This is a genomic window from Blautia acetica, from assembly GCF_038739805.1.
In the GTDB taxonomy this organism is placed as follows: Bacteria; Bacillota; Clostridia; order Lachnospirales; family Lachnospiraceae; genus Blautia.
The window spans coordinates 1-57,502 of sequence record NZ_JBBEWO010000006.1 but is presented as its reverse complement, the minus strand read 5'-3'; the positions used below and the strand labels follow the sequence as shown (position 1 = coordinate 57,502).

57 protein-coding genes and 2 pseudogenes are annotated in these 57,502 nt (G+C 44.4%); 18 read left to right on the top strand and 41 right to left on the bottom strand.

Annotated features, from left to right (window positions below; genetic code table 11):
* Positions 1–113 precede the first annotated feature (113 nt).
* The 6 genes from WBS51_RS05850 (at position 114) to WBS51_RS05825 (ending at position 6,470) form a co-directional block, all read left to right on the top strand.
* Positions 114–977 (top strand): class I SAM-dependent methyltransferase, encoded by an 864-nt coding sequence (locus WBS51_RS05850; protein WP_173749022.1) that lies wholly within the window; start codon positions 114–116, stop codon positions 975–977.
* Between the two features lie 3 nt (positions 978–980).
* Positions 981–2,009, top strand: a complete 1,029-nt coding sequence (locus tag WBS51_RS05845) for an asparaginase (protein WP_173749021.1) — start codon at positions 981–983, stop codon at positions 2,007–2,009.
* Positions 2,010–2,018: 9 nt separating this feature from the next.
* Entirely contained in the window at positions 2,019–2,291 is a 273-nt protein-coding gene (locus WBS51_RS05840) for a DUF1294 domain-containing protein (protein WP_330489572.1), read from the top strand.
* A 21-nt stretch (positions 2,292–2,312) separates the two neighbouring features.
* Complete coding sequence (gene aroC, locus WBS51_RS05835) at positions 2,313–3,416, top strand: chorismate synthase (protein ID WP_294459437.1); 1,104 nt, start codon at positions 2,313–2,315, stop codon at positions 3,414–3,416.
* Positions 3,417–3,562: 146 nt separating this feature from the next.
* Positions 3,563–4,276 (top strand): response regulator transcription factor, encoded by a 714-nt coding sequence (locus WBS51_RS05830; RefSeq protein ID WP_173749019.1) that lies wholly within the window; start codon positions 3,563–3,565, stop codon positions 4,274–4,276.
* Entirely contained in the window at positions 4,248–6,470 is a 2,223-nt protein-coding gene (locus WBS51_RS05825) for a sensor histidine kinase (RefSeq protein WP_294459439.1), read from the top strand. The genes WBS51_RS05830 and WBS51_RS05825 overlap by 29 nt, the downstream gene beginning before the upstream one ends.
* A 74-nt stretch (positions 6,471–6,544) precedes the next feature.
* On the opposite strand, the gene WBS51_RS05820 is transcribed toward WBS51_RS05825, so the two are convergent.
* From WBS51_RS05820 to WBS51_RS05810, 3 genes are read right to left on the bottom strand one after another with little or no spacing between them, the layout of a single operon-like run.
* A complete protein-coding gene (locus tag WBS51_RS05820) occupies positions 6,545–7,210 on the bottom strand; it encodes a DUF6320 domain-containing protein (RefSeq protein WP_291682379.1) in 666 nt (221 codons plus the stop codon).
* A 2-nt stretch (positions 7,211–7,212) separates the two neighbouring features.
* Positions 7,213–8,493 (bottom strand): alcohol acetyltransferase, encoded by a 1,281-nt coding sequence (locus tag WBS51_RS05815; protein WP_173749016.1) that lies wholly within the window; start codon positions 8,491–8,493, stop codon positions 7,213–7,215.
* 17 nt (positions 8,494–8,510) lie between these two features.
* Positions 8,511–9,479, bottom strand: a complete 969-nt coding sequence (locus WBS51_RS05810) for an alpha/beta hydrolase (RefSeq protein WP_294459442.1) — start codon at positions 9,477–9,479, stop codon at positions 8,511–8,513.
* Positions 9,480–9,637: 158 nt separating this feature from the next.
* Between WBS51_RS05810 and WBS51_RS05805 the strand changes: the two genes are divergently transcribed.
* The 4 genes from WBS51_RS05805 (at position 9,638) to WBS51_RS05790 (ending at position 14,555) form a co-directional block, all read left to right on the top strand.
* On the top strand, positions 9,638–10,318 hold the full coding sequence (locus WBS51_RS05805; protein WP_173749014.1) for a response regulator transcription factor: 681 nt from the start codon (positions 9,638–9,640) through the stop codon (positions 10,316–10,318).
* Entirely contained in the window at positions 10,315–11,250 is a 936-nt protein-coding gene (locus tag WBS51_RS05800; protein WP_173749013.1) for a sensor histidine kinase, read from the top strand. Before WBS51_RS05805 ends, WBS51_RS05800 begins: the two co-directional genes overlap by 4 nt.
* A 97-nt stretch (positions 11,251–11,347) precedes the next feature.
* A complete protein-coding gene (locus tag WBS51_RS05795) occupies positions 11,348–12,028 on the top strand; it encodes an ABC transporter ATP-binding protein (RefSeq protein ID WP_173749012.1) in 681 nt (226 codons plus the stop codon).
* Positions 12,021–14,555, top strand: coding sequence for an ABC transporter permease (locus WBS51_RS05790; RefSeq protein ID WP_294459449.1), 2,535 nt, complete (start codon positions 12,021–12,023; stop codon positions 14,553–14,555). Before WBS51_RS05795 ends, WBS51_RS05790 begins: the two co-directional genes overlap by 8 nt.
* Positions 14,556–14,706: 151 nt before the next feature.
* Here WBS51_RS05790 and WBS51_RS05785 read toward each other — a convergent pair whose 3' ends face one another.
* Positions 14,707–16,347 carry a Na/Pi cotransporter family protein gene (locus tag WBS51_RS05785; RefSeq protein WP_342694053.1) on the bottom strand — a complete coding sequence of 547 codons (1,641 nt, stop codon included), beginning with the start codon at positions 16,345–16,347 and terminating at the stop codon, positions 14,707–14,709.
* A gap of 157 nt (positions 16,348–16,504) precedes the next feature.
* A complete protein-coding gene (locus tag WBS51_RS05780; RefSeq protein ID WP_294459452.1) occupies positions 16,505–18,787 on the bottom strand; it encodes a glycoside hydrolase family 3 C-terminal domain-containing protein in 2,283 nt (760 codons plus the stop codon).
* Between the two features lie 149 nt (positions 18,788–18,936).
* On the opposite strand from WBS51_RS05780, the gene WBS51_RS05775 reads away from it, so the two are divergent.
* Positions 18,937–19,686 carry a helix-turn-helix domain-containing protein gene (locus WBS51_RS05775; protein WP_173749008.1) on the top strand — a complete coding sequence of 250 codons (750 nt, stop codon included), beginning with the start codon at positions 18,937–18,939 and terminating at the stop codon, positions 19,684–19,686.
* 8 nt (positions 19,687–19,694) lie between these two features.
* Here the strand turns inward: WBS51_RS05775 and WBS51_RS05770 are convergent, their stop codons facing one another.
* The 13 genes from WBS51_RS05770 to WBS51_RS05710 all read right to left on the bottom strand — a co-directional run bounded on the left by WBS51_RS05770 (position 19,695) and on the right by WBS51_RS05710 (position 31,052).
* Positions 19,695–20,738, bottom strand: coding sequence for a GNAT family N-acetyltransferase (locus tag WBS51_RS05770; protein ID WP_173749007.1), 1,044 nt, complete (start codon positions 20,736–20,738; stop codon positions 19,695–19,697).
* 25 nt (positions 20,739–20,763) lie between these two features.
* The gene (locus WBS51_RS05765) at positions 20,764–21,690 is read right to left on the bottom strand and encodes a DUF2156 domain-containing protein (RefSeq protein WP_173749006.1); all 927 of its coding nucleotides are present in this window, start codon (positions 21,688–21,690) and stop codon (positions 20,764–20,766) included.
* Positions 21,687–22,514, bottom strand: a complete 828-nt coding sequence (locus WBS51_RS05760) for a DNA-3-methyladenine glycosylase family protein (RefSeq protein WP_226853553.1) — start codon at positions 22,512–22,514, stop codon at positions 21,687–21,689. The genes WBS51_RS05765 and WBS51_RS05760 overlap by 4 nt, the downstream gene beginning before the upstream one ends.
* A gap of 1 nt (position 22,515) precedes the next feature.
* Complete coding sequence (locus tag WBS51_RS05755) at positions 22,516–22,950, bottom strand: RrF2 family transcriptional regulator (RefSeq protein ID WP_173749005.1); 435 nt, start codon at positions 22,948–22,950, stop codon at positions 22,516–22,518.
* Positions 22,951–23,021: 71 nt separating this feature from the next.
* Entirely contained in the window at positions 23,022–24,326 is a 1,305-nt protein-coding gene (locus WBS51_RS05750; RefSeq protein ID WP_173749004.1) for an O-acetylhomoserine aminocarboxypropyltransferase/cysteine synthase family protein, read from the bottom strand.
* Between the two features lie 133 nt (positions 24,327–24,459).
* Positions 24,460–24,945: a deoxycytidylate deaminase gene (locus WBS51_RS05745; RefSeq protein ID WP_173749003.1), complete on the bottom strand. Its 486-nt coding sequence runs from the start codon at positions 24,943–24,945 to the stop codon at positions 24,460–24,462.
* A 12-nt stretch (positions 24,946–24,957) separates the two neighbouring features.
* Positions 24,958–25,587, bottom strand: coding sequence for a uracil phosphoribosyltransferase (upp, locus tag WBS51_RS05740; RefSeq protein WP_173749002.1), 630 nt, complete (start codon positions 25,585–25,587; stop codon positions 24,958–24,960).
* Between the two features lie 42 nt (positions 25,588–25,629).
* Positions 25,630–26,058 carry a ribose 5-phosphate isomerase B gene (rpiB, locus tag WBS51_RS05735; protein WP_173749001.1) on the bottom strand — a complete coding sequence of 143 codons (429 nt, stop codon included), beginning with the start codon at positions 26,056–26,058 and terminating at the stop codon, positions 25,630–25,632.
* Between the two features lie 11 nt (positions 26,059–26,069).
* Entirely contained in the window at positions 26,070–27,119 is a 1,050-nt protein-coding gene (locus WBS51_RS05730) for an L-threonylcarbamoyladenylate synthase (protein ID WP_291682365.1), read from the bottom strand.
* A gap of 62 nt (positions 27,120–27,181) precedes the next feature.
* On the bottom strand, positions 27,182–27,880 hold the full coding sequence (locus tag WBS51_RS05725; protein ID WP_173748999.1) for an N-acetylmuramoyl-L-alanine amidase: 699 nt from the start codon (positions 27,878–27,880) through the stop codon (positions 27,182–27,184).
* A 120-nt stretch (positions 27,881–28,000) separates the two neighbouring features.
* Positions 28,001–29,350 carry a glucose-6-phosphate isomerase gene (locus WBS51_RS05720; protein WP_294459461.1) on the bottom strand — a complete coding sequence of 450 codons (1,350 nt, stop codon included), beginning with the start codon at positions 29,348–29,350 and terminating at the stop codon, positions 28,001–28,003.
* A 60-nt stretch (positions 29,351–29,410) separates the two neighbouring features.
* Positions 29,411–30,154 carry a hypothetical protein gene (locus WBS51_RS05715; RefSeq protein ID WP_173748997.1) on the bottom strand — a complete coding sequence of 248 codons (744 nt, stop codon included), beginning with the start codon at positions 30,152–30,154 and terminating at the stop codon, positions 29,411–29,413.
* Positions 30,155–30,353: 199 nt separating this feature from the next.
* Positions 30,354–31,052, bottom strand: coding sequence for a 5'-methylthioadenosine/adenosylhomocysteine nucleosidase (locus WBS51_RS05710; RefSeq protein ID WP_173748996.1), 699 nt, complete (start codon positions 31,050–31,052; stop codon positions 30,354–30,356).
* A gap of 145 nt (positions 31,053–31,197) precedes the next feature.
* On the opposite strand from WBS51_RS05710, the gene WBS51_RS05705 reads away from it, so the two are divergent.
* Entirely contained in the window at positions 31,198–31,443 is a 246-nt protein-coding gene (locus WBS51_RS05705) for a TIGR03905 family TSCPD domain-containing protein (protein ID WP_173748995.1), read from the top strand.
* 50 nt (positions 31,444–31,493) lie between these two features.
* On the opposite strand, the gene WBS51_RS05700 is transcribed toward WBS51_RS05705, so the two are convergent.
* A complete protein-coding gene (locus tag WBS51_RS05700) occupies positions 31,494–32,234 on the bottom strand; it encodes a hypothetical protein (RefSeq protein ID WP_291682359.1) in 741 nt (246 codons plus the stop codon).
* Between the two features lie 70 nt (positions 32,235–32,304).
* Positions 32,305–33,525, bottom strand: a pseudogene (locus WBS51_RS05695) (endonuclease Q family protein); the annotation flags it as partial.
* A gap of 91 nt (positions 33,526–33,616) precedes the next feature.
* Between WBS51_RS05695 and WBS51_RS05690 the strand changes: the two are divergent.
* Entirely contained in the window at positions 33,617–34,978 is a 1,362-nt protein-coding gene (locus WBS51_RS05690; RefSeq protein ID WP_173748992.1) for an MATE family efflux transporter, read from the top strand.
* A 72-nt stretch (positions 34,979–35,050) separates the two neighbouring features.
* Here WBS51_RS05690 and WBS51_RS05685 read toward each other — a convergent pair whose 3' ends face one another.
* The 3 genes from WBS51_RS05685 to WBS51_RS05675 all read right to left on the bottom strand — a co-directional run bounded on the left by WBS51_RS05685 (position 35,051) and on the right by WBS51_RS05675 (position 38,277).
* Positions 35,051–36,658, bottom strand: a complete 1,608-nt coding sequence (locus tag WBS51_RS05685; protein WP_173748991.1) for an MBL fold metallo-hydrolase RNA specificity domain-containing protein — start codon at positions 36,656–36,658, stop codon at positions 35,051–35,053.
* Positions 36,659–36,834: 176 nt separating this feature from the next.
* Positions 36,835–37,326 carry a DUF6147 family protein gene (locus tag WBS51_RS05680; RefSeq protein ID WP_294459464.1) on the bottom strand — a complete coding sequence of 164 codons (492 nt, stop codon included), beginning with the start codon at positions 37,324–37,326 and terminating at the stop codon, positions 36,835–36,837.
* 15 nt (positions 37,327–37,341) lie between these two features.
* The gene (locus WBS51_RS05675; RefSeq protein WP_294459466.1) at positions 37,342–38,277 is read right to left on the bottom strand and encodes a DUF4367 domain-containing protein; all 936 of its coding nucleotides are present in this window, start codon (positions 38,275–38,277) and stop codon (positions 37,342–37,344) included.
* 86 nt (positions 38,278–38,363) lie between these two features.
* Here WBS51_RS05675 and WBS51_RS05670 point away from each other — a divergent pair, with 86 nt between their 5' ends.
* Positions 38,364–39,431 carry an undecaprenyldiphospho-muramoylpentapeptide beta-N-acetylglucosaminyltransferase gene (locus WBS51_RS05670; protein ID WP_294459468.1) on the top strand — a complete coding sequence of 356 codons (1,068 nt, stop codon included), beginning with the start codon at positions 38,364–38,366 and terminating at the stop codon, positions 39,429–39,431.
* A 1-nt stretch (position 39,432) separates the two neighbouring features.
* On the opposite strand, the gene WBS51_RS05665 is transcribed toward WBS51_RS05670, so the two are convergent.
* Together WBS51_RS05665 and WBS51_RS05660 are read right to left on the bottom strand one after the other, a co-directional pair.
* Positions 39,433–39,993: an RNA polymerase sigma factor gene (locus tag WBS51_RS05665; RefSeq protein WP_291682352.1), complete on the bottom strand. Its 561-nt coding sequence runs from the start codon at positions 39,991–39,993 to the stop codon at positions 39,433–39,435.
* 16 nt (positions 39,994–40,009) lie between these two features.
* The gene (locus WBS51_RS05660; RefSeq protein WP_173748986.1) at positions 40,010–40,417 is read right to left on the bottom strand and encodes an HIT family protein; all 408 of its coding nucleotides are present in this window, start codon (positions 40,415–40,417) and stop codon (positions 40,010–40,012) included.
* A gap of 156 nt (positions 40,418–40,573) precedes the next feature.
* Between WBS51_RS05660 and WBS51_RS05655 the strand changes: the two genes are divergently transcribed.
* Complete coding sequence (locus WBS51_RS05655; RefSeq protein WP_291682350.1) at positions 40,574–41,272, top strand: sensor histidine kinase; 699 nt, start codon at positions 40,574–40,576, stop codon at positions 41,270–41,272.
* Positions 41,273–41,278: 6 nt separating this feature from the next.
* On the opposite strand, the gene WBS51_RS05650 is transcribed toward WBS51_RS05655, so the two are convergent.
* The 14 genes and pseudogenes from WBS51_RS05650 to WBS51_RS05595 all read right to left on the bottom strand — a co-directional run bounded on the left by WBS51_RS05650 (position 41,279) and on the right by WBS51_RS05595 (position 51,286).
* Positions 41,279–41,941 (bottom strand): rhomboid family intramembrane serine protease, encoded by a 663-nt coding sequence (locus tag WBS51_RS05650; protein WP_294459473.1) that lies wholly within the window; start codon positions 41,939–41,941, stop codon positions 41,279–41,281.
* A 97-nt stretch (positions 41,942–42,038) separates the two neighbouring features.
* Complete coding sequence (locus WBS51_RS15235) at positions 42,039–42,407, bottom strand: FHA domain-containing protein (protein WP_294459492.1); 369 nt, start codon at positions 42,405–42,407, stop codon at positions 42,039–42,041.
* Between the two features lie 426 nt (positions 42,408–42,833).
* A pseudogene (locus tag WBS51_RS15230) lies at positions 42,834–43,133 on the bottom strand (DUF6382 domain-containing protein); the annotation flags it as partial.
* Positions 43,055–43,297, bottom strand: a complete 243-nt coding sequence (locus WBS51_RS15225) for a DUF6382 domain-containing protein (protein ID WP_462904763.1) — start codon at positions 43,295–43,297, stop codon at positions 43,055–43,057. The pseudogene WBS51_RS15230 and the gene WBS51_RS15225, both read right to left, overlap by 79 nt.
* A 42-nt stretch (positions 43,298–43,339) precedes the next feature.
* On the bottom strand, positions 43,340–43,762 hold the full coding sequence (locus WBS51_RS05640; RefSeq protein WP_291682347.1) for a hypothetical protein: 423 nt from the start codon (positions 43,760–43,762) through the stop codon (positions 43,340–43,342).
* A complete protein-coding gene (locus tag WBS51_RS05635) occupies positions 43,747–44,196 on the bottom strand; it encodes a prepilin peptidase (protein ID WP_294459476.1) in 450 nt (149 codons plus the stop codon). The genes WBS51_RS05640 and WBS51_RS05635 overlap by 16 nt, the downstream gene beginning before the upstream one ends.
* On the bottom strand, positions 44,193–45,059 hold the full coding sequence (locus tag WBS51_RS05630; RefSeq protein WP_294459478.1) for a TadE/TadG family type IV pilus assembly protein: 867 nt from the start codon (positions 45,057–45,059) through the stop codon (positions 44,193–44,195). The genes WBS51_RS05635 and WBS51_RS05630 overlap by 4 nt, the downstream gene beginning before the upstream one ends.
* Positions 45,049–46,419, bottom strand: coding sequence for a DUF5702 domain-containing protein (locus tag WBS51_RS05625; protein WP_294459480.1), 1,371 nt, complete (start codon positions 46,417–46,419; stop codon positions 45,049–45,051). Before WBS51_RS05625 ends, WBS51_RS05630 begins: the two co-directional genes overlap by 11 nt.
* A 12-nt stretch (positions 46,420–46,431) precedes the next feature.
* On the bottom strand, positions 46,432–46,599 hold the full coding sequence (locus WBS51_RS05620) for a Flp1 family type IVb pilin (protein ID WP_291682326.1): 168 nt from the start codon (positions 46,597–46,599) through the stop codon (positions 46,432–46,434).
* Between the two features lie 13 nt (positions 46,600–46,612).
* A complete protein-coding gene (locus tag WBS51_RS05615) occupies positions 46,613–47,830 on the bottom strand; it encodes a type II secretion system F family protein (RefSeq protein WP_291682324.1) in 1,218 nt (405 codons plus the stop codon).
* A complete protein-coding gene (locus WBS51_RS05610; RefSeq protein ID WP_291682322.1) occupies positions 47,820–48,587 on the bottom strand; it encodes a type II secretion system F family protein in 768 nt (255 codons plus the stop codon). Before WBS51_RS05610 ends, WBS51_RS05615 begins: the two co-directional genes overlap by 11 nt.
* Entirely contained in the window at positions 48,584–49,789 is a 1,206-nt protein-coding gene (locus WBS51_RS05605) for a CpaF family protein (RefSeq protein ID WP_294459482.1), read from the bottom strand. Before WBS51_RS05605 ends, WBS51_RS05610 begins: the two co-directional genes overlap by 4 nt.
* On the bottom strand, positions 49,758–50,780 hold the full coding sequence (locus tag WBS51_RS05600; protein WP_173750190.1) for a P-loop NTPase family protein: 1,023 nt from the start codon (positions 50,778–50,780) through the stop codon (positions 49,758–49,760). The genes WBS51_RS05605 and WBS51_RS05600 overlap by 32 nt, the downstream gene beginning before the upstream one ends.
* A complete protein-coding gene (locus tag WBS51_RS05595) occupies positions 50,777–51,286 on the bottom strand; it encodes a prepilin peptidase (protein WP_291682316.1) in 510 nt (169 codons plus the stop codon). The genes WBS51_RS05600 and WBS51_RS05595 overlap by 4 nt, the downstream gene beginning before the upstream one ends.
* A gap of 295 nt (positions 51,287–51,581) precedes the next feature.
* Between WBS51_RS05595 and WBS51_RS05590 the strand changes: the two genes are divergently transcribed.
* Complete coding sequence (locus WBS51_RS05590) at positions 51,582–52,196, top strand: GDSL-type esterase/lipase family protein (protein WP_291682314.1); 615 nt, start codon at positions 51,582–51,584, stop codon at positions 52,194–52,196.
* A gap of 60 nt (positions 52,197–52,256) precedes the next feature.
* Here WBS51_RS05590 and WBS51_RS05585 read toward each other — a convergent pair whose 3' ends face one another.
* Both WBS51_RS05585 and WBS51_RS05580 read right to left on the bottom strand, forming a co-directional pair.
* Complete coding sequence (locus WBS51_RS05585) at positions 52,257–52,955, bottom strand: hypothetical protein (RefSeq protein ID WP_173750187.1); 699 nt, start codon at positions 52,953–52,955, stop codon at positions 52,257–52,259.
* A 16-nt stretch (positions 52,956–52,971) separates the two neighbouring features.
* Positions 52,972–53,757: a hypothetical protein gene (locus WBS51_RS05580; protein ID WP_291682313.1), complete on the bottom strand. Its 786-nt coding sequence runs from the start codon at positions 53,755–53,757 to the stop codon at positions 52,972–52,974.
* 169 nt (positions 53,758–53,926) lie between these two features.
* On the opposite strand from WBS51_RS05580, the gene WBS51_RS05575 reads away from it, so the two are divergent.
* Together WBS51_RS05575 and WBS51_RS05570 are read left to right on the top strand one after the other, a co-directional pair.
* Positions 53,927–55,291 carry an MATE family efflux transporter gene (locus WBS51_RS05575; RefSeq protein WP_291682312.1) on the top strand — a complete coding sequence of 455 codons (1,365 nt, stop codon included), beginning with the start codon at positions 53,927–53,929 and terminating at the stop codon, positions 55,289–55,291.
* Positions 55,292–55,312: 21 nt separating this feature from the next.
* Positions 55,313–57,226: a beta-N-acetylhexosaminidase gene (locus WBS51_RS05570; RefSeq protein WP_294459487.1), complete on the top strand. Its 1,914-nt coding sequence runs from the start codon at positions 55,313–55,315 to the stop codon at positions 57,224–57,226.
* Positions 57,227–57,502: the final 276 nt, after the last annotated feature.

Sequence of the window (57,502 nt, the reverse complement as noted above, 5' to 3'; positions counted from 1 at the left end):
CCATTCCCCGGTTGCCTGCTTTCCTTCCTTCTGTTATACTGAATATGCTTTATTTTAATAAAAATCACATACTGGCTATAAACGAACGATAGTTCAGCAGAAAGGATTCTAATATGTGGATTGCCAATCAATGGAAAGATTATGAAATTATAGATACTTCAAAAGGGGAAAAACTGGAACGCTGGGGAGATTATCTTCTGGTGCGTCCGGACCCTCAGGTTATCTGGGACACTCCTAAGACACACAAAGGCTGGAAAAAAATGAACGGCCACTACCACCGCAGCAAAAAGGGAGGCGGCGAATGGGAATTCTTCGACTTACCGGAACAGTGGACCATCCAGTACAAAAGTCTGACCTTTAACTTAAAGCCTTTCAGCTTCAAGCACACCGGACTTTTCCCGGAACAGGCAGCCAACTGGGACTGGTTTTCTGAAAAAATCCGTACAGCCGGACGCCCCATCAAAGTATTAAACCTCTTTGCCTACACCGGAGGCGCCACCCTGGCTGCGGCTGCAGCCGGCGCTTCTGTCACTCATGTGGACGCTTCCAAGGGAATGGTTGCCTGGGCAAAGGAAAATGCCGTGTCTTCCGGCTTAAAAGACGCCCCCATCCGCTGGCTGGTGGACGACTGCGTAAAATTTGTAGAGCGGGAAATCCGCAGAGGAAACAAATACGACGCCATTATCATGGACCCGCCGTCTTACGGCAGAGGACCAAAAGGAGAAATCTGGAAAATTGAAGATGCCATTCACCCGCTCATTCAGCTGTGTACCCAGATTCTCTCTGACAACCCGCTGTTCTTCCTTGTCAACTCCTACACCACAGGACTTGCTCCTGCAGTATTGACCTACATGCTGGCAACGGAATTAAAGAAATTCAACGGAACCGTGGATTCACAGGAAATCGGACTTCCCGTAACCCAGAGCGGACTGGTACTGCCCTGCGGCGCTTCGGGACGGTGGGAAGCAGGGAAATAAAGGATGAAAAAGAAAATTCTCATTATTACCACAGGCGGAACCCTGGCCTGTGTGCAGGACGAAAAAGGACTGGTGCCGGGACTTTCCAGCAAGGATATCCTCTCCTACATTTCCGATATTACGGATTTGTACGACGTGGATTTTCTGGAACTGTTCCAGTTGGACAGCGCCAATATCCAGCCTTCCAACTGGCAGGCCATGGCAAAAACGATTTACGAGCAGTATATGACTTATGACGGCATTGTGATTTTCCACGGGACGGATACCATGGCATATACCTCTTCCGCACTGTCCTTCATGCTGCCGAATATCCCCATTCCCATAGTCATTACCGGAAGCCAGCTTTCTATTTTAAATCCACTGGCAGACGCAGTGGAAAACTGCCGCTGCGCCATTCACATGGCCGGAAGCGGCATGCCCGGTATTTTCCTTGCCTTTAACCGCAAGGTGATTCTGGGAACCAGGGCTTCAAAGGTACGCACTACCAGTTTTCATGCCTTTGAAAGCATTAATTATCCCTATGTGGGCGAGGTAAATTCCTGGGGGCTGGATTTGCGGCGCTCTTATATACCGGGACCAAGAGGCAAATGTACTCTGGAAACCAAACTGGAAGAAAAAGTCTTTCTTATTAAATTAGTACCCGGCTTTGACGGAAAAATTTTTCAGCTTCTGTATGAACAGGGCTACCGGGGGCTGATTATTGAGGCCTTTGGCATGGGCGGAATTCCCACCCTGTCTTCTGAGGTCATTGACGACTTAAAAGACGTCATTCAGAAAGGAATGATTGTAGTAGTGAAAAGCCAGTGTCCTTACGAGGGCAGCAATCTTTCTCTCTACGAAACAGGAAAAATCGCGCTGGATGCCGGTGTGTTCCAGGCTTATGACATGAGCACAGAAGCCGTGGTTACCAAAGTTATGTGGATTCTGGGCAAACACTGGGAGCGCAAAAAAATAGAGGAAATGTTCTACCGCAATCTGGCAGGGGAAATCACCCTTCCGGATGTGGCGGGGAACAGTTACAAAGGAGTGTAATTTTTGATTGTGAAAAATATTGTGATGTATCTCATAGCTGTGAATCTGCTGGCCTTTCTCTGCTTCGGTATAGACAAGCAGAAAGCCAAACTTCATCAGTGGCGAATTTCAGAGAAAACCCTGCTGGGAATTGCCGTCTGCGGCGGTTCTCTGGGCGCCATCTGCGGTATGCGTATCTTCAGACATAAGACACAGCACAGAAAATTCGCCGTAGGACTGCCGGCAATTCTGCTGATTCAGGCCATTGCGGCGATTGTTGCATACACGGTATTCAACTTATAAATGGAAATGGGAGGTAAGGTTATGTACGGTTCAACATTTGGAAACATTTTCCGCATTACAACATGGGGGGAGTCCCACGGCAGAGGTATCGGTGTTGTGGTAGACGGCTGCCCTGCCGGATTTTCTCTTTGCGAGGAGGACATTCAGGCCTTCTTAGACCGGAGAAAACCGGGACAGTCCCGTTTCACCACCAAGCGAAAGGAAGCCGACCAGGTGGAAATCCTTTCCGGCGTCTTTGAGGGAAAAACCACAGGACACCCCATTTCCCTTATGGTGGCAAACACGGACCAGCGCTCTCATGACTACAGCGAAATTGCCAACTGCTACCGTCCCGGTCATGCAGATTTAAACTATGACCGCAAATACGGTTTCCGGGATTACAGAGGCGGCGGACGTTCCTCCGGCCGGGAAACCATTGGACGTGTGGCCGCAGGGGCCATTGCCGCAAAGCTGTTAAAAGAACTGGGAATCACGGTTTCCGCCTATACCTATTCCATTGGTCCCGTACAGATTAACCGGGCCAATTTCTCCAAAGAAGAGATTTCAAACAATGCCCTGTACATGCCGGACACACAGGCAGCTCAGGCGGCACAGGAGTATCTGGACAAATGTATGCGGGAAACCAACTCCTCCGGCGGTATGGTGGAATGTGAAATCACCGGCGTTCCTGCCGGAATCGGAGAACCTGCCTTTGAAAAGCTGGACGCTGCCCTTGCAAAAGCCATGTTTTCCATCGGGGCTGTGAAAGGCTTTGAAATCGGCGAAGGCATGGAAGCAGCCCGCCTGACCGGACTGGAAAACAACGATGCCTACCGCATGGACACAGAGGGGCAGATTATGAAGAAAACCAACCACTCCGGCGGCATTACCGGAGGTATCAGCGACGGAGCTCCCATTCTTTTCAGGGCAGCTTTTAAACCCACCCCTTCCATTGCCGCACCACAGGAAACCGTCAACCGCCAGGGGGAGGAAATCGAAATCCGTATTAAAGGCCGCCATGACCCCATTATTGTTCCCAGAGCTGTAGTCGTAGTGGAATCCATGGCTGCACTGGTGATTTTGGACGCCATGCTGGGAAGCATGACCACACGCCTGGATAAAATCAAAGAGTTTTTTGACAAATAACAGTATTTTTTTGCCTTCGCAGACTCCTCTTCTTTCTTGAGTTTTCTGCGAGGGTTTTCTTTAGAAATTCTTTTGCTTTTTTACACGCCACTTTTTTAGTTTATACTTTATTATCTGTAGCATAGACAGAGGAACAGGAGAAAACCATGGATATGAATCACATTTTAATTGTAGAAGATGACAAAGACATACGGGAGGGCGTTGCCATTTACTTAAAGAGCCAGGGATATGAGGTCTTTATGGCAGAAGACGGCATGAAAGGTCTTGAAGTACTGGAAAAGGAAGAAATTCATCTGGCCATTGTGGATATTATGATGCCCCGCATGGACGGTATTACCATGACTATGAAGCTGCGGGAAAAACACGATTTTCCGGTGATTATGCTCTCTGCCAAATCCGAAGAAGTAGATAAAGTTATGGGGCTCAACATCGGCGCAGACGATTATGTCACCAAACCCTTTACTCCTATGGAGCTTATGGCCAGAGTCAATTCCCAGATGCGCCGCTACCGGCGGTTTATGGAAAAACTCCAGGCAAAAGAGCAGGAACGCACGGAAACTGTCTACACCATGGGCGGTCTGGAGGTCAACGAAAATACCTTTGAAGTCCGTGTGGATGACGCGCCTGTCAAGATGACACCCATGGAATTTAAAATTCTTCTGTTGCTTATCAAAAATCCCGGAAGAGTATTCTCAGCTGATGAAATTTATGAGCGGGTATGGAATGAAAGAGCCATTAACACAGAAACCGTTATGGTGCATGTCCGGAATATCCGCGAAAAGATTGAGATTAATCCGAAGGAACCAAAATATTTAAAGGTGGTGTGGGGAGTTGGATACAAAATTGAAAAATTATCATAAACTGACAGCCGTTATCGTGGCGCTGGTTATTCTGCTGCCGTCTCTGGCCATGATGATTATACGGCCCCATTATATTCGGCAGCAAAACAAACAGGAGAACCTGTCTTTTACAGAGTCCGGCCTGCTAAACCAACTGGTAGAAAACTGCTATGTGCTCTACGGGGAAGAACTGCAGAGCAAAAACAACAATACGTTAAGCGCTTACGACATGTTCTTCTCTACCGGAGAGACAAAGACTGCAGAAAGTACCTCATCGGAGACTACGGACTCTCAGGATTACACGGACATCGACTCTGTAGTTTACGACATGGAAGAAAAATACAACGATTGGCAGTCTGATTTTTCTCATCTTCGTACTTATCTGGAATACGACGTACTGGACGGAGAAAGCAAGGATATTATCGACACTAACCGTGGCAGCACGGAGGAGAAAAATTCTCTCTATACGGCGCTTTCCAATATGCGGACGCGCGGTGTCTTAGACGAGGATTCTGAATATGCCTTTGCCGCTATTGTGGAATACAACGAAAACGGCACTGTGAAGTCTACTTCCTTCCTGTCTCAGCAAAAAGGCGCAGAATCTCAGATGTTAAATGAGATTGCCAAACAGAATCCCACAGAGGAATTCAGCGATTACTACAATTTCCGCCGTACCTTCCAGAAACCGCAGAGCCGCATTTACTGCTTCGCTATGACCAACGCCGTGCTTCCCGATTTCCTGGAAAGCGATTACTCTTATTATCTGGAAACAGGCTCTTACAATGGCGATTTGCTGGTTCTGTGCCTGGCTCTGGCCGGTTTTGTCGCTCTGGGCGCTCTTCTGCTTCCTTTTGTTCAGCCGCTGCAGACGGGAGAAGAAAAAATCTTCCATACGCCTTTTGAAATTATCTTTGTAACAGGTATCTGTGCCATCAGTATCGCAGAATCCATTCTCACAGACCCTTCTGCGCTGAATACACAGGCCATTTACAATGTACTTACCAGCATCGGCACACCGGAACTTCCGGCAACTATTCTGCAATACACCTGGGGACTCTTTGGCTGGATTGCCCTCTTTGCTGTAGTTTACTGGACTGTAGGCTGCCTGCGTACCATGCTTACCATGGGACTGAAACGCTATATCAAAAAACGGGTACTGATTTACCGTATCTGGCCCTGGCTGTGCAAGCTCTGCCGGAATACTTATGACGGACTCCTTCATATAAACTTAAAGGATGACAGCAACCGTGCTCTACTGAAAATCGTGCTGATTAACTTTATTATCCTGGGCTTTATCAGCTTGATGTGGTTCTTCGGAATCGGCGCACTGGTGGTCTATTCCATTGCCCTGTTCTTCCTGCTGCGGAAGTACCTGCGAAGAATCCAGGACCAGTACCAGCTTCTCCTGGAAGCCACCAATGAACTGGCAAAAGGAAACTTAAACGGTACCATTCCCGAGGACTTAGGGGTATTCGAGCCTTTCCGTGAGGAAATCTCCAAGATTCAGACAGGATTTTCCAAAGCTGTTGACGAAGAGGTGAAAAGCACAAAGATGAAAACAGATTTGATTACCAATGTCTCCCACGATTTAAAAACCCCTCTGACGGCCATTATCACTTATGTGGATTTGCTGAAACAGGAGGATTTGCCGGAGGAAGAACGGAAACGCTACATTCAGATTCTGGACCAGAAAGCCAACCGGCTGAAAATTCTGATTGAAGATTTGTTTGAAATCAGCAAGGCCACCAGCAAGACCGTTACCTTAAACATTATGGACATTGATATTGTCAGTCTTCTGCGTCAGGTCAAACTGGAACTGCAGGACAAAATTGACGCTACGGATTTGGTATTCCGGTGGCAGCTTCCGGAAGAAAAAGTGATTCTTCCGCTGGACAGCCAGCGCACTTACCGGGTTTTTGAAAATCTGCTGGTAAACATTACCAAGTACGCCATGCCCGGTACCAGGGTATACGTCAACATGGAAAACACAGAAAATCATGTAAAAATTATTATGAAGAATATTTCTGCAACAGAGCTGAACTTTAATCCCAGCGAGATTACCGAGCGGTTCGTCCGGGGAGATTCTTCCAGAAACACAGAAGGCAGCGGACTGGGCCTGGCTATTGCCAAGAGCTTCACAGAGCTCCAGGGCGGACGGCTGGAGGTGCTGACAGACGCAGACTTGTTTACCGTTGAAATTACTTTTCTAAAATAATCGAAAAAGAATGCCATATCAAGCTGATATCAGGAATTTTCTCCCTGTGCTTGATATGACATTCCTATTTTTTCTTACATATGAGTCTTTTTCCTCATTTCTTCCCAGACATATTTCCCCTGGAAAATCCCAAGCCCCGCAAAAACAAGGGCCGATACCGCACCGCAGAGCACACAGACTCTATGCATCTGCACCAGTCCCGCAGGCCAGAACAGAAGCTGCAAAAGCCCTGCTGCACAGGCCAGCAGATAGTAAATCATATAATAAGATGCCGGCAGCTTCATCAGCTTCACAATGACCGTAAGCACAGGAAATACCAGAAGAATTACCACAGGAATTCCGTACTCTAAAGACCAGCCCCGATACCCGGTCAGAAAATCCCAGAACAGAAACACCACACACAAAAGCACCATCTGCCACAACGTATTTTTCAGCAGATTCCGTCTTTTGATAAAGGCCGCTGCCGTGAGAATCCACATACAGACAACAGCCGCCGCCAGAAAGCCTGCCCAGAATACCGGTGCGGGAAACATGAGATTGACCGCCAACCCCAGAACAAGAATCGCTATACAGCAAAAGGTAAACACCTTAAATCCCAGAAACACTCTGGATTTCTCTCCCGACAAGTCGGGAAACAGCTTGCTCTCCTCCTCACCTTCTCCCTCCAGCTTTCCCTGGCAAAGGGGACATCTCTTATGAGGCGTCTCTATGGAAACTTTGCACTTACTGCAGTACTGCATACTCATTCTCCCCCTTTCCAGTCTTCCTCATTCCAGGAAATAATACGCACCGCTGTCCCCTGTTCTGTCAGCATACGGAAGAAATTCCGCTCCACATGGCTTTCTGCAAACTGGGAAGTAAAGCTGATAGTCAGATTATCTTCAAAGGAACACATACAAATTTCCATTTTGGGCGTCGTGGTATAAAAATCAAACCAGTCTATATATTCCCTGCATTCTTTCGGCATCGTAATCTTTCCGATATTGGAAAACACAGCGGTTCCATTGGCAGAAGACAGTCTGGCTCCGGCCTGCATGCCCCACAGTTTCAAAGGCAGGGGAAGCGCCCGCATAAAAGGATTTTTCTCCATACGCATAAAACCGTTCATTCTGGCCGCAATCCGCTGGGGCGTCAGCTCTTCTTTAAAAAATTTTGCCGTAAACGCGATAACATCTTCCAGCTTTTCACTCTGGCTGGAAAAATCATATCCAATATCAATCCACCCGAAAAAGTTTCGTACCGAATCCGAGGGAAAATAGTTTCTCAGGTTCACGGGAATCATTAAGGCCACCGGCTTTTTCTTCTGCTTTTCACTCATATCCTGTGCAATGGCGCACAAATAGACAGCCGTGAGATATACAGTCAGCGTCGTGCCGTAAGAACGAGCCGTTTCCAGCAGTTCCTTCACTGACAAGATTCCTTCTGTCAGGTGCAGCATGTGGTATTCCGTCTTCCGGTAATGTAATTGATGCGCCCGGTATTTCGGGATTTTTTCCTCTTTTCCCCGGTCGGAATAGTATTTCTCAAAACTGTCTTCCGACATCTCTGCCGCTGTGGCGTCAGGCCTTACCTGGTCCGCCGTACCGCTCACCTTATCCGGGTGCAGTTCTTTGAGATAATAATAAAGCAAAGATTTTACAAACTGCATAGCCCCGGTTCCATCTGTAAGGGCATGATAAGTTTCAAAGTTAATCCGCTTCCGGTAGTAAGTCACTTCAAACAGCAGATTCTTCTGATCCCGGACATAAATCTGACTGCAGGGCGGCTTGTATTCCTCCCTCACCACCGGTCTTAAATGAGTTTCCTCCAGATAGTTCCAAAAGAGTCCGCCCCGCAGTACACAGAGAAAAAGCGCATAGTCTTCCACACATAAATCCAGCGCCCTCTGCAGCTTTTCCGGCTCTACAGCTTCCTTCATCTGGCAGGAAATCCGAAACACCCTCTCATCCTTTTTCCCGCTGGTAGCCGGAAATATTTTGGCTGTATTCTCCAGTGAGCGCCATTTTCTTCCTCTTCCTGGCACAATTTTTTCCCCCTTCTTTAATCCTGTATCCCCTCTGTTTCCAGAAATTCATTTATATATTCATAAGTCTTCTTCACTGCCGGATGAAAGGTTTCCAGCAGAAAAAATCCATGAATCCCGTCTGCAATTCTATGATATTCCACCTGGTTTCCCCCTTTTGCCAGTTTTGCAGCAAAGGCCTCTCCTTCGTCTCTTAACGGGTCAAATTCCCCGGTAATAATCAGAGTTTTCGGCAGATTGGTGAAATCCTCTGCCAGAAGGGGAGCAAAATAAGGGTTTTCTCTGTCCCTCTCTGAAGACTGGTAATAGTCCAGATAATCCGCCATATTCTGCCGTGTCAACAGGTAATCCTGCCCGTTCTCCATAAGGGAAGCAAAGCCGTTGTTCTCCCGGTAATTGTTGTTGACACAGGGGTAAATCAGTATCTGTCTGGGCGGCGCAAACTCCCCTCTGTCTCTTGCCATTAAGGTCACAGCCGCAGTCAGATTTCCTCCTGCGCTGTCTCCCATAATGGTAATGGAGTCCGGGTCTGCATTCAGCAGATTCCTGTCCGCAAAAACCGCTTTTGCCACAGCGTAACAGTCCTCCACCTGTGTAGGAAACCGGTGTTCCGGCGCCAGGGGATAGTCAATAGCTACCACTACATGACGGGTGTGCTTTGCAAGATTCCGGCATACCCGGCTGTAGGAATCCACACTTTCCGTCACAAACCCACCGCCGTGAATATACAGCAGCACAGGGTAAATGTTATCCGTCATGTCGCCCTTTTGCACTGCCTCTGCAGTCTGATAAGATTCACTGTCCGGAAAATAAATCCGAAGGGGAATCTCCCGTCCTTCCCGGTAAAACTTTGTATCTAAAGTCCGGTAAAAAGGCTTTAACGGGTCTAAGGCTTTCAGATTCATCAGCTTTCTGGATTTCTCCACATCCAGCCTGGAATCCGGCGAAGAAAGGGCTTTTAAAAGTATCTGTTTTGCTTTATTCATGTCTTTTTGTCCTCATTTTTCTCAGTCTGCCAGCCTGGCATTTGGCTTTGTGTTTCTTAATCATACCACACACACTTGAAAATGTACAACAAGACAGGTACAATAATCCCAATAGAGCAACGTTTTGCAAGAACAATGGGAAAGGATAAAACAGGACTATGAACTATATCATGATACTGGAAGATGATGAGGAACTGGCGTTTGGCATGGAGATGGCTTTAAAAGACAAAGATTTTTCCTTTACCGTATGCAGCACAGTCAAAGACGCGGCGGCAGCCTTAAAAAGCCAGACCTTTGACCTGCTGCTTTTAGATGTCAATCTTCCTGACGGCAGCGGCTTCGCCTTCTGCCAGGACATCCGCAGAGAAAGCAAGGTTCCCATTATCCTCCTGACTGCCCGTGACATGGAACTGGACATTGTACGGGGGCTGGAATGCGGAGCAGACGACTATATCACCAAACCCTTCAGCACCATGGTACTTCGGGCGCGTATTCGGGCGCTGCTGCGCAGAATCAGTCCCAAACAGGAATCAGAGTATATGCAGGAACCTTTTCGCTTCTCCTTTTCCACCATGGAATTTTACAAGGACGGAAAAGCCATAGAATTAAGCCGCACTGAGCAGAAAATTCTCTATCTTCTCGTATTTAACCAGGGAAAAATCCTCACCCGGGAGCGGCTTCTGGCATGGGTCTGGGAAGACGGAACCGAATATGTAGAGGACAACGCCCTGTCTGTAGGTATCCGCAGACTGCGGGATAAACTGGAAGAAAAACCTTCCAATCCCCAGTACATCAAAACGATTTACGGAAAAGGGTATATGTGGGAGAATGCGAAATGAAACTATTGCTTTTGGGAATCCTTGTTCTGCTTCTGCTGCTGTCTGTGTGCCTGTTCGCCATGGTTCAGTATCGGAAAAATCTGGACAAACAAATGAATCATATACTGGAAATCCTGGACAGAGCCCTGGACGGCCAGAAGACTTTGGCTGTTTTTGATGAATCTGCAGATGCTGCCATTTCTGAGCGGATAAACCGTCTTTTAGATATTTCCAATGCCAGTTATCGAAAGGCAGATGAAGAGCGCAATGTGGTAAAATCTCTGATTGCTGACATCTCTCATCAGGTACGTACTCCCCTGACCAATATCATGCTGTACACCGGACTTCTGGCCGAGGCGGAAATCGATGACCAGAGCAGAGCCCTGACGCAGAAAATACAGGCACAGACAGAAAAACTGGATTTCTTTATGAAAGAACTGGTACATTCTTCTTATCTGGAAAGTGACATGCTTGCTCTTCATCCCGCCTTTTCCGGTACAGCAGAGCTTCTGGGGCTTGTCTGCCAGGCGGAAGAGCTGCAGGCCATGAAAAAACATATTTCCTTTCAGATTTCTAGCGAAGATTTCCAGGCATTTTTCGATATGAAGTGGACAGCAGAAGCCCTGGGAAATATACTGAACAACGCTGTAAAATATGCCCCCAAAGGTTCTGAAATTCAGCTTTTTGCAGAAAGCTACGATTCCTTTATCCGTATTCATGTCCGGGACCAGGGACCGGGAATTTCAGAGAAAGAACAGGGCATGATTTTTCAGCGGTTTTACCGCTCCCCTTCTGTGTCTCAAGAAAAAGGTCTGGGAATCGGGCTGTATCTTGCCAGGGAAATTCTGGCGAAGGAGGGCGGGTATATCAAAGTGGATTCTTCCCCAGGCAAAGGCAGCGACTTCTCGGTGTTTCTTTCCAGACATGCTCTTTCGAATTCCGTATACTTTTGAAATCTGTCAAAACTGTCACTTTTGAGACAGAATGTGGAAAGATTATTCTGCTATAGTTACTGTAATGCAAAATACAGAAATCGAAAGGAGTATTTCTATGACTATCTTAAAAGCAGAAAATCTGAAAAAATATTATCCGCTGGGAAACACGGTTGTGAAAGCCCTGGACGGCGTCAATCTCTCCGTAGAAAAAGGCGAATTTCTCTCTATTGTAGGTAAATCGGGCAGCGGCAAATCCACGCTGCTGCACATGCTGGGCGGTCTGGACAACCCCACTTCGGGACGGGTGCTGGCAGACGGACAGGATATTTCCCAGATGGACAGAGATTCCCTGACCATTTTCCGGCGCAGAAAAATCGGTTTTGTTTTTCAGAATTACAACCTCCTGCCCCTGCTGAATGTGTATGAAAATGTGGTGCTTCCCATTCAGTTGGATGGTATCCGGCCGGACAAGGATTATGTAAACCACATTCTGGACATGCTGGGATTGTCTGAAAAGCGCTATGCCATGCCCGGCCAGCTTTCCGGCGGCCAACAACAGAGAACCGCTCTGGCCAGAGCTCTGGCGGCCAAACCTGCCATTGTACTGGCCGACGAACCCACCGGTAATCTGGATACCCGAACCGGACAGGACGTTCTGGGGCTTTTAAAAATCAGCCAGGAACAATTGAACCAGACTGTGGTCATGATTACCCATGATGAAGAAATTGCCCAGATGTCCCAGCGGATAATCCGGCTGGAAGACGGACGAATCTGCGGAGGTGGGATTTATGATTAAAGTAAACAATAAAAAGACCATTTCCCGCATAGCCCGCACCACTTATCAGGCAAACAGAAAGCGAAACCTCCTTACCATCCTTGCCATTATTCTGACTTCCTTCCTGTTGATAACCGTTATCGGAATCGGAATCCAGTACACCCAGGCGCTTTCCAGGCGAAACCTTATGATGTCCGGCAGAGATTACGACATCGCCCTGACAGAGCCCCGCCCTGACCAGATAGAAAAAGTAAAACAACTGGATTATATCCGCGCCTCGGGGCTGGAAGTGAAGTGTGCCATGATTACCCAGGGAAACGGCCAATATTCCAGTATGGTGAAACTGTTTTACAGTGACAAAGAAGGGTGGAAAAAACAGCTTCTTCCTGCTTTTGAATCTGTAAAGGGATGTTTTCCAAAGAACAAGGACGAAATCATGCTCTCTTTAGACGCCCTGAAGGAACTGGGTATTCAGAATCCCACCCTTGGCATGAAAATTCCTGTCACCTATTACAATATTACAGAAGAAGAGCCAAAGACTGCCCAGGAAGCAGACCAGAGTATTTTTACGGAAACCTTTACTCTTTCCGGCTATTTCAAAGATTATACGGGACAGTCCAAAGGGTTTGTATCAAAAGCTTTTTACGAAACTACGGGCGCTGACCAGACAAGCTATGGACAAGGTTACCTGTTCCTTTCCTTAAAACATTCTCTGTATACCCAGAAAAATATTTCAGCCCTGGAAAAACAGCTGAATCTGTCCGACCGCCAGATTCTGGAATCGGACCCGGATTTAATTTTCTACTACCTGAAAACAGCGGCAGGCATCATTTTTTTACTTTTCATGATTTTCAGCGCAGGGTATCTGTTTATTTACAATACGCTTTATATTTCCATTGCCAAAGATATCCGTTACTTTGGGCAGTTACGGACTCTTGGCATGACGACTCCCCAGCTTCGGCACCTGGTTTATCTTCAAGCCTTCTGGAATGCCGCAGGAGGAATTCCACTGGGGCTTCTCCTGGGACTGATTATGTTAAATCAGATTCTGCCCCAGGCCATCCGCCTGTTGGATCCCGGAGATGGGATAAAAGCCGTACATACCCCTCTCCTCTATGGAATTATCTGTCTGTGTGCAGGGATTTTCTCTGCTTTTACTGTCTTTATCAGTGCCAGAAAACCTGCAAAAATTGTAGGGGAATGTGCTCCTATGGAGGCTGTACGTTATACAGAAGCCGATTTAAAATTCCAGTCCAAAAGAACAAAAGCCAAAGGCAGCAACAGCATAAGAGCCATGGCATGGCGAAATATGTTCCGTCGAAAAAAACAGACCTTTGCTATTTTAACCTCGTTCTTTCTTGTGCTTTCGCTTTTTCTGATTGTAAGTATACTTTTGATGGAATATGATTCCAAACGCGTACTGAATACTATTTCTGACAGCGATATTGCATTGGAAAATAATACCATGCTCCGCGAAGATGAAACACAGCTTTTTACCTCTGAGAAACTGCAGAAGCTAAAATCCGTTCCCGGTGTAAAGAATATACGAACAGTCAAAACCACAGATATCTGTATTCCTTATCAGAAAGAGGCACTGGGAGGATATCTGAAACGGCTGTTTGAGTCCAGAATGACACCGGGCGGCAATTATAATGAAACCATGGACGCCTATAAAAAAGATACGGAAACTATGAATAACATGTTTGGAAGCCGTCTGGTGGGTATCAGCGAAACAGAATTTGACGTATTAAACGAAGAACTGGGAAATACGCTGGATAAAACCCTGTTTCTTGAAGGAAAAATTGCCCTCTTGGAAAAGAACTACTGGGTATCCCCAAAAGAAGCCGTGGGAAAAAATCTGACTTTTTACTTTCCCGGAAAAAGCCAGCAGATGTATTCTGTAAAAATCGCTGCTCTTTCGAATTCTCCCGCCTCTTTTTCCGGTGGCTACAACCCGCAGATTATAGTCAGTGAAAAATTTGCGGAAAAACTTGCAGGCGAGTTCCCCATTGAAGTAGTTTGTGCAGATTATGAGAAACCTTTTTCCAAAGAAACAGAAGCACAGATAAAGCAAATCTTCGCAGGTGAAAAGCGCGTTGGTTTCCAATCCAAGCTGGAATCCTATAAAAATATGTCAAAAACGGAAACTCAAATAAAAGTCTTTGGAAATGGCCTGGGACTGATTCTGGCGCTTCTGACGCTCATGAATTATTTTAATATGATGACTGCCAGCGTGCAGGAGCGTTCCAGAGAATTCGCTGTACTGGAAAGCCTGGGGATGACGCAAAAGCAAATAAGACGGGTACTTATGACAGAAGGTCTCGGATACGGCGTAATCTCCGTCTTGCTTTCCCTTCTGGCGGGAGTGCCTTTGGGATATGTGATTTTTCATTTTATGAACATTTACGGTATGACGTTCTGCGTTCCTGTCCTAAAAAATCTCCTGCTCTTTATGATAGCCTTTGGAATCTGTGCTCTGATTCCACCACTGCTTTATAAGAGAATGCAAACAGGCAGTCTGGTGGACAGAATAAGAACAAGCGAATAAAAAATAGGATTCGCCTATTCAACTCCCCTAATTCCCTTAATCTTGAGGGAATTAGGGGTTTCTTTGTGTCAGCAATGAAGGCTGTGGCAAGAAACACATAGTGTGCTTAATGCCACAGCCTCTAATTTACAAGGTATTCATAAATGTTTTCTTATGCTCCGACTTTTCCCATGCCCATTTCCTGTCCAATGTTCAGAATATGGTCACCAATACGTTCAAAATCTGTCAGCATTTCAGAGTAGATAATACAGCCTTCCTCTGAGCAGGTTCCTTTCTGCATACGAACCATCTGCTTCTGTCTGTAGTCCTCTGTCATATCGTCAATTTTCTGCTCAAAGTCTTCGATAGCCTGAATGTTCTTTCCGGAGTTATCCTCAATTTGTGACAGAAAATCTAAAGCTTTTCCACAAATTTCACGCATTTCATCCATTTCTTCTTTTACTTCTGCAGAGAAGGTAATTCCCTGTTTTTCAATCATCTTGGTATATTCGCAGATATTCATGGCGTGGTCGCCGATTCTCTCTACGTTTCCGCACACTTTAAAAAGCGCGCTGATGTACTGGGAATCTCCCGGATTGCTTTCATTTACCAGCACCTTGGAAATATATTTGGAAATCTCTTTGTTCAGATAATCAATATATTCCTCTCGCTCTCTGACTTCCTCTAAGAGTTCTCTCTTTCCATCTTTCACACATACAAAACTCTTTTCTACATTTTCTTTTGCCATGCCAATCATACGGTGAAGTTCGTTCTTAATACCCGTAACCGCAATAGCGGAAAGACCAATCTGAGTATCTCTTTTGGTTTCCATTGGATGAATGAACTCCATGTGCATAACGCCTTCCATTTCTTCCTGTTTCTCCGGAAGAATCTTGACAGCAAGTTTTGCCAGATAAGTTCCAAATGGAAGAAGGAGCAGTGTTGTTACAATGTTAAATAATGTATGCATATTTGCAATCTGTGCTGAAACATTTCCCGGTGTCCAGTTTTCCACCAGTGAGGTCAGCGGAGTCAGAATACATACGATGGTAAAGATAGTCGTACCGATAATGTTGAACATCAGGTGAATCACTGTAGTACGTTTTGCATTTCTGTTTGTGCCGATAGCAGCCAGAATTGCTGTAATACAAGTACCAATGTTCTGTCCGAACAGTACGAATACTGCATTTGGCAGTCCAATCAGTCCGCTGGATGCAAGGGCCTGCAGAATACCTACAGACGCAGAAGAAGACTGAATAAGAGCTGTAAATATCATACCTGCCAGAATGCCCAGTACCGGGTTGGAGAATTTCGTCATAAGAGAGACGAAAGCCTCAGACTCTCTAAGAGGCATCATTGCGCCGCTCATCATTTCCATACCAATAAACAGAATACCGAGTCCGGCTACAATCAAACCATAGTGATGTACCTTTTGTTTCTTCACAAACACAATCAAAGCCACACCTGCAAAAGCAAAAAGCGGCGCCAGCTGACCGACATCAAGGGCAATTAACTGTCCGGTAATTGTGGTACCGATATTGGCACCCATAATAATCCATACGGCCTGTTTTAAAGTCATCATGCCTGAGTTTACAAAGCCCACGACCATAACTGTGGCGGCTGATGAAGACTGAATAACGGCTGTAATTCCGGCACCTACCAAAACACCCAGAAAACGGTTTGCAGTCAGCTTTTCCAGAATCTGTTTCATCTTGTTTCCTGCTGCTGCCTCAAGTCCGTTGCTCATCATCTGCATTCCGTAAAGGAATAATGCCAGTCCTCCTAAAAGACTGAAAAAATCTGTAATCTTCACGTTTTTCCTCCCATTGCAATTCATGCAATTTTTACGTTTTATTAATCTCTTCCTTACTTTTATACCTTTTATGAGCAAATTCCGCAATATTTTATACAGAGATTTAACATATTTTACATAGATTTAACATTATGACACAACGAAAAGTACGTTTTTGCTACATTGACGCTGCTTCCTGCAATTTTTTAATCAACGCCTCCAGTTCCTCTCCATTCATTCCCATGAAACTGCGCATAGCGCGAAGAGGCGCGTTCTCCATCATTTTCATGGACATTTCCGGGGTAATCGCTTCTGCTGCTGCTGTTCCTTCTTCTCCGTCCTGAGAACCGCCCATATGTTCCATGAGGCTGCTGGCCAGTTCCTGAATCACGCTGTTGGTTTTTGGATTTTCCATCAGTTCACTGATGGTGGTGTTCATGTGTACATGCAGCGGTATTTCCTGGAAAGAAACCACTCGGACAGTTTTTCTAAGACGCACATCCTGAGAAGACGCTGCCGCCAGAATTTCATATTCTCCGGTTGCCGCATACCAGTCCTGAAGTTCCGTGCAGTACCACGCAAAACTTCTCTTATCCAGTTCCATTTCCACGGTTTTTTCTTCCTGTGGCTGCAATTCTACTTTCACAAAGTTTTTCAGTTCTTTCACCGGACGGCTGGCTGCGCCTGTCTTATCCGCTACATAAAGCTGTACAATCTCTTTTCCTGCCACATTTCCTGTATTTTTCACCTTCAGAGATACCTTCAGCGTATCCGTATCTTTGATTTCCTCTGCAGAAATCTGCATATCGCTGTATGCAAACGTTGTATAGCTTAATCCGTATCCAAAAGGATAGCGCACCGGCATTTCCTTGGTATCATAATAACGGTAGCCTACAAAGACGCCTTCCTTATATTCCACCGTCTTTCCGTCTCCCGGGAAATACAGGTAAGACGGGTTGTCTGACAGCTTATAAGGAACCGTTTCAGCCAGTTTACCGCACGGGTTAGCCTTGCCAAAGAGCAAATCTACTTCTGCCTGTCCTACGGCTTCTCCGCACAGATAAGCTTCCAGAATCCCCTGAACGTCATCCGCCCAGGGCATTTCTACCGGAGAGCCGTTATGCAGCACTACAACTACATTTTTCTGCACTTTTGTAATATCTGAAATTAAAGTATTCTGGCACTGGGGCATTCTCATATGTGTTCTGTCATATCCTTCTGACTCAAACGCATCCGGAAGACCTGCAAAAATCACGGCAACATCAGCCTCCTTCGCCGCCCGCACGGCTTCCTTATGAAGCTTTTCATCTGTTTTATCTTCCTTTATGTCATATCCCTGGGCATAAGTCACTTCTGTAACTTCCTTTACTGCGTCTAATGCACTGGTGATTTTAAAAGAGTTAATATGAGAACTTCCGCCGCCCTGGAATCTTGGCTGTTCTGCAAATTTTCCGATAAAGGCAATCTTCTTTCCTTCCGGTTTCAAAGGCAGAATTCCCTCATTTTTCAAAAGTACCATGGACTCTGCTGCGATTTTCGCTGCCAGCTTATGGTCTTCCTCACGGTCAAAGGTTCCTTCCTGGCGGTTGTCCACATAATGGAACACCACATTTAAAATTCTTTCCACAGCTGTATCCAGAACGGATTCGTCCATGGTTCCGTTTTTCACAGCCTCCACAATTTCTTTATCTGTATAGCCGCCGCTTCCCGGCATTTCCAAATCCAGCCCCGCCTTTAAACCTTTTACCCGCTCATTGACAGCGCCCCAGTCAGACATCACATAACCTTCAAATCCCCATTCGTCTCTCAAAATTTCTGTGAGAAGCCGATGGTTTTCAGAGGCAAATTCTCCGTTGATTTTGTTGTAAGAGCACATCACTGTGTCCGGCTTTGCTTCTTTAATGGCTGTCTCAAAAGCGCCCAGGTAAATTTCCCTAAAGGTACGCTCATCAATTTCTGAAGAACAGGACATCCTCCTGTGTTCCTGATTGTTTGCGGCAAAGTGCTTAATAGAAGTTCCCACATTCTTAGACTGCACACCCTTAATATGTGCAGCTGCCATCTGAGAAGCCAGATAGGGGTCTTCTGAGAAATATTCAAAATTTCTTCCGCACAGAGGGGAACGTTTGATATTGACAGCCGGGCCTAAAATCACAGACACGTCTTCTGCCTGACATTCTTCTCCCAGTCTCTCTCCCATTTCCTGCAGCAAATCCCGGTCAAAAGAGCAGGCCGTTGCGCAGGCCGTAGGAAAACATACGGCTTTAATGCTCTCATTTAATCCCAGATGGTCCGCTTCCTCTGCCTGCTTTCTCAGCCCATGAGGTCCGTCGCTCACCATGACCTCCGGAATACCCAGACGTTCTACTCCTTTCAAGTGCCAGAAATCCTTACCGGAACACATTCCGGCTTTCTCTTCCAGAGTCATTTCCTTTACAATCGCTTTTACATCACGTTTCATATTGTCTCATCGCTCCTTATGATAAACTGATATTTTATGAAATAAACTTAACACACTTCTGCAAATAAAAATATTATTTTTTTGCTATTTTTATCATATTCATGCTGATAATTCTCTGGTATACTGTACAAAAAAGGAGTGGATTTTTTATGGAAATTTTCAATACGGATTCTTTTGATTTTTTAGATAAGAAAACAAGAAAAATATTGCTGGAGAGCAGGGAATCCTTTATCCCCCATACGCCTTATTTATATGAAAAAAATATGCTGGAAGCCGTCCGTATGGGCGACGCTGATTTGGCTGAAGAACGCCTGCGCTTAATGGGAACTACAGGAAAAGCGGGAACTTTGTCCCAAAACCCTCTGCGTCAGGCGCAGATTATCATGATTTCCTTTACTACACAGGTTACCCGGGCAGCTATGGACGCCGGAGTACCCGAAAATTTGGCTTATGCCATGAGTGACAGTTATATTCAGACCTCTGAGTCCTGTACCTGCGTGGAACAGATTCAAAAACTCCAGACCAGAGCCATACGGGACTTTGCCAATGCAGTAAAGCACCGGAAACTCTCTCCTGCCTTTTCCCGTTCTGTCCGAAAAGCAATAAACTATATTCAGAGCCATGTCCAGGACAAAATCACGTTAAAAGAACTGGGGGAACTTTCCGGGCTGAGTACGGGCCGCTTTTCCCACCTGTTCCGGGAGGAGACAGGTCTAAGCCCCATGGCTTATGTCCGGCAGGAAAAAATCGACACTGCCAAAAATATGCTGCTTTACACCGATTATTCCGTCTCTGAAATCAGTACCATTTTATGCTTTTCCAGTGAAAGCCACTTTATCAAAATTTTCCGGCAGACAACAGGTTTGTCTCCCGGAAAATATCGTCACACTTCTGCCTAAGCAGCACTTTATACAATTTCGTCTAAAAACACGCCGGTAAGCGGGCGCACCACATGGGCCCACTTTTCTGCTGCCCCCGGCAGGGCATACCCCAAAAGCCAGGCCGTCAGTTCCGAAACCGTAAGTCTCATATCCGGTTCCGCCTTTTCTCCGTTTTTCCCAACGGCCGTGCCGGAAATTTTTTCAGCCGCAGAGGCGTCCTGGGTTAAAGTCCAGCGCCAGAGTCCCGCATTTTCCTGCAGAATGTCATCCTGCAGTTCCAAAAGAATCGTATCATGCCCTGCCTTCACACCCTTTTGCAGCCGGATGGACCGAACAAATTCTGCAAAATTTACAATCCGGCCCATGATACAGGGAACTGCTTCTCCTGTGTTTCTTGCATAACTTTCTTCACAGAACAGCATCCTTTCTTCCGGCTTTTCCATACCCCATCGGGCTTTGATTCCTGCCAGGGTATTTTCACTGTAAAGCAGTTCCATGCAGCCGTTTTCACTTTCCAGTTCTTTTTTCAGCCGGGCCATGTAGGCAAAATCTCTCTTTGCATACACTTCATATCTTTTCGCAAGCCATTGGTTCATGTAAGCGGCAGCTTCCTTTAATTCCCCATGCGTTGCTTCTCTGCTTTTAAAAGCAGAGAGACCTTTATCCGTAAGAACCCGGTTCTGCTTTTTATAAATATAGGTAAAATCAAAGGGCAGGTAAAGCGCTTCAAAGGCCGGCATGAGAAAGCAGAACGGCATTTTTTCTGCGTTCATATCTTTTAAAGCCCGTTCCATTAACTGCCGCATATACCCTTTTCTTCTGTGTTCTTTATCTGTGGCAACTCCCACGATATAATCACATTTTGCCGTCTGCTTTCCAAGGGCCAGGTCATAGGGATTTCGATGAAGCATGGACATCACTTTTCCCTGCTCCTCCAGGACCAGTATTTCATTATCCTTTGTTTTTTCTGTATAATAATAATCCCGGAACGCCTGAGAATCCTCCGGAAAGGCCTCTTCCCACAGTTTCCGGCTTCTCGCTTTCTCTTCTCCTTGCAGATAATGTATCATCTTCTCCGTCCTTTCCCTGTAAAGGTCAGCTTTCGTGAAAATCAATCTGTCTCACTTCATATTTTCGGGCAAAATCCAGGGGAGAATACGACATTTTTGCCTTTCTCAGCCCTTCAATCCCTAAATCGTCTTCCCGGTTAATCAACGGTACTTCCGGAAATTCATGAAGCAAAAACTGCTGATTGATAAACTGATACAGTCCCCTGATTTCCGGATTTGCCTTTTCAATATGAATCACGGCCATATCCTCAAAAGAATTGTAGCTTCCGATAGTAAACGCTTCCAGTTTATCATCCACATACACACCACCCATGCGTACCTGAAAACTGGAACAGTTTTTCAGAATATCATGGATTCCATGTACCTCATAGTCCAGATGTTCTTCCGTTTCCTCTCCTTTTGCCTCTCTCCAGCGGTCCAGAAACTTCCAAACATCATCTCTGTCCGAGCAGCAAAGGCTGCGGTACTCAAATCTGCCTTCATAATTTTTCATGAAGTAGTTCAGGTTGTTTTTCTTTTTGTGAAGCTTTTTCCCGGAAAGCGTCCGCAGTTTATCGCCCTCGTACAAATAATCTTTTAAATCCTCCTGCTCTGTCACCAGAAACCGGTCTGTGTGCTCTTCCAGCTTCAAAGCCTTGACAGCCTCTTCATCTGCCAGATGAATCAGCAGCGGTTTATGAAGCACTTCATTAAAATATGTCACCAGTTCTTCAAAGTAATGCTCCAAATCCTGCTCCTCACAGACAGGCATAGCACTGCTCACCACATTTTCGTGCTCCATCAGCCACTGTATAGCTTTGTTGTCACTGACTGCATAGCGCACCTGATAATACGTTCTCCATAAATAGCTGTCCAAAATCACACTGTCGCATGTTTTATTCGGTCTTTTACAAAAATAAGGGGTTAATTCCTCAATGGCCTCAACATCAATAGGTTTAAATTCTAAATTCATGTGTTCTCCTGTTCTTTCTTGCCTTCCAACTCGTAATAAAAAATATATTGCTGCATAATGCCCTGCATTCCCTGATACTGCTCCATAGGAAATCCTTTCACATAATTTGCATCCAGGGCCTGCCGGATATGGGTATCTACCGGAAACGCCTCCATTTGATGCAATGCAAACAGGCAGATACAATCTGCCACCTTTACTCCTACACCAAACAGCTTTAAAAGTTCTGCCTTTGCTTCCTCATACTTCATACTTCCAAGGGCTTCCAGGTTCACCTCTCCGTTTACAATGCTTCTGGCTGTCCGCACCACATATTTGCTGCGGTAGCCCAGATTACATGGTTTTAAAGCATCCTCTTCCAGCTTTGCCAATACCTCTGCTTTCGGAAATCCATAGTACACATTTCCGTGAATGTCCCTCTTCTCGTCTCCGTATTTCTCGCAGATATTCGCAATACAACGGCGTATTCTCACAATATTATTTTGTTGGGAAATCAAAAAAGAAACAATCATTTCCCATAAATCCTGTTTTAAAATTCTGATGCCGCTGCCGAACCGGGCTGCTTTCATCAAATATACATCTTCCACTGCAATTTGCGAAATACAGGAAGCATAATCTCTGTCCAAATCAAAATACGTTTTCCAAAACGAATCAAAATCTGCCTCCTGACAAAAGAAGGTGCAGTCTTCCCCCTTTTGTCCCACTTCCAGATATTTGTCTCCAGCAATAACCTTATAATTTCCATTCTCCAGCAGTTCCATACGGAAACACTGGCCGGAATTGCATATCTGCCTCATATCAAAGTTTTTTAATGTCTTTTTTATCATCTTATATGATATATTCGTCTGCTTTTGCCGCCTGCCAGCTGATTAAATCTTCCAGCGTAACCTCATCGACCACACTGTTTATGGCATCATTCAATTTTTTCCACAGGATTCTTGTCACACAATCATTTTCACGGCTGCAGCCAGCGAACTCCTGCTCTGCACACTCTACCGGGGCCAGACTTCCTTCTGTAAGTCTCAATATCATTCCCACGGTATATTCTTTCGGTGTCCGCTGCAGTACATAGCCTCCCTGAGGTCCCCGTATACTTCTCACATATCCTGCTTTGTTCAGGACGCTGATAATCTGCTCCAGATACTTCTCAGAGATTCCCTGTCTTCCTGCTGCATCCTTCAGACGTATGGGACTCCCGGAATAATTGGTTGCCAAATCCAACATCAGGCGAACTGCATATCTTCCTTTCGTTGATATTCTCATATTTCTTCCTCCATACGTCTGATTATACTCAAATTAACCTACTATTTCAATATGTTTTATAGAATTGCTTCTTATAAGTTTGCAAATGCCTCTTCCAAGTCCTCCAGAATATCTGCAATATTCTCTGTACCCACAGATAAACGAATGGTATTTGGTTTTATGCCCTGGCTTTCCAGTTCCTCCTCTGTGCATTGGCTGTGTGTTGTGGTAGCCGGATGAATGACCAGAGATTTCACATCCGCTACATTGGCCAACAGAGAAAACAGCTGCAACTGATCAATGAATTTCTGCGCAGTCGCTGCGTCTCCTTTTATTTCAAAGGTAAAAATAGAACCTCCGCCATTTGGGAAATATTTTTTATAGAGTTTTTTCTGCTCTTCCTCTTCTGTCACACTGGGATGATGTACACGCTCCACCAATGGATGGTTATTTAAAAATTCTGCCGTCTTCACTGCATTTTCCACATGACGCTCTACTCTCAGAGAAAGTGTTTCCAGCCCCTGCAGGAACAGGAAAGAATGAAACGGGGAAATGGTTGCTCCTGTATCTCTCAGCAAAATAGCCCGGATTTTTGTCACAAATGCGGCTGCTCCCACTGCTTTTGTAAAGCTGATTCCGTGATAGCTTGGATTTGGCTCTGTCAGAGACGGGAATTTCCCGGATGCCTCCCAGTCAAAGTTTCCGCTGTCTACAATCACACCGCCAATGGCCGTTCCATGTCCCCCGATAAACTTCGTTGCAGAATGTACCACAATATCTGCGCCGTAGGCAATGGGACGCACCAGATACGGAGTTGCGAAGGTATTGTCCACCACCAGAGGAATTTTATTCGCATGGGCAATTTTTGCAATTTCCTCAATGTCTACTACCTCTGAATTAGGATTTCCCAAAGTTTCGATGAAAATAGCCTTTGTATTCTCCTGAATGGCCTTTTGTATCTCTTCCTTATTAAAAATGTCTACAAAGGTAGATGAAATTCCATACTGCGGAAGTGTATGGGCCAGCAGATTATAAGTGCCTCCATAAATATTTTTTGCGGAAACGATATGGTCTCCTGCCTGTGTCAGATTCTGGAATGTATAGGAAATCGCTGCTGCGCCTGACGCTACAGCCAAAGCAGCCACACCGCCCTCTAATGCTGCGATTCTCTTTTCAAAAACATCTTCCGTGGGATTTGTCAGTCTTCCATAGATGTTTCCCGGGTCTGATAAACCGAATCTGTCTGCAGCCTGTTTGGAGTTTTCAAATACATAAGAGGATGTCTGGTAAATCGGTACTGCTCTGGCTCCTGTTGCCACGTCTGGTTTTTCCTGTCCTACATGCAGCTGCAGTGTCTCAAATCTGAATTTTCTTTCTTCTCTTGTCTTTATGCTCATATCCTTACCTCCGGTTCATATCATTATAATTCCTATCTGTTTACAAGGTTATTTTAATATGACAAGAGGCAATTGTCTAATATGAAATAACAAGAGCCAGTTATAGTTTTTTCCTATAACTGGCTTTCCTTTTCTATACTTCTACTTCTAGCTTTCTGCCTGTGTGATTGTACTGATAATAACGAACTCCCGCTGCATCCAGCATACGCTTGGACGCCTTCACTGCCGGAGAATCCGCATATTTATCACATTCATAGACAATCGTTTTAATTCCCGCCTGAATAATGGCTTTGGCACATTCATTGCAGGGAAACAGCGACACATACAGCTTGGCGCCTTCCAGGGAACCGCCCCTGTAGTTTAAAATCGCATTCAGTTCGCTGTGTGTCACATAAAAATACTTGGTATCCAGCTCATCACCTTCCCTGGCCCAGGGAAATTCATCGTCTGAACACCCCATAGGAAATCCGTTATATCCCATGGACAAAATCTTATTATCCGGACTGACAATGCAGGCTCCCACTTGTGAATGAGGGTCTTTGGAACGCATGCCGGAAAGCTTTGCCACTCCCATGAAATACTCATCCCAGGAGATATAACCGTCTCGTTTTCCTTTCATAAGCTTCACCTCTTACTTGGTTCCGAAAATACGGTCTCCTGCGTCTCCCAGACCCGGTACAATGTAGCCGTGGTCATTTAAGTGGTCATCCAGCGCACCGATGTAAATATCGACGTCCGGATGTGCTTCAGAAAGAGCTTTTACACCTTCCGGCGCTGCCAGAATACACATAAAGTGAATGTTCTTTACGCCTTTTTCCTTCAGCATGGTAATCGCTGCCACAGCGGAACCGCCGGTTGCCAGCATAGGGTCTGTGACAAAGACTTCTCTTTCCCCGCAGTCAGCCGGGAGTTTACAGTAGTATTCCACTGGTTTTAAAGTTTCCGGGTCTCTGTAAAGTCCGATATGACCTACCTTTGCAGCCGGAACCATGGTCAGCATACCTTCTACCATACCAAGACCTGCACGGAGAATGGGCACAACTGCCATTTTCTTTCCTGCCAGTTCTTTTACGGTAGTTTTCGTAATGGGCGTTTCAATTTCCACATCTGCAAGTTTTAATTCTCTGGTTGCTTCATAAGCCATGAACATGGCAACTTCGCTGACCAGTTCCCGGAATTCTTTTGAGCTTGTAGACTTTCTGCGGATAATTCCAATCTTATGCTGAATCAGCGGATGTTCCATAACTAATGTTTTTGCCATTTTTCTTCTCCCTTGTGTTTAGTATCTCGTTGGTTTTCTTTCTTATTCTTCAATCAGGTCAATTCTCTTTTGGTGTCTCTCTGCATGAGAGAATTCTGTATTTAAAAAGGTATCTACGATTTTCACCGCAAGCCCCGGGCCTACCACTCTGCCGCCCAAAGCCAGTACATTGGCATCATTATGCTCTCTGGTTGCCTCTGCACAGAAGCAGTCTGTACAAAGTGCCGCACGGATACCCTTCATTTTATTTGCTGCAATGGAAATACCGATTCCGGTGCCACAGATGAGGATTCCCTTATCGCACGCTCCGTCCTGAATGGCTTTTCCTACTTTTCTTGCATACACAGGATAATCCACTGCCTCTGTACTGTCGCACCCAAAATCCTTATAGGGCAAATGGTGCTCTTCCAGATACTTGATAATCTCCTGTTTCAGTTCGTAACCGCCGTGGTCACACCCTAATGCTATCATGTTTTTCCTCCTTAAAGATAAATAATATGATGTCCCGCTGCCTTTAACAGCCTGTTCATAATGGCCTGTCCCATACGGGGGGTATCAAAAGATTCCGAAAAAATACAGTCCGCCTTCTCTTCATCAAACGCTCTTAAAATACCGAAAAGATGCCTTGCGATTCCCTCTTCATCCTGTCTGGTGCCAATGCTTTTCACCACAGTTCCCTGATAGAATTTCCGGGTTTCATCTGTACCGATAACCCCGGTTCTCTTTCCCTGAGCCTGCAGCGCAAGACACTGCTCATTAATATACTGCACCACTTTTTCTGTGCTTCCCTGCACAATGATCAGTTCCGCGTTTGGCGCATAATGACGGTATTTCATGCCAGGCGCCTTGGGCTTCACTTTCTCGTCCGTAATCAGAAGCCCTCTGTCCATGCGAACCGGACCAATCACTTCTTCTATCATGGACTGGTTGATGTAACCGGGACGCAGAATCACCGGCACTTCCTCTGTAAAATCCACAATAGTGGATTCCAGCCCGATACCTACTTCACCGCCGTCTACAATCACCTCTATCTTCCCGGTCAAATCCTCAGCCACATGAGCCGCGCTGGTAGGGCTGGGCCGTCCGGAGGTATTGGCACTGGGGGCTGCGATAAAACCGCCGCCTGCCCGAATGAGCGCCAACGCAGTCTGGTGACTGGGCATACGCACAGCTACACTTTCCAAGCCTCCCGTAGTTTCATAAGGTACACGGTCACTCTTTTTGAAAATCATGGTCAGAGGCCCTGGCCAGAATTTTTCTGCCAGTTTTTTTGCTTTTTCCGGTACGTCCTCTGTAATCTGCGCCAGACTTTCCATATCCGCGATATGTATAATCAGCGGATTGTCGGAAGGCCTGCCCTTTGCGGCATAAATTTTCTGTGAAGAACCTGCATTCAGTCCGTCACCGCCCAGACCGTACACGGTTTCCGTGGGAAACGCAGCCAGACCGCCCTTTTTTATAACTTCTCCTACTTCCTGAAGCACTGTTTTGTCCGGGTTGTCTTTATCTACCCTGACTACTCTTGTATTCAATCCGCACCCTCTTCTTCCTTCATAAGTTTCGTTTCTCTTACGCTCTCCTATCATAACACACTTTATGCGTCCTTTTCTACCGTTTTTAGAAAATTTAAAATTCCGTCGCAAATGGCTTTTGCGCACTTTTTCTGGTACTTTTCCGTTCCCAGAAGTTCTGCTTCCCTGGGATTTGTCAGAAATCCCGTTTCTACAATGTTTAAAATTCCCTCGCTGCGTTTTAAAAGATAATAGGTCTGGTTCGCCTTCTCGGTTCTGGGCTTGCTTACCTCCAACTGTGTGTTTAACTCACCCTGAATACAGTTTGCCAGCTTAGAGCCTTGCACCGAATTGGTATAGTAAAATACCTGAGGCCCGCACACCGACGAATCCGGATAGCTGTTCTGGTGAATGCTCACCGTAAGAATCGGCTTTGTTTCTTTTATAATGGCACAGCGCTTCTGCATATCCTGCACTTTTTTATTCCGGCTGTTTTCCTCATAAAGCCCTGCGTCCGTTTTCCGGGTGAGCACGGTTTCATAGCCTTCTTTTTCCAGATATTCTGCCAGGTATCCGGCAATTTTTAAGTTGACCTCTTTCTCCTCCAGATTTCCGATTCCCACTACGCCGGGGTCAATGCCCCCGTGTCCGCTGTCAATGACTATCACGCCTTTGCTGTTTTCCGCTGTTTTATCCACCAGCACAGCCCCTTCCCTGCCCAGCATATATATGGCGCAGAGCATACACAGCGCCATGATTCTTTTCAGCCACTTTCTCCGCATAACTTCTCCGAAAAATTCCCCTTGTCTATAGAATATATGCAGACCGGGCAGGGTTCAACACAAAAAGAACACCGCCGCACAGGGCTTGTCCCACATACGGCGATGTTCTGCTCTTTTCTATTATAATCTTTTCAGCAATTCTTCTCTCTGCTCTTCGTATCCCGGTTTTCCAAGAAGTGCGAACATGTTTTTCTTGTAGCTTTCCACACCCGGCTGGTTAAATGGATTTACCCCGGTAAGGTATCCGCTGAGGCCGCATGCAAATTCAAAGAAATAAAACAGCTGTCCCAGATAGAATTCGTTCTGCTCCGGAATTTTCACCATAAGGTTTGGTGTATTTCCGTCTGTGTGCGCCAGAATGGTTCCGTTCATAGCGCTCTTATTTACAAAGTCCATACCTTTGCCTGCCAGATAGTTCAGTCCGTCCAAATCGTTTTCTGCTGCTTTAATTACAACATCTTCTTTCGGTTCTTCAATAGCCAGAACTGTCTCAAACATAATTCTGGAACCGTCCTGGATAAACTGTCCCAGAGAATGCAGGTCTGTGGTAAAGTCTACAGACGCCGGATAAATACCTTTCTGGTCCTTTCCTTCACTTTCTCCGTAAAGCTGTTTCCACCATTCTGCTACATAGTGCAGAGTCGGTTCATAATCAGCCAGAATTTCCACGGATTTTCCTTTGCTGTGAAGAATGTTGCGCACTGCTGCATACTGCAGAGCGTCGTTCTCTGCATATGGAGCCTGCAAAGCCAGTTCTCTTCCAGACGCTGCGCCTTCCATTAATTTGTCAATGGATACGCCGCTGACTGCGATTGGCAGAAGACCTACCGCTGTCAGTACAGAGAAACGTCCGCCAACATCGTCCGGCACTACGAAGGTTTCATAGCCTTCTTCTGTTGCAAGGGTTTTCAATGCACCCTTCTCTTTATCTGTAGTTGCGTAAATTCTCTTTGCTGCCTCTTCTTTGCCGTATTTTTCTTCCATCATTTCTTTGAAAACACGGAAGGCAATAGCTGGTTCTGTCGTTGTTCCGGATTTTGAAATTACATTAATGGAGAAGTCTCTGTCGCCGATTACCTCTGCCAGTCCTTTTACATAGGCACCGCTGATGTTGTTTCCTACATAATAAATTTCCGGTGTCTTACGGTTTTCTTTGCTCAGATTGTTATAAAATGGATGATTCAGAAAGTCAATGGCCGCTCTTGCTCCCAGATAGGAACCGCCGATACCGATTACCAGAAGTACGTCGGAATCCTTCTGAATTTTGTCCGCTGCTTTTTTTATTCTGTCAAACTCTTCCTTATCATAATTTACAGGAAGGTCAATCCACCCCAGAAAATCGTTTCCAAGTCCTGTTCTGGATACCAGCACTTCTTTGGCTGTCTCCACCATTTTTTCCATTGCTGCTACTTCTTCAGCGCCCACAACGTTTGCTGCCTTTGAATAGTCAAATGTAACTTTATTTCCCATTTTCTCTTCTCCTTTGACTCTTAGATTTCTTCTTTAGTTTAGCAGGTTCATAGTGGTTTATCAAGTTAGAAATTCTTTTACCACATCTTTTACAATCTCCTCTTCCTCTTTACTGAGCAGATGGCTGTAACGGCTGTCTGTGGCTGCGGCCTCCATGATTCCCTGTTCTATCTGCCGGGCCGCTTTTTCTTTCTTCTCTCCTGTCTGGTTTTCCTTTTTTCTGCTGCCCCGGTTTTCCCTGCTTCCGGAAGTTCTGGCATTTTCCATAGAGATAATTTTTGCAGTCCCGCTTCGGCAGTTTTCCACATAATCCAGAAGATTGGTTTCCAGTTCCTCCTCCTGATAGCCCGTACCAATCAAAAGTCTGCAAAGAAGCAGGACGATTCCCATGCCGATTCCCGTAAAGACCGCCACACTCATCAATGGCAGTTCCCTTCCCAGAACCAAAAACTGGTCCGCTTTGCCGCCCTGCTGCCGCAAAAGCAGAATCTCCACTCCCATCAATAAAAAAGAGAGGATAAAAGTTCCCCAGGAAATGCCCTTTATCTGGCGCATATTCCATAGTGCTATCTTTCGTCCTCTCATTCGTTTCGTTACATAAACAGAAGGGTTATGTATCTCTATATTGTCTTTTGCCAGCTTCTGATACTCCTGTACAAAGCCGCTTAACCATTTATCTTTTGTCTCCGACGGATTTTTCAAATCTCCCAATACTCTTTTGTTACTGTTGTAAACCGCCAGCATACTTACGAAACTTGCCAGTCCCATAAGGCAGGCACCAAAATAGAAAATCAGGTGCTCCATAGTTCCTCCTCTTTCTCAGCAGGTTTTTCCTGCTTTTTCTGACATGGGACGTTGCTTTAAGCCGCAATCGAAAAGCTTCCCATTGCATCCTTAACGCCATATCCCCCTTGTCTATGAAACTATTATATAGCACCCTCTCCTGTTTGAAAACAAAAATCGGTCGACAAATCCATAGTGTCTGCGACATCTCTCCTGTTTTTTACAGTTCTTTCATCATATTTTCCACCAGGTTTACTGTGTGGCGGATGGCTTCTTTTTCAAAAGCCGGATAATCCATATGCGCGCTGTCGTCTGCCTTATCCGAAATCGCGCGGATAACCAGATATGGAATTTTGTTTAAATAAGCGGCCTGCCCAATGGCTGCTCCTTCCATTTCTGTACAGAAGCCCTCTGTATTCTGAATAATGTTTTCTTTTGTCTCACGGTCAGCCACAAACTGGTCCCCGCTTGCCACTCTTCCTTCAAACACCTGAATCTCCGGGTTCACTCTGCGGCATACTTCTGCAGCCAGTTTCCGAAGTCCTTCATCTGCCTGGAAAGCCAGGGTATCCATACGCGGAACCTGACCGATGGCATAGCCAAATTCTCTTGCGTCTACATCATGCTGCATGGTATCTGTGGATAATACAATATCCCCGATGTTAATTTCTGCTTTCAGAGAACCTGCAATACCTGTGTTAATAACTGCTTCCACTTCAAATTTATCTGCCAGAATCTGTGTGCAGATACCCGCATTGACTTTTCCGATTCCGGAACGAACTACTACAACCTCATGTCCGCTTAACTTTCCGCTGAAAAACTCCATGCCTGCTCTTTCCAATACGGAAACTTCTGTCATCTTGTCTTTTAAAATCGCCACTTCTTCTTCCATGGCTCCGATAATTCCAATTTTGTTCATGTCTTTTACCTCATCTTCTGGATTTCATAATGTCCTTATTGTACACTGTTTTTCTTTTTTTGGCTACACTTTCCTTTACCTTTCAAAACAGCCATGCTATAATGCTTTTGGAAACTTTTGAAAGAAAACAAAGGAGGACATCAGCATGGCTGTATACAAAACAAAAGGCGTATGTTCACGCTCTATTGAATTTGAAATAGAAAACGATACGGTAAAATCCGTAAAATTTAACGGTGGCTGCAATGGCAACACCCAGGGAATCGCAAGCCTTGTAAAAGGCATGAAAGTAGACGATGTCATCACCAGATTAAAAGGAACAGACTGTAACGGCAGAGGCACTTCATGTCCGGATCAGCTGGCCAGAGCGCTGGAAGAAGCAATGGCACAGTAATAGCTGCCGCAGAATGATACCGCCCGGTACATTCTGCGGTATCTTTTTGCCTAATTTCCCCATGGAACCTCTTCTGCCCGAACTTCACCGGTGTACATATTCACATAATAGCGAAGCCCGAAATCCGTAACCGTTCCTTCCGAGGTACTGTAAATTTTGTACTGAATAAACATATGGCTCTGTCCGTCGTCAGAAACCCTGTCATACACCACGGTTACCTCATAAGGAACGTCTGCGGTTCCCTGGTACGTCTCGATTCCTTCCTCCATCGTGGCATAAAAATTCCCTTTTGCATTGTACTGCATTGTGCAGGAGGGATAATACATGGAAAGCACCTCCTCATATAATTTCCCATAGGCATCTTCCACCTTTTCATAAGGCACCGCCTGCTTCGGCTCTTCTTTCGGTTTCTCTTCTTCCTGTGTGAAACTCCTGCCCTCTCCGGCCAAGAGCACCGCATTGGAAATCTCTGTCCGAAGATTCTGCAGCTCTGCTTTTCCGGGAATGGTAAATCCCAAAGCCGTCACGGCCGCAATGCCGTAAAAAAGCAGCAGCGTAAAACCGCCTGCAATACTTTTATCCGGATACCGTACCTTATACCGAATCAGATTGCTGATACCCAGACACCCTATATAAATCCCTGCCAGACACAGCAAAAGATAGCCAAAAGCGGAAGCCATTTGCCTGCACGGATACCCCCTGCTTTTGCAAAGGAAAAGAACCGTGACTCCCGCTGCTGCCAACACACCATATAAGATGAGAAAAACCTTCGTCCATTCCCGTTTTTTCATGTCTCTTTCTCTCCTTTATTCCATTATCTCAAAGAAAATCAAACAGCCTCATTTCAAGTTTATGCTTCTAAAACAAGCGGATGGTACCGTATTCTCCGTCAAAGCCGGGGTGACGCTCCACCTGCCCCCGTCTCAGACGGCTGATACCTTCTGCAATCCTCGTACCTGCCGCACTCTGGATATCCTCCATTGGAACATTCCTGAGAATCTCAAATTCCGTTCCCAGGGTTCTGAGCATATGATGAAATTCTTTCTGCACTTTTACACCAGGAGAAGAATATCCCATTGCCTCAGCAATGACTTCCGGAAGAGGCATAAGATTCTCAAAAGGTTTCCTGCTGCTGTCCCAATAACCTTCCGAACGGTCTGCAAGAACTTCTACCCGATGTTCCACACCTATGGTAATCTTTTTTCCGCACACGGGGCATTTTCCACCATAAGCCTTTGTCTGGTCAGGAGTCAGACAGAGATGACATTTTCGATGTCCGTCATAATGGTACTTTCCCTCCTCCGGGAAAAATTCAATGGTTCCGTATAAACCTTCTCCTGTTTCTATGGCTTTTTTCAAATTCGCATAAGAAGGTTCTATTTCCAGCAGATTTGCCTCACGTCCCAGCTTACCGGGAGAATGGGCATCAGAATTGGAAATCAGCTGATAGTTATCCAGGCCAGAAACTCTCCAGTTCATAGGCGGGTCAGAAGACAAGCCGGTTTCCACCGCGTGGACAAAGGGCGTCAAATCTCCAAAACATTCCTCTACGGAATCAAAACCGGAAAAGGCTCCAAACATGGCAAAATGCGGAGTCCAGATGTGTGCCGGTACATAAATTCCCTCCGGCGTGGTTTCCAGCATAATTTCCAGAAGGTCTCTGCAGTCCAGACCCAGAATGGGCCGTCCGTCGGAGTGAATATTTCCAATCAATTCCAATCTGGCAGACAGCATGTCCGCCGCTTCCAGCCCGGGAAGCAGAAGCAGGCTGTGTACTTTTCGCACCTTATCCTTCTTTTTGTAGATAGAACTGATTTCTCCGGACAATACAAATCGCGGATCTATGGTGTCCGGCGTATTTTCATCCTGTATCCGGTATTCCTTTTTCAGCCTGTAAAGCCCTTCTTCTGCAGGTTCCAGCTTCTCTTTCAGTTCTTCTCTCCAGACCGGATGAGTAAAATCTCCGGTTCCGATAATGTGAATCCCCTTTTTTCTGGCCCAAAGGTCCAGATGCTCCAGATCGCTTTCCTTGCTGGTGGCTCTGGAAAACCGGGAATGTATATGTAAATCTGATATCAACATGAATACGCTCTCCTTATGATGTTTGAATCTTGCTTTTCTTCATTCCTGCTCTTATACTATATTATAGTATCAAAATGGAGGCTTCACAATTATGAATAAAAATTCTTCTGCTACACTTATGACAAACGGACCTATCTGGAAAAGAATTATCGCCTTTGCCATTCCCCTTTTCTTCGGAAATCTGTTTCAGCAGCTTTATAACACTGCGGATTCGCTGATTGTAGGAAATTTCCTGGGAAGCAGCGCTCTGGCTGCGGTCAGTTCTTCCGGAAACCTGATTTTTCTTATGGTGGGATTCTTTAACGGTATCGCCATCGGCGCCGGAGTCGTGGTAGCAAAATATTTCGGTGCAAAAAAATTTGATATGGTGCAGAGAGCCATACATACCATTGTGGCTCTGGGCATTGTATCCGGTCTTTTGCTGACGGTCGTAGGTGTTCTGGCCGCTCCTCAGATTCTGGTGCTTATGGGAACACCGGCTGACGTACTGCCAAACTCGGTGACCTACTTCCGCATTTACTTCTGCGGCTCACTGGCCTTTGTCATGTACAATTTTCTGGTGGGAATTTTACAGTCTGTGGGCGACAGCAAGCACCCCCTGATTTATTTGATTATTTCTTCTATTATTAATATTGTACTGGATTTGGTTCTGGTGGCAGGTTTTCATTTCGGTGTGGGCGCGGCTGCTCTGGCAACGATTATTTCCCAGTTTATCAGCGCTTTCCTCTGCCTGCGCCAGCTTTTGAAAAGTCCCCGGGAATACCGGGTACATCTTTCCAATATTCGCATAGACTGGCTCATGTTAAAACAGATTATCAGCAATGGTCTTCCTGCGGGGCTGCAGAACTCTATCATTTCTCTGGCAAATGTAGTGGTACAGTCCAACATTAACAAATTCGGACAAATGGCCGTGGCCGGCTGCGGTTCTTATTCTAAGATTGAGGGATTCGGCTTTCTCCCCATTACCTGCTTTGCCATGGCTTTAACAACTTTTATCAGCCAGAATCTTGGGGCAAAAGAATACCAGCGGGCAAAAAAAGGCGCCGTATTTGGCGTCATCTGCTCTATCAGCATTGCAGAACTGGTAGGTGTGCTGATTTACTTTTTCTCCCCTTACTTTATTGCTGCCTTTAACGCTACACCGCAGGTGGTTTCTTACGGTGTAGCCCAGGCTCATGTGGTCACACTGTTTTATTTTCTCCTTGCCTTTTCCCACTGTATGGCGGGAATTCTGCGAGGTGCGGGAAAGTCTACTGTTCCCATGTTTGTTATGCTGGTGTGCTGGTGCATTATCCGCGTAACCTATATTTCCGTTGCCGTGAAATTTATTCCCGATATAAGAGTCATCTTCTGGGCTTATCCCCTCACCTGGACTTTAAGCTCCATTGCCTTTATCCTGTATTTTGTAAAATCGGACTGGCTTCACGGACTGGAAAAACAGACAGATTTCTAAATCTTTTCCAAAAAACAGTCACAAAGAGGGTAGTTGCTTTCTGTTATTTTATGCAGCTGCCCTCTATATTTCTCATCTATCCCATTTATCACAAAGCGTATTAATCTGGTCGGCAAATTTCGCCAAATCCTTGTTGCTTCCTCCTTCATTGTGACGAATAACTGCCATAAGCCTCTGCCCTGCTGCCACAAGTCTGGCAAATACTCCTGCTGCTTTCCTGGTTTTGGCTTTCTCCCGTGCATGCGTTACCACAACACCCACGGTTTCCTTCACAATCTCATTGGTCAGTAAGTCTACTTCCGTTCCGCTGTAAGGCGCCATAGCCGAATATCCCAGTTCGTTTTCCAGACGCTGTGCAAAAATGTCACATACCTGGTCATCTCCATGAGCCACAAACACTCTCTGCGGTTTCTCTTGAAAAGACGCCGCCCATTTCATTAATCCTTCATTATCTGCATGACCGCTGATGCCGGGCAAACGGACAATTTCTGCGTTGACATGAATATCTTCTCCAAAAAGACGGACATCCTTTGCCCCTTCTACCAATGCCCTTCCCAGGGTATTAATAGCCTGATATCCCACAAATAAAATCGTAGATTCCCGTCTCCAGAGATTATGTTTCAGGTGATGTTTGATACGTCCGGCATCACACATACCACTGGCAGACAAAATGACTTTAGGATGTTCATTAAAGTTAATGGCTCTGGATTCGTCACTGGTAATGGACAGCTTCAAGCCCGGAAATGTTATAGGGTTGATGCCCTTATTGATTAACTCCATCGCTTCTTCGTCATAACACTCTTTGTAGTGGTCCTTAAAAATACTGGTAGCCTGAACGGCCAGCGGACTGTCTACATAAACCTCAAATCCCGCGTACTCCGGGAGCAGGTTATCTTCTTTGATTTTCCTGAAAAAGTATAGCATTTCCTGCGTTCTGCCTACTGCAAAAGAAGGAATCACTACATTTCCGCCTCTTGCAAACGTTTTCCTCAAGATGTTTACCAGTTCATTGACATAATCCGGCTTTTCTCCATGACTTCTGTCTCCATAAGTGGATTCCATAATCACATAATCCGCACTTTCCAGATATTCCGGGTCTTTAATCAAAGGCTGTTCTGTATTTCCAATATCTCCGGAAAATACCAGTTTTCGTTCTTCATCCTCTTCCTGAATCCAAAGTTCAATGCTGGAAGAACCAAGCAAATGCCCGGCATCTGTAAACCGCACTTTAATTCCCTCTGCCAGTTGAATCTCGGTACTGTAATTGCATGGAACGAACTGTTGAATCACCCCTAACGCATCTTCCATGGTGTAGGCCGGCACAAATTCCGGCTGCCCGTTTCTTCTGGCTTTTCGGTTTCTCCACTCTGCCTCAAACATCTGGATATGTGCACTGTCCCGAAGCATAATGTCACACAAATCGCAGGTCGCTGCCGTTGCGTAAATCGGTCCCCTGAATCCTCTTGCATAAGCCAGAGGAAAATCACCGGAGTGGTCAATATGCGCATGGGTCAGCAGTGCAAAATCCAAGTCTGAAAACGCTACCGGAATATCCTGATTTTCATACTGGTCCGGCCCCTGTTCCATACCACAGTCAACAATAAATTTCTTCCCCGCTGCTTCCAGGTAATAACAACTTCCCGTCACCTCATGAGCAGCCCCTATAAAAGTCAGTCTCATAAGAAAACCCCCTTTGTGGTAAAATGAATATTGCTATACTCATTATACCCCAACAAAGAGGGTTTTGACAGAAATTTATTAAGTTTTTAGAAAGAAATAAGCTGAGTTTTAAAATTGTTGTAAATTAATAGACAGTTCGTGAAGAGGGTGTGGATTTTTCTAAAAATGTGGAGGAATTAATTAATTAAAATACCATCAGTAATAGGAATCTGACTCTCTGAAACACCATTTTTCTGTGCAACACATGCAGCCTTTACCCTGTAATAGTATCCCTTTGTTACTTTTACATTATAACTTTTTGTTAATAACGAAGTACTATTCGCAGTTGCTGAAAAAGATTTTACTGTACTCCAAGAACCATTAGAATATCTCTGCAAAGTTAATTCCAAAATCATTTTATCGCATACTACACTTCCAAAAACTGCACCGTATACGTTTACTGTCCCATTTCCATTATTTGCTATACTAGCTGTTCCTTTATTCAAAATATTTCCTTTACTGTAATTTTCTAAGGTAACAGTAGACATATTATTTTCACTCAACGCAGATCCGTCTACAATTTTCTCAATTTTTCCTGTCGCTGTATCAGCTTGTACATTCATACTAATTCCTGTTGTCCCAACTATAATACAAAACAATATCATTATATATTTTTTTATTTTTTTCATATCCTTTTCCTTTCGTCAATAAGCAATCTTTTTTGCTATTTTTTCTATTTCGTCTTTTTCAATTTTCCCAAAGACTTCGTTATATACATTTTTATGATTCCACTGCAATGTATACATCTCTGTTTCATCGCCCTCTTCCTTTATTTTCCACAACTCAGAAATAAGATTCAGTGTTAGATCACTTTCAATTTTTTTCTCACAACTGCCTTTATCCCCCTGAGAAAACCTACTAACTTGTTTATCATTTGCAAAAATCAGCCATGTAATTACTTGTTCTCCATATCTATATTGTATAACAGCTACTTGGGCCTCCACATCAACACTATATGTTTCATATTGCATATTATCAGGTCTATAAAATAATTGAGGCATATCAATATTAAAAGCATCTTCTATATCTTTCATTGCTTCTATTTCTGTTCTATTTGTAGAAATCACATCAGTGTTATTAACCTTATTACTCGTCTTATTCCCAACTAACTTATTCACTTCCTGCATAACATAAGTTCTATTCGCTTCGCTGCTCATACTGACGCCGAAAATTCCAATCAACGTCACAGCCGCATAAGCCGCGTATTTCATCACTCTCCTTCTCCAATATCCTTTTTCTTTCCTGTAGACATTCCTGTCTTTCTTCTTTTCCATATTCAGTTTTTCTTCTCTTAATTTTTCTTCTTTTGTACTTTTTTCTCTATCATCTACATTTACATTGCTTGCAGAATTGTCCGCCTCTGTAAAAAGTCCCTGTTCTCTGGCTTTGCTCATCAACCGCTGGAACTTTTCTTCTGTCGGCTTCCAGTCTTCGGAATCAGGAATACTGTCCAGTTCTTTTTCAATATCTGCAGCCTCTTCCAGAAATCGTCCATGAATCCACTGGTTAAACTCCTCATCACTTAATTCCCGGGGTAAAGAAGATATTTTATCGTTTTTATTTTCTTTTAATTTACCCATGAAACTCCTATCTTTCCTTGACTTTTCCTGACAAGTGTATCATATTATCTTATAGTTACTATTATGAACCAATCAGGAGGCACACCATGAAACATATCGTACTTACCGGTGGAGGTACTGCCGGACACGTTACCCCGAATATAGCTATGATTCCACGTTTAAAAGAACTGGGATATCAAATTTCTTATATCGGTTCTTATGAAGGAATCGAAAAAAAGCTCATCGAAGAACTGGGAATTCCCTATTATGGCATTTCCTCAGGTAAGCTGAGACGTTATTTTGATGTAAAGAACTTCACTGACCCGTTCAAAGTTATGAAAGGTTTCCTTGAAGCAAAAAAACTTATGAAACAATTAAAACCCGATGTTGTATTTTCCAAAGGGGGATTTGTAACTGTCCCTGTGGTAATTGCCGCAAGCAGGAAAAAAATCCCTACTTTTATTCATGAATCGGACATGACACCGGGACTTGCCAATAAACTTTCCATTCCTTTTGCAACCAAAGTCTGCTGTAATTTTCCTGAAACTGTAGAGCACCTTCCGGCTTCCAAGGCTGTCCTTACCGGTACGCCTATCCGCCAGGAATTATTGTCCGGAAACTCTGACCGTGCAAGGAAATTCACGGGACTGACCTCTGATAAACCAGTGATTATGATTATCGGAGGAAGTCTAGGGGCCGCTGCTGTCAATGACGCTGTACGGACTGTCCTTCCTGAACTTTTGAAAGATTTCCAGATTGTTCACCTTTGCGGAAAAGGCAAACTGGACGAATCTCTAAAAGAGACCAAAGGATATGTACAATATGAATACATCAAAAAAGAACTGGCCGATTTATTCGCTCTGGCTGATCTTGTAATTTCCCGCGCAGGCGCCAACGCCATCTGCGAGCTCAGCGCATTGAATAAACCAAATCTTTTGATTCCGCTTTCTGCCCGCGCAAGCCGCGGAGACCAGATTCTAAATGCACGTTCCTTTGAACATCTGGGTTACAGTAAAGTTCTGGAAGAAGAAGAACTTACAAACGAAGCTCTTTTAGACGCTGTTCGCGATTTATATGAAAACCGCGAAACTTATATGATGGCCATGTCTTCCAGCAAACAGCAGAACTCTATCGAGCAGATTGTTCAATTATTTGAGAATGCAGTAAACAAATAATCTAGAGATTTTCAAATTGTTCTCTGTAATATTTGTTTATCCAAACTTTTATCCTGTGTCTCTTGGCTCTCAGACTTTCTATAGAGATGCCAAGAGAACGGGCTGTTTCTTCTGCACTTTCTCCTTCCACATTCATTCGCATAACAATTTCGTACCAGGTGCTGTTCTTTTTTGCCAAATCTTCAAATAGTCTCCCTGTAAGCTCGTTCAATGCCATTCTATGAGTCACCTCATCTTCCGCAGACTTGTACATGCCATTTCTGTCGGAAATCCAAGGAACATTTTCTATCTGAAGTCCATTTTCATCTTGTGAAGGTACTGCTGTTGTTTCATGTACCTGATACGACTTCCTGCAAAAATCTATTGCCTTCCTTTTTCCGTTTACCAACAGCCACTGTTTATAATACTTCGCTTCCATGGTATCCGCTTTATCCAAGAAAGCGAGAAATACCTCCTGGCAAACATCTTCCGAAAAGCCTTCATCCCGCAGTACGTTATATACAACTTTTTTCACCAGCTGATAATATTGATGATAGATTTCGTGAAATTTTTCCTCTGTCATCTCAGTATATCCAACTTTATTTCATAGAAAACTTCGCCAAGATATCGTCTCTATCTTCCGAAGTTAAAGTGCCTGCGTTCCATGTAATTCCTGCGTTATCTCCCTTGTACCGGGGAATCAGATGCATGTGAAAATGGAATACAGTCTGACCCGCTGCTTCTCCATTGTTCTGCACCACATTATAACCGTCGCAGTCCACAACCTCCTTCATTTTCGTAATTACTTTTTTTGCAAGAATCATAGCATGTCCTGCAGTTTCATCCGGTAATTCATACAAGTTTTCATAATGAGCTTTGGGCAAGATAAGCGCATGACCTTTATTGGCCGGACCCAAGTCCAGAATCACTCTGAACTCCTCATCCTCATACAAAGTGGCAGATGGAATTTCTCCGTTTGCAATTTTGCAAAAAATACAGTCCTTCATTTTTATATCTCCTTTCACTAATATATCCGAATTTGGAACGGATATTATTACTCCTCTTTTGTCGAATTTTGACTTTTTTTGTTACATGAAATTCGTTGCTATTTAAAACTATCGGTGATACACTACTATTGAAAAAAAGAAAGGGGTTTTTACTTTATGTCTTCACCAAATACTACTCCTGATTATAAAGCATTATATCAGGAACTTCAGGCACAGCACCAATTCACTTTATCACAAATTTCTCATGAAATCAGAAACCCGGTAGCGCTGATAAACAGTTTTCTGCAGCTTTTGGAAAGTCATCATCCGGAAATTTCCCAGGACTACTGTTGGAATAAAATCACGGAAAATATGGACTTTTTAAAAGCCCTGCTGGACGAATTTTCCTCTTTCAATAATTCGGGAAAGCTTCGTATGCAGAAATTAGAACTTGCATCCTTGTTTCGTGAAATCGTTACTTCTGTTACACCTGCCTGCCAAAAACAGGATATCTCTATCTCCCTGGAAATAGTTTCCCCTATTCCCCCGGTATATGCAGACAAAACCAAAATCCAGCAGCTCATTTTAAATCTGCTCCGAAATTCTATGGAGGCAATGAGTACAAAGGGCTCCATCATCTGCACCTTACAGTCCGATGAAAAGAATGTACATATATCCGTGAAAGATACCGGTGAAGGTATTCCCGATGACTATCGAAATACTCTCTTTGAACCGTTCATCACCCATAAGCAGGAGGGAACCGGGCTTGGATTAGCCATATGCAAGCGTATTGTCCTGGCCCATAACGGCACCATTTCCTATACCTCTATGCCTCACAAGGGAACCGAGTTTGAAATTCTTCTTCCGGTTGCCTGACACCCCTCAAAAGACTCGTTTTCGTGGTCTCCGATAAAGCAGCAGCCCCAGGAAAAATCCACAGAAAAATCCTCCAAAATGAGCAGCGTTGTCTACTCCTGTACTGGTAACACCGAAGTAGAGACTCAGCGCTGCCATAAGCAAAAGCTGCCTTGTCGTAAAATTTTCAATTTTTCCTTTATTGATAAGCACCACATAGATGAGTGCGCCAATAACGGCAAATACTGCGCCTGACGCTCCTGCAGAAACGAAATATTCTCCATTCTGCAGTTCCAACCATAAAGAAAGACAGTTGGCTCCAAATCCTCCCAGCAAATAAACCAGAAAATACCGCACTTTTCCCACATTACGTTCCAGACAATCTCCCAAAAAGAGAAGGACCAGCATATTATTTCCCAAATGCTGTATTCCAAAATGCAGAAACATAGAAGTTATCAGACGATAATATTCTCCCTGCTGAAAAATATCAGGGGCATACATAGCGCCCCAACGGAGCATATGATTGGTATCTAACGCTGACCCGGTTCCTTCCACTCCCAGAAATACCAACAAATTAAGAATAATAAGTCCCGTATTAACCGGCACTCTTTTTCTTTGTCGGAGAAACTGCCGGATTTCTTCTCCTGTCCCTGACGCAGGCGGCTGCCTGTATCTGTTATTTTGTTCCATTTTTTTCCGCCTTTTCGTTTTATATAAACATTTGCAGTATTAATGTATTAACATTATAGAACTTTTTATTTCTCAATGCAAGATATACCAAAGTATACTATGAGCAATAATAGCAAAAGCGGCTTTCTGCAAAAACAATGATACTTTTATCTTCCAAAAGATATTCCTCTTCCGGATTAATATATCTGCCGTTTAAAAGAGTTCCATTTCTGGAATTTAAGTCAATAAGAAAATCTCCTTCCGTCTTTCTTACAATTTTTGCATGAATGCGGCTGATAGTGGCAACATTCAGCCATATATCCACACAATCTTTTTTCTTTCCTATTACGTTCACTTCTTTTTTCAGGAAATACTGTCTGCCAAATTCATTATCATCCTGCTGCAGATAAGGCACTGCGGTATTTTCCCCATGCAGTACCACCGTTTTTCCCACTTCTTCCTGCTCTTCTTTTTCCTGCAGCGGCATTTCTATTTTCTCCGCTTCATCTTCTGCCGGTTCCCCTTCCCAGGAAGATATACTTTTTTTCTTTTCCGCCCGTACTCCTTTTCGAAGCAAATACCATACTGCTGCTCCCCCTCCTATTACCGCCAGAAGCGCAACTGCTCCAAGACAAAGATATCCCACAGATATATTTGTAAAGTTCCGTATTGCCAGAAACAAAACAATCAGAAAAATCATTCCGGTACAGGCAAAAACCTTTTCTCTCAAAGAAATCCCCTGTTCCTCCTCTTCTTCTGTATTATAAAAATCATCCAGAATTTTCTGTCGTTCCTTTTCTTTCTCAGTTTCCTCCTCATACACAGGATTTTCCCGCCATTCGTCCTTTTTTTCCTGAATTTCCGTATAAATATATGTTTTCAACGTTTCTGTCCGCAGTCCGCTTTCTACAGATTCTTTATATACCCCGTATCCCAGGGTTACAGCCGCCTCATCCTGATGGTCAATGCGCGGAAGAATGTATTCTGTCAAATTCTGAAATTCCAGATCCGCCATCCTGCTGCCTTGGGGAAACCAAATAAAAAGATATGCTCCACTGTCCAGATTTCGATATATATAAGAAGGATGCAGCAGCAGAAAATCTCTGTTCATTAAATACTCATCCAGATTTTCCATTACCCGGACAACCGCCAAAAACAATTCCTCCAAATCCTTTCTCTTAAACTTTTTATTTTCAAATAAATTACACAAGGTCTGCCCCCCCCTGTAATTTCATAATAAAAAAATTCCTTTCCGTCTATTTTTTGTATCTTACAGGAACAGAGACCTACTATCTGGTTTTCCAATAAAATGTGGGTTTGATATGTATTCTGAAATTCTTCATCTGGTTCCTGCAGAACAAGATAGCTGCAACTCATGCTTCTCTTATAGGAAACCTCCACGTACTTTGCCTCCTCTCCCTATCCTTCAAAAGTATCCCGTATTTTTCTGGCTCTCTGTACTTTTTCTATAAACAATACAGGACGAACTACTTTACTTTTTATCACCTCTGACTGCTTCCATTCCAAATTTTGAAAAGGTATCTGCAGTCTGTTTTCCGCCGATACCGTAATTTCCCGTTTACTGCCGGACACACGGTATGCCTTTCCTGTGCTCTGCCCTTTTCTTTTCGCCTCTCCCACACCGTCATAAATCCTGCTAACCGCTTTCCCACTCCCATACACAGCAGCTTCCACGCCATCCGCTGTATTTATTACCTTTTCCATACTTCCCACAACCAAAAGCAGGGATGCAAAAATCACCAACAGCCATACACCACTTATCATAGCCATTTCTACCGTACAGCTTCCTCTCAGCTTAAAGTTTTTTAAATTCCCAGCCATACTCTTCCACCTGCCATTCCCAGGAATAAAAAAGGCGCAAAAGCTATCTGTTTCTTTCTTCCGCCTTTGTGCCTCAACAATGTGTACAATGCTGCAGCACCGGCCCCTATACTGGCAGTAAAAAGAATTCCCATCGTTTCCCAAAATCCTATAGATACTCCCATAATAAGTACCAGAAGTCCATCCCCGTATCCCACCGCTTCCTGAGATAATTTCCCCATACAAAGCATGAGAAGACCTGGAAGACTGCCCAAAACACTTTGGGCCATCCATACGCTTCTTTGACTATCCGCAGTGCTGTACTCCCATATTCCATACCCCACTGCAATTCCTGCATATAATATAAATTTCCACATGGAAATTTTCTTTTCTCTATAATCCTCTGCGCTGCACAGCCCCAACATAAGCATATGCAGTATCCATTTTTCCATCATGAATGTCCCCCTCCACATCTGGTACATACTTTCAGATTTTTTAACTCCGATTTTTTTATAAGTTTTACATGTCTGGTAAGCCCACTGCATTGACTGCTGCTGTGATAGTGACTTCCGCTTTCCGTGATATAAACATTTCCGCGGACAGGTTCTCCGCCCCAGCACTTGTCACATTTATGATAAGATTCTCCATACTGATTTTTTCTCTCTTCCAAACGGTCGCTGGACACCTGCTCCAGAGAAAGGTGCAGATAGCTGCAGGACTGACTTTCATGATATACACTCTCCCATTCCGTCACATACACCATCTCTTCACTTTTACCTGTTCCATATTTCTCTCCGTTGTAACCGACCCAGGCTCTTGCCGCTCCTTCCGCCTTTATCCTTACCGGAAAACTTCTGAAAATATCTGCTGGCATATGATACAGAAAAACAGCTTCTAAAGAAACCATATCCCCTTCATAAGCAGAGCCCAAAAGACTGATACCCTGTATACCTCCTGCTATTTGAGACAACGATTCCTTTTTCAGCACTTCTCTGACTTTTCTGGTTCCATAAGCCATACAAATTCCGTCATCCACCACACCCACCGGAGATTCCCTGTCCCCGGAAATACAATAGGCATACATACCCAATTCCTTTGCCCCTTCACACAAGGCCGTCTGCACCAGAACAGTTGTATGATATAAATCCAACATTCCGGCAATCATCGTTATGGCAAAAAAGAAAAGAGGCAGAATAAAAGCACTTTCTACAGTGATGCTCCCTTTACGCCAAAGAAACCGTTCCTCCTCATTCCATATTTTCATCTGTCTGCGTATCCGCACCATACTCTGCCCTTCTTTCTTACTTTTACATATCATATGTATAAAATCTGTCTGCCTGCCAGGTCATATTGTTTGGACCTTTTATCAGAAAAGATAAGGAAACCGCATCCACACAAACATCAAAGCGGAAGTTTTCCCGTCCTTCTGTTTTACATATATTTTGTTCTATCATATCCATAGTTCTCATAAGGCTCTTTTCCTTTGGTGCAAATGTAAACAAAATGCGAAGATACTCCTCATAATCCAGCCCTCTTCCACCTGTAATGGAAGTATTTTGATTCAGATTTTCCAACTGTGTCTTCCAGGCTGTGCTATCCTTTATCAATGGCACTTTTCCGCCAGACAGCAGAATCCTCACATCTGACAAACTTTCCACATAAGCCCAGCCTGCTGCCAGCACACCCTGCACCAGTTCCATGCCTTCCGGTATCAAAAGAAGAAACGACAAAGCTGCTGCACAAGCCTCCAGTTCTGCCCGCTTCTGCGCATCCGTATACAAAAATGCCAGATTGGCCGTTTCCCGAATGAGTAAAAGCCTGTTTACTACATAGGATAAATTTTCTTTATCACTTGCTTTTCCACCTAGTACATACTCTGCCTGATAATCCAGGGCACCTTCCTTTCCCGGTTCTGTAAAAGTACCCAGCTTTTCCAACACATACTCCTGTATCAGCAGTTTATCCGTCACAGAACTTTTCACATCCATCTGAGCAAAATCTCCCTGACCGGTTTCTATGGTTCTGTGAGAAAGAACTTCCCCCAGCGGCTGCACTTTTTCTGACACCTGGGTATCTGCAGGCAGCACCAATCCCAGAAATCCATTGTTTTTCAAACTTTTTATAATCTCCAGAGGGTTGTTTTCTGCTGAAATCCCTTCCATGGGTGCAGCATTTTCCGGAACTGTTTCTTCCATGCCCTGCGCCTGAATCTCCTCCTGCTGCTGGAGAATTGTTCTGTTTTCTTCCAATTTATCTTTTAATTTTTCTATACCTGCAGCTCCAAGATTGCCTTTCATATACCGAATTATCTGCTGTTCTACCGCTTTGCCTTTTCTGTCTGAGGCAAGGCGAAAGCCCTCCGCCCCACAAGCCTGTATACTGCACCTTGTCATGCCGAAAGATAATACCGGCTTGGCATAATGCTCTGCCTGACTAATCATCTGTCCGATATCCAGTTTTCCGGTGCCATATCCGGCGTCAAGAAAGAACAGATTGTACGTTTCCAGAAGTTCCTTATCGTATTCTGAAAAAAGAGAGTACAAAGCTGTATCTATTCCATTGACAGACTGTACTCTGGCACAGGCTGTCTGCGACGCACGGATAGTCACCGCTATCAAGGGCAGAAAGGCCAGAAGCATCAGGCTCATGGCGATTGTCATACTTCCTTTTTGCTTCATGCCTTCACCGCCTTATATACTATTGCTTTGTTTTGTGATTTTTGAAAGAATATTTTTTACCAGACTATTGAGCTGCTCTTTAAAGATGATGACAAGACCGATTAATACCACCAGTATTAAAATAATCTCTACAACCCCCACTGCATCTTCTTCCTTCCAAAATTCCTGTAACAACGTCATTTTTTTCACCTCCCTACAAAAAGCTCAAAAATGCCGGAACCATTAAAATAACCAATACCACCATTAACTGCATTATCATGGGAAGCAAAAGTTTTACGGAAGCCTCTTCTCCCCTGACTCTGGCTTCTCTCTTGCGTTCTTCACCTGCAGATGCCGCCTCTCTTTCCAATAATTCCAAAATGTTCTGATTCCCCTTTCTTAAATTTTGTACCAGAAGCACAGAAAGAATTTTGTACTGGGAAATTTTACACCGTTTCCCCATCCTTTCGTAAGCATCTGCCTCGTAAACACCCCCTTCCATTTCTCTGCACGTTTTTACAATTTCTTCATAAGCAGCCCTCTCTTTCATATGATATTTCTGTCGGTTTCTCTGATAGTCAATGGCCAGCTTCTCCATTGCTTTCCGAATGCTGAATCCTGCCTGTAAGAACAGCACCAGTTTGTCCAGTACATCCGGATAATCTCTCTGCATTTCTTTTTTTCTCAGTTCTTCCTTCTGTCTTTCTCTCTCCTTTTTCAACGGAAATATGCCAAATCCTAAAAGAACAGAAAGAACGCATACCAGATATCCTGTATTTCCTGCTGTCCTGCGGTAATGTACCGCTTCTCCCTGATAAGTTTCTGGCAAATACATTTTTTTCGAGTTTTCCTCGCTTAATTTCTCTGCCCGTACCTGGATTTCCTCCTGAAGCGCTTCTTTTTCTGTCCGTCTTGGGGGATATACCCGTACCTCTTTCTGCCAAATTTTCATTTCCTCTTCCAATGTTATGGTACACATTAAATCCACCATCTCTCCCTTAGGGGCAACTCCTGTTCCCAGTACTCCTTCCCAGTCCAGAATCTGAGGCTGACTGGTACTCCACGACAAAGTCACGGGATTTTGTTCCAGCTTATCCGGAAAGGAAAGAGACTGTCTAATCTCGCCCTTATCCCCGCATACCCTTTGAAACCAGGTGTTCAGTTCTTTTTCTGCTTCTTTCAGATATCGTTTTTTGTCTGCTTCTGTATATTTCTGTTCTTCCACATAAATCTGAATTTCTTCCTGCTTGCCTTCCAGTTCCACCTGCAGCGTTTCCTCGTAAGCCCCTTCTCCATACGGATTTCTTTCAAGGTAATCTGTTTTTGCAGACCTCTTTTCCACCGCTGCCATACCCATGCCCAGAAGATTTCCCACCACAATGATAAGTACTGCCAGATACCATTCTTTTTTCCCGGACAGTTTAAACTTCAATTTCCGTCAACCTCACTCCCCATTGAAATGCCGCAAGATACAAAGCCAGACAAGCCGTCATAATGCAGATTCCCATTTCGTTTCCATACAGCACATCTAAAAATCCCGGTGAAGTAAGCTGCATATAAAGAATAATCCCAAGTGGAATCACACTCATAATTTTCTGCTCCATCTTCCGGGAAGACAGCACCGCCTGTATCTCCTTTTTCACTTCCAATCTTTCCTCTATGGAAGTAATACAGTTTTGCAGGACAATCCGCATATTTCCTCCCATTTTCTTAGACTGTATCAATACATCCGAAAAATTCATAATATCCTCCACACCGCTGCGAAGTCCCAAATCATACAGGAGCTCTTCCAAGGATACGCCATGTCTTATCTGACTTTCCATGTAGGCAAATTCCTGTGTCATTTCTGCCTCTTTACTGTATATCCGCTCTAAATCTTTTCTTGCCTCCCGGACCGTGTTTTCCAGAGAATAGCCGGAAGCAATCCCGACCTGAATGGCATTCAGCGCATCTTTAAACTGATTCTGCAAACGTCTTTTCCGAAGAATGATCTGCTGCCGCCTTCTCTGACGGATATACCACACCGGAACAGGCAGCATAAACAAAAACACAGCCGGACTTTTATAAAATAAATAATTAATTCCTGCGCACAAAGCCACGGATTCTGCTGTATACTGTATCCATTGCTGCCAGGATAAGTGATATGTCTGATAATCTGTCTTTTCCCGTTTTTTTCTGTTTTTCTTCATAACATAATTCCCGCCTTCCTGCATTTTTCCCTGTGTATCATCTCCCCTGTCTTCTCCAGACCAGAAGTTCTTACATACAACGGATTTAAAATCACCTCACCTGCCTCAATTCTGTCAATTTCAGAGATTTCCTGAACCTTCCTGCTTTTATCCTTCATCCTTCCCAGATGAACGAAAATATCAAAGCCCGAAACAATCTGCCGCCGGATAACCGGAATGGGAAGTTCCATCCCCATCAATACCATGGTTTCCAGGCGACTTATCATATCCTTGCAGCTATTTGCATGAATCGTAGATAAACTTCCGTCGTTTCCCACATTCACCACCTGCAGAAGTTCCGCTGCCTCTTTGGAACGTACCTCCCCCACAATAATCCGGCTGGGCCTCATGCGCAGACACGTTTTCAGCAAGTCCCCAATGGTAATCTCCTGAGATTTCTCAATATTAGCCTGTCTGCATTCCAGACGCACCAGATTTGCAATTCCCTGAATCTGCAGTTCTGCATTGTCCTCAATGGTAATCACTCTTTCGTCTTTGGGGATGTACTCAGACAAGGCATTTAAAAAAGTAGTTTTTCCTGACCCCGTGCCTCCGCCGATTAAAATGGTGTACCCCGCCTGCACCAGTTTCTCTAAAAACTGCGCTGCATCCCGGCTCAGGCTGTCCATCTCAATCAGCTTTTCCATGGTAATAGGATCTTTTGGAAAACGGCGAATAGTCAACACCGGTCCATCTAGGGCCACCGGAGCAATGACTGCATTGACCCGCTCTCCGTTTTTCAGTCTTGCATCCACAATGGGCTGCATGGTATTTATCACCCTGTTGCACCGGGCTGCCATCTGCTGAATCACATCCTCCAGCTTTTCCGGAGAAGAAAAACTTTTGTTCCAGGGAAAAATACGTCCTCCCCGCTCAATAAAAACCCGATTCCAACCATTTACCATAATTTCGGTAATACTGTCGTCCTCCAGAAGTTCCTCCAAAATATCCATTTTTCTCACAGATTGAAACAGCTCTTTCCTAAGACTCTGTCTCTGGGAAATGGACATATACACCGTTTTACAATAACCAGCCATCAATTCATCGATGAGTTCCAACACCTCTGTATCCGAATCCTCCCAGTTTTCTTCCAGCTGCTGCAGCAGCCTATTCCTGAGGTCCTGAAAATACTCAGGTTTTCCCTGCTGTCTTAAACTCTCCATTCTTTTCCAACACCTTTCTCACACAAGTTCCCCACTTTCCCCAGGAAAGGGACTCTATCAGATTTCCATCTGTACATTCCGGCTGAAATGCCGGAAGACGAATTTCCCGGATTCGCTCTTCCTCTATGGCGCCCCAGCTTTTTACCAGCTTCTGAAACTGGGCAAGTTTGCACCGTGCCATAAGATCCTCCTGAACAGGCATATAGACATGGCTGCACAGGTTCAGAATACGAAAGAGCTGGTCTGTACAGCTGCCGATGTCCAGAATCAGAACTTCATATCTGCTGTTTTTGCGAATCAAATCAAAAAGCTGCAGCCACTCCGAAAATAAAATATCTCTTACATCCTCCGGTGACTCCGCAGGCGGCAGATAATCCATTTTTCCCATAGGCCGAATCAACTCCTGCATGCAATGCAGCATCTTCCCCTCCTTGCAGCGCAGTTCATAGAAAAAGTCCGTAAGATTCTTTCCCGTATGCCCTGAAAACAACTGGTCAAATCCAGAATAGTCCTCCATATTCACGTATAAAACTGATTTTCTCTCGCCTAAAATCTGCCCCACAGTAAGGGCAAACAGGGTCTTTCCACATCTGGACACCGGCGAATACACCCCTATAACAGACATTCTGCGCTCTGACATAGCATAAAACGCCGGCGCTGAATTTCGGGTATAGTAATTCATAACTTCCTGAATCACGCTTTCCGCAGACTGATATTTGTACACAAACTTATGCTGACCCTCTTCTTTGTCCTTTTCATCAGACAACACAATCATGTTTTCTGTCCCCAGTTTTTCTACCTGGCTATCCACATCAGCTTCTGCAATCAATAAAATTTCCGGTGGATTTTTCCCTGCATAATCACAAAGCGTCCCTGCATTGGTAAACGCCTCTGCCTGAAAGGGCAGTTTTTTCCTGCTGTTTAAATATTCTGCAAAATTACAGGCATATTCTGCATCGCTGTCACATACTGCTATTACATTTTTCTTCAATAGAAACCTCCCGCATAAAGCATAACACTCAAAAGAATGGGAACGGTAAAATGAAAATTCTCCGCCTTCTGTCCTTTTTGAATATAAGACTGTACCTGATGGGTTACAAAATACTTATAAAAGTAGTGAAAAAAATAAGAGATGCGTTCTTTTAGATTCCCGCAGGAAATCAAAAATGCCAAAGATAAAACAGCCCCTAAAAGAAATGAGCCGAACATGATGGATAAAATCCCATGGCTGCCTGTCAGACCTCCCAGTACAGCGAATACCTTAATATCTCCCGCCCCCAGCATACGAAAATAAAACAAAGGCAAAAGCAGAACACAGGGAATCAAAACCCCAGCCGCATATACGGGAATTCCCCGGATTCCCTCCTCCTGCAGGCACGTCACGAATCCCGCCAGCAGACCCAGGCAAATAAAACTGTTGATCACCTTTTCCATCAGAAAATCCATGAGAACCGCTGTACCCGCAATCACTAAAACAAGGCACGACTGTACAGACATAAAACCACCCCTTCTCCTGTATAAAATTGTAACTTTGTTTGGAAATCTCAGCGGAACCGCTGACTTGAAAATAAGATAATTGCTTTGAAGTTGATTCCGATTATACCTCTGCTTTTTGGATTTGTAAAGCAAAATAAGTACCAAATTTACTATTTGTCCAGACTCCACAAAATTATCGTTTGCAATGCCGAGGATTTTCAGTTAAAATGTATTATATAAACGGCAAAATCTACACAGCAGATTTCCCGCCGCAAAATAAATCTATATCCATTGTATGGATTAAGGAGTACAGGCTATGGGACTTATTGTATTTTTAGGTGACAGTATTACCGATGCCGGCAGAAAGGAATCCTCCAATCAGCTTGGCTTTGGTTATGTAAATATATTTTCAGAAACATTAAAAGACCAAAATCAGGACTGGACGATTATCAACAGAGGTGTAGAGGGCTATGTCACTGAGCATATTGCCCAGACCCTTCATGGAGAGTGTATCTCTCTGCACCCGGACTATGTCAGTATTCTGGTGGGCATTAATGACATCGGGTTAATTGTTGGTGCAGAGGCTTCCGAACAGGACAAGCTTTATATGCTGGAAGACAGCATTCGCGCTTACCACGAAATGCTTTTTGATTTATCCAGAGAAACCAATGCCAAAGTAATTATTTTGGAGCCCTTTATTTTCCCAAAAGATGGAAAATATGAGGACTGGGTTCCCTGGCAGAAAAAAATGTCCAAAAACATCAAAAAGCTGGCTCGCAATTACGGGGCTTTCTTCATTCCCCTTCAGGAACCAATGAACGCCAAAATCCGGGAAATGGGATTTGAGGCCATTACCACAGACGGTATCCATCTGACGGAAACCGGCCAGAGAATGCTTGCCCAGATTGTAAAAGAATCTTTCTGTCTGTAACACACAGCGGATTTTTCTGTATACTCAGAAAAATCCGCTGTTTCTTTTCTGAAACTTTTCTTATACAGAAATCCGTTTCCTTTTCCGAATATAAAAAATATTGCTGATAAGAAACAGACTGTGTCTGCGCACATATTCCTGATACTCGCACAAATTAATATAATACATTTTTCCCCAGGAGGATATCTGCATCCAAGGCCCGTCCAGAGCCGTAACAGCCACAAAATGCGCTGCCACGCTGCAGCTTTCCTCATAAGCGCTGCCCTTTTTCTCATAAAACGTCAGTTTATGCTTCTTTAAAGGCAGAGGAAAATTAGGACCCACAGCCAGAATTACCGGAATATCATGGGCCAGCATGGCGCCGATTCTGTTTCTGAAATTTCTTCCCAATACCCCGAAAGAAACTTTCAACGGAATTCGGTTTGCACGAAAATACCGATTAACACCCCCTGACAGCAGCCACCCCGGCATTCCCAGTCCGGGAATTACGGGGAAATAGTGACGCCTCATGGTTTCTGCCAGTTCCATATATTCTTCTGCCTCTAAAATCCCATTTTCCTTTTCCCAATTCTTAAATTCTTTTCCCTTACAATACTCCTTATGTAAACTCAAGTACAGCAGTAAATCTGTCCCTGCAATCACTCCGCAGCCGTATTTCTGCACGGCTTTCTTCCTGCTCCACTGCTGATTTCCGCCGTAGGATAATCTTCCCTCCTTCATAACTGCAATATATGGATGTCTCAGCCTTCCGCATTCCATAACTTATTCAACCTTTCTATATGTTCACTTCTACTTTCATTTCCTCTGAAATTGTAACCGGACCGCCCATTTTACATGCCGTAACCTTTCCCTGTTCTCTGCAGACAGAAACCTCAATCACACCTCCGGGCTGATGCAGTTCACAGATATACCATCCATTTTCCTTTGCCTGGGAAAGATAAACGGCAGCCCCCATGCTTCCGCTTCCGCAGCTGCTTTCCCATACCATGGAATCCGTTTCCTTCACATACACTACCGGCACCATATTTTTTCCCTGCAAAAACATTACCCCATAAGCATCACAGGGACAAATCTGTTCTGCCTTTTTCATCAGTCGGTTCACAAACTCCTGGTCTCTTGGTTCTGACTCCACAATCATATGGCAAATTCCCTCAAATACTACAACGGGGTAAACACCCTCTTCCCCCAGATGAATCTCCTTTATCTCCAAAGGAACCGGCATTTCCACCCGGCTGGTACCTTCTTCCAAATCAACCTCTGCTTTCAAGACTTTCTCCGAACCGCTGACATCCACCATAACTTCCTTTGGCTTGTCTTTCGAAAGCATACTAAGCAGGTAGCCGAAGCTCCTCGTTGCATTTCCACAGAATTCTCCCCCCATCATCTGCATATGCATCCCCTGCCCTTCTTTTGTTTCCACAAATCCCACCTGCTCTGCGTGCAGTTCTTCCCGCTTCAGCAACTGTCTGGCTATTGCGGAATAAGCTTCTGTTTTTACCCTGTCCATAACAAAGATTGTAATATTTCCCGCTGGATTTGCTACACGAATCCTGATTTCCATAAATATCTACCTCCTCGTTTGCTGCCCCCTTTTTCTTTAACTTTATCATACCATAAACCTCACCAAAAAATAGTAAAATTATTATAACTTTTCAATATCGACATTTTGCTAAAGCTGTGATATATATACTTATGTGTCTGCTATTTTACGAATAACAAGGGGGAATTTTATGAGCACAAAAGAAAAGGCGGTTAACCAGATTACAGAAGGTGTCATCTGGAAGCAGCTGCTGTTTTTCTTTTTTCCAATTATGCTGGGAACGCTGTTTCAGCAGCTTTACAACACAGCGGACGCAGTAGTGGTGGGACGATTCGTGGGAACCAGAGCCCTTGCTGCCGTAGGCGGCTCTACTGGACAGATGGTAAATCTGATTGTGGGCTTTTTTGTGGGTCTCTCCTCCGGCGCAACCGTTATCATCGCCCGTTACTATGGTGCCAAAAATAAAAAGGACTTGAACGACACCCTCCATACGGCGGCAGCCCTGTCCGTTGCAGGCGGTATTTTGATTACTATAGCAGGAATTCTTTTCACACCTTCCATGCTAAAAATCATGAAAACACCTGCAGACGTTATGGCTGACTCTGCCACTTATCTTCGGATTTACTTTGGCGGCATTATTTTTGTGTTTATTTATAACGTAGGCTCCGCTATTCTCCGGGCCGTAGGGGATTCCACAAGACCGCTTTATTTTCTGATTGTATGTTGCTTTATCAACATCTTTCTGGATGTTCTTCTAGTCGTTGGTTTCAATATGGGGGTTGCAGGCGCTGCCATTGCCACAGTAGTCTCCCAGGCAGTCAGCGCTGTACTGGTCATCTGGGCTTTGCTGAAGTCCACGGATATGTACTGCCTGCATCCAAAGGAAATCCGCTTTCACAAATTTTTGCTGGTTTCTATTATAACCATAGGTCTTCCCGCCGGTATTCAGTCTGTTATGTACAATCTTGCCAATATGATTATACAAACCTCCCTGAATGACCTCGGCACCAGCACCATGGCGGCCTATACTGCCTTTGGCAAAATTGATGCTATTTACTGGATGATTTCCGGTGCTTTCAGCGTGTCTATTACCACCTTTATCGGACAAAACTACGGCGCGCAAAAATACGACCGTATGAAAAAAAGTGTCAAAATCTGTTTATTTATGGATTTTCTGGCATCCATCCTGGTAAGCGCTCTGCTTTTATTCTTTGGGGAATATCTTCTGCGGCTTTTTACTACAGACCCGGAAGTTTTAAAAATCGGTATGAAAATTATTCATATTATTGCGCCTTCTTATGTACTCTTTATTTTTATAGAAATCCTTTCCAGTACACTAAGAGGTATGGGAAATGTTCTGGTTCCTATGCTGATGACCTGCGGTGGTGTATGTATCCTGCGTATTATCTGGATATTCTTCGTAGTTCCTCACAGACCGGGTGTTTCCAACATTCTGCTGTGCTACCCCATTTCCTGGGGACTGACCGCAGTGCTGTTTATTCTTTACTATTACACACAGCAGAAAAAGTTCTTTCATGTGCATCAACAAATTTAACTTATAAAGGAGAACAAAATTATGTATTTTTCTTATGATGCTGACAGCAAAACTGTATCCCTTTTAGATGAAGGAACCAATCTTTTATTGGAAGAGTATGCCGATTTGGCAAGCCTCTGTGAAAAACTTCAGGTTTCCGTAACGGTAGATCCTTCGGTCAATACACTGATGATTTCCAAAACTGGAAATAACTGCAGAATCGTCTGCCGTGAGGCAGCTCATTACTTTCGGGAACTGAATTATCTTCTTCACCACAGCAGAGAAGATTTTGAACGTCAGGAAACACCATTCTTTGAGAAGAACGGATTTATGCTGGATTGTTCCCGAAATGCAGTTTCTACTCCGGAAACGGTAAAAAAACTTATCCGCATTTTAGCTAAAGCTGGAATGAATCAATTACTGTTATATACAGAAGACACTTATGAGGTACCAGGCCTTCCTTACTTTGGCACTTACCGCGGCCGCTACTCTCAGGAAGAACTGCGCCAGCTGGATGCTTATGCCCAAAATTTCGGCATCGAACTGGTTCCTTGTATTCAGACTCTGGCTCATCTGAGAAATGCATTAAAATGGCCTATGGGACAGGATTTAAAAGACAACGCAGATATCCTCATGGTTGGTTCAGAAAAAGTTTACGCCTTTCTGGAACAACTTCTGTGCTCTTTAAAAGACTGTTTTTCTTCCAGAAACATTCACATTGGTATGGATGAAGCCCTTATGCTGGGTCTTGGCAATTATCTGCGGGAAAACGGTTATAGAGAAAGTTCTCTTCTTATCCGTGAACACAGCCAGCGTGTACTGGAAATCTGCCGCAGACTGGGTTGGAAACCAATGATGTGGAGTGATATGTACATCACTTCCAATAATGGAAAAGGCTATTATGACGTGGACGAAAACACAGACACTTCCTCCTGGACAAAACCAGATGACGGCCTTGGACTTGTTTACTGGGATTACTATAATTTGGACAGAAATGTCTACCGGAATATGCTGCGCGTACATAAAGAACTTTCTTCACGAACCATTTTTGCAGGCGGTATCTGGAACTGGAACGGTATTGCCCCCAATTACGGAAAGGCATTTCAGTGTACACGCAGTGCTTTGCAGGAATGTCAAAGCCAGGGTATTTCGGAAGTTTTCGCTACAGGCTGGATGGACAACGGTGCAGAGACTCCTATTGCCGCCATTTATCCGGGGCTTATCCTGTTCGCCGCCCTTTGCTTCCAGGAAAATCCTTCTGAAGAAGAAGTCTCCCAACTCTTTACTGACTGTATCGATGCACGTTTGGAAGACTTTTATCTTCTGGATAATTTTGATGCACTTTTCCAGGGAACAGGCAAAAACCTTTCTGCGGACAATCCTTCCAAGTACCTGCTTTACCAGGACCCTATGCTTGGTATGTTTGATTATCATATTCAAGGAATGGATACGCAAACGTACTATGGAAATTTGGCCGATAAACTTGCAAAATGCCAGGAAACATCCTCAAAATATGCAGATTTCTTCCGTTTTTATGAATCCTTTGCTCAGGTGCTTTCCCAAAAAGCCGACCTTGGAATACATCTAAAAAAGGCTTACGATACAAAGAACTTATCCACACTACAGAAAATCTGTACGGAAGTTATCCCCAATATTCTGGAGAATCTCCAACATATGCACCTGCTTCGTGAAAAACTGTGGATGGCAGATGCCAAACCTTTCGGCTACGAACTCATGGACATCAAACTGTCCGGTGTAAAAACCCGCCTGGAAAGCACGGCAAGAAGAGTCTCCTCTTATGTAAATGGAGATTTGGACCGGCTGGAAGAACTGGAACAGACACGCCTTCCCTACTGGACGGCAGATGTGAAATATCCACATGACACTAAAGTAGAACTGAGAGAAAATCTTTGGAGTAAAATCGTAAGCGGATGTGATTTAATAGATACGGTTTGATAGAAAACCAAAGAGACTGCCACAGGAAACGGCAGTCATGACCACCCGCTTAGCGGGTGGCATGTTCTCCCCCTATAAGGGGATATTACCTGCTTGCGCCCGGAAGGCGCACTGAAGTCTGCTAACTGCACCACATTTACAGCTGCCCCCAACTGGGGGCTTTTCAGTGCTTCCTTACACCGGCACAGCTCCAAAAGGAGCTTGCTGGTTTGCTTTGACTTCCTACTTACGCTCCAAGCGTTTTATTTATTGTGTTTCTTCACTGGCTCACCCGTA

Coding starts and splice junctions, on each gene's coding strand:
- WBS51_RS05850 (WP_173749022.1), top strand. CDS start 114: ATGTGGATTGCCAATCAATGGAAAGATTATGAAATTATAGATACTTCA.
- WBS51_RS05845 (WP_173749021.1), top strand. CDS start 981: ATGAAAAAGAAAATTCTCATTATTACCACAGGCGGAACCCTGGCCTGT.
- aroC (WP_294459437.1), top strand. CDS start 2,313: ATGTACGGTTCAACATTTGGAAACATTTTCCGCATTACAACATGGGGG.
- WBS51_RS05830 (WP_173749019.1), top strand. CDS start 3,563: ATGGATATGAATCACATTTTAATTGTAGAAGATGACAAAGACATACGG.
- WBS51_RS05820 (WP_291682379.1), bottom strand. CDS start 7,210: ATGCAGTACTGCAGTAAGTGCAAAGTTTCCATAGAGACGCCTCATAAG.
- WBS51_RS05810 (WP_294459442.1), bottom strand. CDS start 9,479: ATGAATAAAGCAAAACAGATACTTTTAAAAGCCCTTTCTTCGCCGGAT.
- WBS51_RS05805 (WP_173749014.1), top strand. CDS start 9,638: ATGAACTATATCATGATACTGGAAGATGATGAGGAACTGGCGTTTGGC.
- WBS51_RS05800 (WP_173749013.1), top strand. CDS start 10,315: ATGAAACTATTGCTTTTGGGAATCCTTGTTCTGCTTCTGCTGCTGTCT.
- WBS51_RS05795 (WP_173749012.1), top strand. CDS start 11,348: ATGACTATCTTAAAAGCAGAAAATCTGAAAAAATATTATCCGCTGGGA.
- WBS51_RS05790 (WP_294459449.1), top strand. CDS start 12,021: ATGATTAAAGTAAACAATAAAAAGACCATTTCCCGCATAGCCCGCACC.
- WBS51_RS05780 (WP_294459452.1), bottom strand. CDS start 18,787: ATGAAACGTGATGTAAAAGCGATTGTAAAGGAAATGACTCTGGAAGAG.
- WBS51_RS05775 (WP_173749008.1), top strand. CDS start 18,937: ATGGAAATTTTCAATACGGATTCTTTTGATTTTTTAGATAAGAAAACA.
- WBS51_RS05770 (WP_173749007.1), bottom strand. CDS start 20,738: ATGATACATTATCTGCAAGGAGAAGAGAAAGCGAGAAGCCGGAAACTG.
- WBS51_RS05765 (WP_173749006.1), bottom strand. CDS start 21,690: ATGAATTTAGAATTTAAACCTATTGATGTTGAGGCCATTGAGGAATTA.
- WBS51_RS05760 (WP_226853553.1), bottom strand. CDS start 22,514: ATGATAAAAAAGACATTAAAAAACTTTGATATGAGGCAGATATGCAAT.
- WBS51_RS05755 (WP_173749005.1), bottom strand. CDS start 22,950: ATGAGAATATCAACGAAAGGAAGATATGCAGTTCGCCTGATGTTGGAT.
- WBS51_RS05750 (WP_173749004.1), bottom strand. CDS start 24,326: ATGAGCATAAAGACAAGAGAAGAAAGAAAATTCAGATTTGAGACACTG.
- WBS51_RS05745 (WP_173749003.1), bottom strand. CDS start 24,945: ATGAAAGGAAAACGAGACGGTTATATCTCCTGGGATGAGTATTTCATG.
- upp (WP_173749002.1), bottom strand. CDS start 25,587: ATGGCAAAAACATTAGTTATGGAACATCCGCTGATTCAGCATAAGATT.
- rpiB (WP_173749001.1), bottom strand. CDS start 26,058: ATGATAGCATTAGGGTGTGACCACGGCGGTTACGAACTGAAACAGGAG.
- WBS51_RS05725 (WP_173748999.1), bottom strand. CDS start 27,880: ATGCGGAGAAAGTGGCTGAAAAGAATCATGGCGCTGTGTATGCTCTGC.
- WBS51_RS05720 (WP_294459461.1), bottom strand. CDS start 29,350: ATGGGAAATAAAGTTACATTTGACTATTCAAAGGCAGCAAACGTTGTG.
- WBS51_RS05715 (WP_173748997.1), bottom strand. CDS start 30,154: ATGGAGCACCTGATTTTCTATTTTGGTGCCTGCCTTATGGGACTGGCA.
- WBS51_RS05710 (WP_173748996.1), bottom strand. CDS start 31,052: ATGAACAAAATTGGAATTATCGGAGCCATGGAAGAAGAAGTGGCGATT.
- WBS51_RS05705 (WP_173748995.1), top strand. CDS start 31,198: ATGGCTGTATACAAAACAAAAGGCGTATGTTCACGCTCTATTGAATTT.
- WBS51_RS05700 (WP_291682359.1), bottom strand. CDS start 32,234: ATGAAAAAACGGGAATGGACGAAGGTTTTTCTCATCTTATATGGTGTG.
- WBS51_RS05690 (WP_173748992.1), top strand. CDS start 33,617: ATGAATAAAAATTCTTCTGCTACACTTATGACAAACGGACCTATCTGG.
- WBS51_RS05685 (WP_173748991.1), bottom strand. CDS start 36,658: ATGAGACTGACTTTTATAGGGGCTGCTCATGAGGTGACGGGAAGTTGT.
- WBS51_RS05680 (WP_294459464.1), bottom strand. CDS start 37,326: ATGAAAAAAATAAAAAAATATATAATGATATTGTTTTGTATTATAGTT.
- WBS51_RS05675 (WP_294459466.1), bottom strand. CDS start 38,277: ATGGGTAAATTAAAAGAAAATAAAAACGATAAAATATCTTCTTTACCC.
- WBS51_RS05670 (WP_294459468.1), top strand. CDS start 38,364: ATGAAACATATCGTACTTACCGGTGGAGGTACTGCCGGACACGTTACC.
- WBS51_RS05665 (WP_291682352.1), bottom strand. CDS start 39,993: ATGACAGAGGAAAAATTTCACGAAATCTATCATCAATATTATCAGCTG.
- WBS51_RS05660 (WP_173748986.1), bottom strand. CDS start 40,417: ATGAAGGACTGTATTTTTTGCAAAATTGCAAACGGAGAAATTCCATCT.
- WBS51_RS05655 (WP_291682350.1), top strand. CDS start 40,574: ATGTCTTCACCAAATACTACTCCTGATTATAAAGCATTATATCAGGAA.
- WBS51_RS05650 (WP_294459473.1), bottom strand. CDS start 41,941: ATGGAACAAAATAACAGATACAGGCAGCCGCCTGCGTCAGGGACAGGA.
- WBS51_RS15235 (WP_294459492.1), bottom strand. CDS start 42,407: ATGCCGCTGCAGGAAAAAGAAGAGCAGGAAGAAGTGGGAAAAACGGTG.
- WBS51_RS15225 (WP_462904763.1), bottom strand. CDS start 43,297: ATGAGTTGCAGCTATCTTGTTCTGCAGGAACCAGATGAAGAATTTCAG.
- WBS51_RS05640 (WP_291682347.1), bottom strand. CDS start 43,762: ATGGCTGGGAATTTAAAAAACTTTAAGCTGAGAGGAAGCTGTACGGTA.
- WBS51_RS05635 (WP_294459476.1), bottom strand. CDS start 44,196: ATGATGGAAAAATGGATACTGCATATGCTTATGTTGGGGCTGTGCAGC.
- WBS51_RS05630 (WP_294459478.1), bottom strand. CDS start 45,059: ATGATATGTAAAAGTAAGAAAGAAGGGCAGAGTATGGTGCGGATACGC.
- WBS51_RS05625 (WP_294459480.1), bottom strand. CDS start 46,419: ATGAAGCAAAAAGGAAGTATGACAATCGCCATGAGCCTGATGCTTCTG.
- WBS51_RS05620 (WP_291682326.1), bottom strand. CDS start 46,599: ATGACGTTGTTACAGGAATTTTGGAAGGAAGAAGATGCAGTGGGGGTT.
- WBS51_RS05610 (WP_291682322.1), bottom strand. CDS start 48,587: ATGAAGAAAAACAGAAAAAAACGGGAAAAGACAGATTATCAGACATAT.
- WBS51_RS05605 (WP_294459482.1), bottom strand. CDS start 49,789: ATGGAGAGTTTAAGACAGCAGGGAAAACCTGAGTATTTTCAGGACCTC.
- WBS51_RS05595 (WP_291682316.1), bottom strand. CDS start 51,286: ATGTCTGTACAGTCGTGCCTTGTTTTAGTGATTGCGGGTACAGCGGTT.
- WBS51_RS05590 (WP_291682314.1), top strand. CDS start 51,582: ATGGGACTTATTGTATTTTTAGGTGACAGTATTACCGATGCCGGCAGA.
- WBS51_RS05585 (WP_173750187.1), bottom strand. CDS start 52,955: ATGGAATGCGGAAGGCTGAGACATCCATATATTGCAGTTATGAAGGAG.
- WBS51_RS05580 (WP_291682313.1), bottom strand. CDS start 53,757: ATGGAAATCAGGATTCGTGTAGCAAATCCAGCGGGAAATATTACAATC.
- WBS51_RS05575 (WP_291682312.1), top strand. CDS start 53,927: ATGAGCACAAAAGAAAAGGCGGTTAACCAGATTACAGAAGGTGTCATC.
- WBS51_RS05570 (WP_294459487.1), top strand. CDS start 55,313: ATGTATTTTTCTTATGATGCTGACAGCAAAACTGTATCCCTTTTAGAT.